52 protein-coding genes and 6 tRNA genes (2 of these 58 running past the window's edge) are annotated in these 57,671 nt (G+C 54.3%); 27 read left to right on the top strand and 31 right to left on the bottom strand.

Translation table 11 applies throughout. The annotated features are described in order from the left end of the window. Positions 1–710, bottom strand: the 5' portion of a protein-coding gene (gene dinG, locus WEB54_RS04110) for an ATP-dependent DNA helicase DinG (protein ID WP_368053505.1). 1,471 nt of this gene lie to the left of the window's left edge; the window shows 710 of its 2,181 coding nt (coding positions 1–710); its start codon is at positions 708–710; its stop codon lies beyond the left edge, outside the window. A gap of 13 nt (positions 711–723) precedes the next feature. Here dinG and kdsA point away from each other — a divergent pair, with 13 nt between their 5' ends. Next, a complete protein-coding gene (gene kdsA / locus WEB54_RS04105; protein WP_368053503.1) occupies positions 724–1,569 on the top strand; it encodes a 3-deoxy-8-phosphooctulonate synthase in 846 nt (281 codons plus the stop codon). Positions 1,570–1,591: 22 nt separating this feature from the next. Here kdsA and WEB54_RS04100 read toward each other — a convergent pair whose 3' ends face one another. The 11 genes from WEB54_RS04100 to WEB54_RS04050 form a co-directional block, all read right to left on the bottom strand. Further along, positions 1,592–2,155: a KdsC family phosphatase gene (locus tag WEB54_RS04100; protein ID WP_368053501.1), complete on the bottom strand. Its 564-nt coding sequence runs from the start codon at positions 2,153–2,155 to the stop codon at positions 1,592–1,594. 16 nt (positions 2,156–2,171) lie between these two features. Next, complete coding sequence (locus tag WEB54_RS04095) at positions 2,172–2,414, bottom strand: transcriptional regulator (protein ID WP_368053499.1); 243 nt, start codon at positions 2,412–2,414, stop codon at positions 2,172–2,174. A 103-nt stretch (positions 2,415–2,517) separates the two neighbouring features. Further along, positions 2,518–4,377 carry a SurA N-terminal domain-containing protein gene (locus WEB54_RS04090; RefSeq protein ID WP_368053497.1) on the bottom strand — a complete coding sequence of 620 codons (1,860 nt, stop codon included), beginning with the start codon at positions 4,375–4,377 and terminating at the stop codon, positions 2,518–2,520. A gap of 126 nt (positions 4,378–4,503) precedes the next feature. Continuing rightward, positions 4,504–4,776, bottom strand: coding sequence for a nucleoid-associated protein HU-beta (gene hupB, locus WEB54_RS04085; protein WP_028669965.1), 273 nt, complete (start codon positions 4,774–4,776; stop codon positions 4,504–4,506). 189 nt (positions 4,777–4,965) lie between these two features. After that, a complete protein-coding gene (gene lon / locus WEB54_RS04080) occupies positions 4,966–7,389 on the bottom strand; it encodes an endopeptidase La (RefSeq protein WP_368053495.1) in 2,424 nt (807 codons plus the stop codon). 161 nt (positions 7,390–7,550) lie between these two features. Then, on the bottom strand, positions 7,551–8,837 hold the full coding sequence (gene clpX, locus WEB54_RS04075) for an ATP-dependent Clp protease ATP-binding subunit ClpX (protein WP_368053493.1): 1,287 nt from the start codon (positions 8,835–8,837) through the stop codon (positions 7,551–7,553). A gap of 146 nt (positions 8,838–8,983) precedes the next feature. Then, positions 8,984–9,622, bottom strand: a complete 639-nt coding sequence (gene clpP / locus WEB54_RS04070) for an ATP-dependent Clp endopeptidase proteolytic subunit ClpP (RefSeq protein ID WP_368053491.1) — start codon at positions 9,620–9,622, stop codon at positions 8,984–8,986. A 105-nt stretch (positions 9,623–9,727) separates the two neighbouring features. Continuing rightward, entirely contained in the window at positions 9,728–11,038 is a 1,311-nt protein-coding gene (gene tig / locus WEB54_RS04065) for a trigger factor (RefSeq protein ID WP_368053489.1), read from the bottom strand. Between the two features lie 253 nt (positions 11,039–11,291). Then, positions 11,292–11,367 (bottom strand) — tRNA-His (locus WEB54_RS04060). Positions 11,368–11,388: 21 nt separating this feature from the next. Further along, positions 11,389–11,465, bottom strand: a tRNA-Arg gene (locus WEB54_RS04055). Between the two features lie 71 nt (positions 11,466–11,536). After that, positions 11,537–11,613 (bottom strand) — tRNA-Pro (locus WEB54_RS04050). A 198-nt stretch (positions 11,614–11,811) separates the two neighbouring features. On the opposite strand from WEB54_RS04050, the gene folD reads away from it, so the two are divergent. The 3 genes from folD to WEB54_RS04035 are packed head-to-tail and all read left to right on the top strand — an operon-like array spanning position 11,812 to position 13,953. Continuing rightward, complete coding sequence (gene folD, locus WEB54_RS04045; RefSeq protein ID WP_368053487.1) at positions 11,812–12,678, top strand: bifunctional methylenetetrahydrofolate dehydrogenase/methenyltetrahydrofolate cyclohydrolase FolD; 867 nt, start codon at positions 11,812–11,814, stop codon at positions 12,676–12,678. 14 nt (positions 12,679–12,692) lie between these two features. Then, complete coding sequence (locus WEB54_RS04040; RefSeq protein WP_368053485.1) at positions 12,693–13,190, top strand: peptidylprolyl isomerase; 498 nt, start codon at positions 12,693–12,695, stop codon at positions 13,188–13,190. A gap of 4 nt (positions 13,191–13,194) precedes the next feature. Next, complete coding sequence (locus WEB54_RS04035; RefSeq protein WP_368053483.1) at positions 13,195–13,953, top strand: UDP-2,3-diacylglucosamine diphosphatase; 759 nt, start codon at positions 13,195–13,197, stop codon at positions 13,951–13,953. 72 nt (positions 13,954–14,025) lie between these two features. Here WEB54_RS04035 and WEB54_RS04030 read toward each other — a convergent pair whose 3' ends face one another. Then, positions 14,026–14,622, bottom strand: coding sequence for a tRNA-(ms[2]io[6]A)-hydroxylase (locus WEB54_RS04030; RefSeq protein ID WP_368053529.1), 597 nt, complete (start codon positions 14,620–14,622; stop codon positions 14,026–14,028). A gap of 248 nt (positions 14,623–14,870) precedes the next feature. Between WEB54_RS04030 and trmA the strand changes: the two genes are divergently transcribed. Continuing rightward, the gene (gene trmA / locus WEB54_RS04025) at positions 14,871–15,956 is read left to right on the top strand and encodes a tRNA (uridine(54)-C5)-methyltransferase TrmA (RefSeq protein ID WP_368053481.1); all 1,086 of its coding nucleotides are present in this window, start codon (positions 14,871–14,873) and stop codon (positions 15,954–15,956) included. Further along, positions 15,956–17,047: a class I SAM-dependent methyltransferase gene (locus tag WEB54_RS04020; protein ID WP_368053479.1), complete on the top strand. Its 1,092-nt coding sequence runs from the start codon at positions 15,956–15,958 to the stop codon at positions 17,045–17,047. The genes trmA and WEB54_RS04020 overlap by 1 nt, the downstream gene beginning before the upstream one ends. A 52-nt stretch (positions 17,048–17,099) precedes the next feature. On the opposite strand, the gene rlmKL is transcribed toward WEB54_RS04020, so the two are convergent. Then, positions 17,100–19,250 (bottom strand): bifunctional 23S rRNA (guanine(2069)-N(7))-methyltransferase RlmK/23S rRNA (guanine(2445)-N(2))-methyltransferase RlmL, encoded by a 2,151-nt coding sequence (rlmKL, locus tag WEB54_RS04015; protein WP_368053477.1) that lies wholly within the window; start codon positions 19,248–19,250, stop codon positions 17,100–17,102. Positions 19,251–19,545: 295 nt separating this feature from the next. Between rlmKL and rmf the strand changes: the two genes are divergently transcribed. Continuing rightward, a complete protein-coding gene (gene rmf / locus WEB54_RS04010) occupies positions 19,546–19,761 on the top strand; it encodes a ribosome modulation factor (protein WP_368053475.1) in 216 nt (71 codons plus the stop codon). Positions 19,762–19,881: 120 nt separating this feature from the next. Here the strand turns inward: rmf and WEB54_RS04005 are convergent, their stop codons facing one another. The 3 genes from WEB54_RS04005 to WEB54_RS03995 form a co-directional block, all read right to left on the bottom strand. Continuing rightward, on the bottom strand, positions 19,882–20,907 hold the full coding sequence (locus tag WEB54_RS04005) for a quinone-dependent dihydroorotate dehydrogenase (RefSeq protein WP_368053473.1): 1,026 nt from the start codon (positions 20,905–20,907) through the stop codon (positions 19,882–19,884). Positions 20,908–21,011: 104 nt separating this feature from the next. Further along, entirely contained in the window at positions 21,012–21,164 is a 153-nt protein-coding gene (locus tag WEB54_RS04000) for a DUF2835 family protein (protein ID WP_368053471.1), read from the bottom strand. A 121-nt stretch (positions 21,165–21,285) separates the two neighbouring features. Further along, positions 21,286–26,091: an NAD-glutamate dehydrogenase gene (locus WEB54_RS03995; RefSeq protein WP_368053469.1), complete on the bottom strand. Its 4,806-nt coding sequence runs from the start codon at positions 26,089–26,091 to the stop codon at positions 21,286–21,288. A gap of 271 nt (positions 26,092–26,362) precedes the next feature. On the opposite strand from WEB54_RS03995, the gene WEB54_RS03990 reads away from it, so the two are divergent. From WEB54_RS03990 to WEB54_RS03920, 15 genes are all read left to right on the top strand, one after another. Further along, the gene (locus tag WEB54_RS03990) at positions 26,363–26,596 is read left to right on the top strand and encodes a DUF2970 domain-containing protein (protein WP_368053467.1); all 234 of its coding nucleotides are present in this window, start codon (positions 26,363–26,365) and stop codon (positions 26,594–26,596) included. 536 nt (positions 26,597–27,132) lie between these two features. Next, on the top strand, positions 27,133–28,794 hold the full coding sequence (locus tag WEB54_RS03985) for a nitrite/sulfite reductase (protein ID WP_368053465.1): 1,662 nt from the start codon (positions 27,133–27,135) through the stop codon (positions 28,792–28,794). Then, positions 28,778–29,260, top strand: a complete 483-nt coding sequence (locus WEB54_RS03980) for a DUF934 domain-containing protein (protein ID WP_368053463.1) — start codon at positions 28,778–28,780, stop codon at positions 29,258–29,260. The genes WEB54_RS03985 and WEB54_RS03980 overlap by 17 nt, the downstream gene beginning before the upstream one ends. A gap of 251 nt (positions 29,261–29,511) precedes the next feature. Beyond that, complete coding sequence (locus tag WEB54_RS03975) at positions 29,512–30,069, top strand: cell division inhibitor SulA (protein WP_368053461.1); 558 nt, start codon at positions 29,512–29,514, stop codon at positions 30,067–30,069. Positions 30,070–30,387: 318 nt separating this feature from the next. Continuing rightward, positions 30,388–31,668 (top strand): tyrosine-type recombinase/integrase, encoded by a 1,281-nt coding sequence (locus WEB54_RS03970; protein WP_368053459.1) that lies wholly within the window; start codon positions 30,388–30,390, stop codon positions 31,666–31,668. Next, positions 31,665–32,345, top strand: a complete 681-nt coding sequence (locus WEB54_RS03965) for a hypothetical protein (RefSeq protein ID WP_368053457.1) — start codon at positions 31,665–31,667, stop codon at positions 32,343–32,345. The genes WEB54_RS03970 and WEB54_RS03965 overlap by 4 nt, the downstream gene beginning before the upstream one ends. A gap of 92 nt (positions 32,346–32,437) precedes the next feature. Continuing rightward, a complete protein-coding gene (locus WEB54_RS03960) occupies positions 32,438–32,701 on the top strand; it encodes a helix-turn-helix transcriptional regulator (protein ID WP_368053455.1) in 264 nt (87 codons plus the stop codon). A 3-nt stretch (positions 32,702–32,704) separates the two neighbouring features. Beyond that, positions 32,705–32,947, top strand: a complete 243-nt coding sequence (locus tag WEB54_RS03955; RefSeq protein WP_368053453.1) for a hypothetical protein — start codon at positions 32,705–32,707, stop codon at positions 32,945–32,947. Next, positions 32,944–35,391, top strand: coding sequence for a DUF3987 domain-containing protein (locus tag WEB54_RS03950; RefSeq protein WP_368053451.1), 2,448 nt, complete (start codon positions 32,944–32,946; stop codon positions 35,389–35,391). The genes WEB54_RS03955 and WEB54_RS03950 overlap by 4 nt, the downstream gene beginning before the upstream one ends. 144 nt (positions 35,392–35,535) lie before the next feature. Then, positions 35,536–35,781 (top strand): hypothetical protein, encoded by a 246-nt coding sequence (locus WEB54_RS03945; RefSeq protein ID WP_368053449.1) that lies wholly within the window; start codon positions 35,536–35,538, stop codon positions 35,779–35,781. After that, on the top strand, positions 35,772–36,008 hold the full coding sequence (locus WEB54_RS03940; protein WP_368053447.1) for a hypothetical protein: 237 nt from the start codon (positions 35,772–35,774) through the stop codon (positions 36,006–36,008). Before WEB54_RS03945 ends, WEB54_RS03940 begins: the two co-directional genes overlap by 10 nt. 70 nt (positions 36,009–36,078) lie before the next feature. Then, positions 36,079–36,564, top strand: a complete 486-nt coding sequence (locus WEB54_RS03935) for a hypothetical protein (RefSeq protein ID WP_368053445.1) — start codon at positions 36,079–36,081, stop codon at positions 36,562–36,564. 199 nt (positions 36,565–36,763) lie between these two features. Then, complete coding sequence (locus WEB54_RS03930) at positions 36,764–38,176, top strand: phage major capsid protein (RefSeq protein WP_368053443.1); 1,413 nt, start codon at positions 36,764–36,766, stop codon at positions 38,174–38,176. A gap of 16 nt (positions 38,177–38,192) precedes the next feature. Continuing rightward, positions 38,193–38,606 (top strand): hypothetical protein, encoded by a 414-nt coding sequence (locus WEB54_RS03925; protein WP_368053441.1) that lies wholly within the window; start codon positions 38,193–38,195, stop codon positions 38,604–38,606. Positions 38,607–38,834: 228 nt separating this feature from the next. Next, a complete protein-coding gene (locus tag WEB54_RS03920) occupies positions 38,835–39,113 on the top strand; it encodes a zinc ribbon domain-containing protein (RefSeq protein WP_368053439.1) in 279 nt (92 codons plus the stop codon). A 264-nt stretch (positions 39,114–39,377) separates the two neighbouring features. Here WEB54_RS03920 and WEB54_RS03915 read toward each other — a convergent pair. From WEB54_RS03915 to WEB54_RS03880, 8 genes are all read right to left on the bottom strand, one after another. Continuing rightward, positions 39,378–39,465 (bottom strand) — tRNA-Leu (locus tag WEB54_RS03915). Between the two features lie 90 nt (positions 39,466–39,555). Beyond that, positions 39,556–39,629, bottom strand: a tRNA-Cys gene (locus WEB54_RS03910). Between the two features lie 33 nt (positions 39,630–39,662). Then, a tRNA-Gly gene (locus tag WEB54_RS03905) sits at positions 39,663–39,737 on the bottom strand. A 201-nt stretch (positions 39,738–39,938) separates the two neighbouring features. Beyond that, the gene (gene pgsA / locus WEB54_RS03900; RefSeq protein ID WP_368053437.1) at positions 39,939–40,508 is read right to left on the bottom strand and encodes a CDP-diacylglycerol--glycerol-3-phosphate 3-phosphatidyltransferase; all 570 of its coding nucleotides are present in this window, start codon (positions 40,506–40,508) and stop codon (positions 39,939–39,941) included. A gap of 303 nt (positions 40,509–40,811) precedes the next feature. Further along, on the bottom strand, positions 40,812–42,644 hold the full coding sequence (gene uvrC / locus WEB54_RS03895) for an excinuclease ABC subunit UvrC (protein WP_368053435.1): 1,833 nt from the start codon (positions 42,642–42,644) through the stop codon (positions 40,812–40,814). 8 nt (positions 42,645–42,652) lie between these two features. Then, a complete protein-coding gene (uvrY, locus tag WEB54_RS03890; protein ID WP_368053433.1) occupies positions 42,653–43,297 on the bottom strand; it encodes a UvrY/SirA/GacA family response regulator transcription factor in 645 nt (214 codons plus the stop codon). Positions 43,298–43,556: 259 nt separating this feature from the next. After that, entirely contained in the window at positions 43,557–44,957 is a 1,401-nt protein-coding gene (locus WEB54_RS03885; RefSeq protein ID WP_368053431.1) for a PhoH family protein, read from the bottom strand. A gap of 342 nt (positions 44,958–45,299) precedes the next feature. Continuing rightward, the gene (locus tag WEB54_RS03880) at positions 45,300–46,244 is read right to left on the bottom strand and encodes a DegV family protein (RefSeq protein ID WP_368053429.1); all 945 of its coding nucleotides are present in this window, start codon (positions 46,242–46,244) and stop codon (positions 45,300–45,302) included. 239 nt (positions 46,245–46,483) lie between these two features. Between WEB54_RS03880 and pabB the strand changes: the two genes are divergently transcribed. Beyond that, a complete protein-coding gene (pabB, locus tag WEB54_RS03875; RefSeq protein ID WP_368053427.1) occupies positions 46,484–47,860 on the top strand; it encodes an aminodeoxychorismate synthase component I in 1,377 nt (458 codons plus the stop codon). On the opposite strand, the gene thrH is transcribed toward pabB, so the two are convergent. Next, the gene (thrH, locus tag WEB54_RS03870; protein WP_368053425.1) at positions 47,849–48,466 is read right to left on the bottom strand and encodes a bifunctional phosphoserine phosphatase/homoserine phosphotransferase ThrH; all 618 of its coding nucleotides are present in this window, start codon (positions 48,464–48,466) and stop codon (positions 47,849–47,851) included. The two genes, pabB and thrH, sit on opposite strands and share 12 nt — an antisense overlap. A 321-nt stretch (positions 48,467–48,787) precedes the next feature. On the opposite strand from thrH, the gene WEB54_RS03865 reads away from it, so the two are divergent. Then, complete coding sequence (locus WEB54_RS03865) at positions 48,788–49,519, top strand: phosphoadenylyl-sulfate reductase (protein WP_368053423.1); 732 nt, start codon at positions 48,788–48,790, stop codon at positions 49,517–49,519. A 75-nt stretch (positions 49,520–49,594) separates the two neighbouring features. Here the strand turns inward: WEB54_RS03865 and cysB are convergent, their stop codons facing one another. Next, on the bottom strand, positions 49,595–50,569 hold the full coding sequence (gene cysB / locus WEB54_RS03860; protein WP_368053421.1) for an HTH-type transcriptional regulator CysB: 975 nt from the start codon (positions 50,567–50,569) through the stop codon (positions 49,595–49,597). Positions 50,570–51,007: 438 nt separating this feature from the next. Here cysB and WEB54_RS03855 point away from each other — a divergent pair, with 438 nt between their 5' ends. Then, positions 51,008–52,078 carry a 3-deoxy-7-phosphoheptulonate synthase gene (locus WEB54_RS03855; RefSeq protein ID WP_368053419.1) on the top strand — a complete coding sequence of 357 codons (1,071 nt, stop codon included), beginning with the start codon at positions 51,008–51,010 and terminating at the stop codon, positions 52,076–52,078. 59 nt (positions 52,079–52,137) lie between these two features. Here WEB54_RS03855 and WEB54_RS03850 read toward each other — a convergent pair whose 3' ends face one another. Further along, the gene (locus WEB54_RS03850) at positions 52,138–53,007 is read right to left on the bottom strand and encodes an alpha/beta hydrolase (RefSeq protein ID WP_368053417.1); all 870 of its coding nucleotides are present in this window, start codon (positions 53,005–53,007) and stop codon (positions 52,138–52,140) included. A 73-nt stretch (positions 53,008–53,080) separates the two neighbouring features. On the opposite strand from WEB54_RS03850, the gene lexA reads away from it, so the two are divergent. Next, positions 53,081–53,686, top strand: coding sequence for a transcriptional repressor LexA (gene lexA / locus WEB54_RS03845; RefSeq protein WP_368053415.1), 606 nt, complete (start codon positions 53,081–53,083; stop codon positions 53,684–53,686). A 46-nt stretch (positions 53,687–53,732) separates the two neighbouring features. Here lexA and dnaQ read toward each other — a convergent pair whose 3' ends face one another. The 3 genes from dnaQ to WEB54_RS03830 all read right to left on the bottom strand — a co-directional run bounded on the left by dnaQ (position 53,733) and on the right by WEB54_RS03830 (position 55,704). Beyond that, complete coding sequence (gene dnaQ, locus WEB54_RS03840; protein WP_368053413.1) at positions 53,733–54,470, bottom strand: DNA polymerase III subunit epsilon; 738 nt, start codon at positions 54,468–54,470, stop codon at positions 53,733–53,735. Between the two features lie 63 nt (positions 54,471–54,533). After that, a complete protein-coding gene (gene rnhA, locus WEB54_RS03835) occupies positions 54,534–54,998 on the bottom strand; it encodes a ribonuclease HI (RefSeq protein WP_368053411.1) in 465 nt (154 codons plus the stop codon). Continuing rightward, on the bottom strand, positions 54,991–55,704 hold the full coding sequence (locus tag WEB54_RS03830) for a class I SAM-dependent methyltransferase (RefSeq protein ID WP_368053409.1): 714 nt from the start codon (positions 55,702–55,704) through the stop codon (positions 54,991–54,993). The genes rnhA and WEB54_RS03830 overlap by 8 nt, the downstream gene beginning before the upstream one ends. A 274-nt stretch (positions 55,705–55,978) precedes the next feature. On the opposite strand from WEB54_RS03830, the gene WEB54_RS03825 reads away from it, so the two are divergent. Further along, positions 55,979–57,671 carry the 5' portion of a LysM peptidoglycan-binding domain-containing protein gene (locus WEB54_RS03825; protein WP_368053407.1) on the top strand. Its footprint extends 44 nt past the window's final position, so only the first 1,693 of its 1,737 coding nucleotides appear in the window; the start codon lies at positions 55,979–55,981; the stop codon falls past the right edge of the window.

Below are 57,671 nucleotides of genomic sequence, written 5' to 3'. Positions count from 1 at the left end.
TTGCGCGTCTCGTAGAACGGGCAGTTCTGAAAATGTGGGCAGCGTCGATTCAGGCACTCCCGGTGAGTCGATGTGACCGGCCGCCACAGCTGATCGTCAAGGCGGTCTGGCCACTGATCCCGATCTCCGTTCCACTGCCCTCGCCCAAACTGGTCCAGCATGTCCGTGTAGACCTGCAAGGCCGCTTCATCGTCCGCCATGGTCTCTTCAAACAGAGACAAAGCAGTCACGGCCCCTTCCTGCATTTGAATGCTTTGTTCCAGTCGCTGCAGGCACAGGTAGCGGCCGCGACCCTTGGCCAGAACCGCATTGAAGCTCAGGCCGCTCGACGCCAGGATATCGGGGATATCCTTTTGCACTACCTGCTCCTGCAGCGCCACGGTGGCCGTGGCGATGACCAGTCGCTTGTCAAAATGCTGTGCAATGGGGATGGCACTGAGCGCATAACCGATGGTTTTGCCGGTACCGGTGCCCGCCTCGACCACCGCAATCGGCGCGGCCCCCTGACGCTCACCCTCGGCCGACAGCTCGACCTCAGACAAGGTACGGGCAATGTGCGCCAGCATGTGCTTCTGACCACTGCGCGCCTTGAGATCGCGGGCGGTCAGATACTCGCTGTACGCGGTCTGAATGGTCTCTTTCAGTTCGGGGGGGAGCATGGGCAGGTTTAGCTTCTCGCGGTCAACGGCTACAATGGCAGCCAAATTCATAAGGGACACTGTTATGCAACAGCGTGCTATCTCTGTTCAAAACCTGGCCGTCGGTAACGACAAGCCGTTTACTCTGTTTGGCGGCATCAACGTCATTGAAAGCCGGGATCTGGCGATGACCATGGCAGAACAGTATGTCAGGATCGCCGAAGAATTGGGCATTCCCTACATCTTCAAGGCCAGTTTCGACAAGGCCAATCGCAGTTCGATCGCTGGCTACCGGGGACCGGGTCTGGACGAAGGATTGAAGATACTGCAGGAGATCAAACAAACTTTCAATGTGCCCGTTATCACCGACGTGCACGAACCCCATCAGTGTCAGCCTGCCGCCGAGGTCGCCGATGTGATTCAGTTACCGGCTTTTTTGTCCCGTCAGACCGATCTGGTCATGGCGATGGCTAAAACCGGCGCCGTCATCAACATCAAGAAAGCCCAGTTTCTGGCCCCTCATGAAATGGCGCACATTCTGCGTAAATGCGAGGAAGCCGGTAACGATCAGCTGATTCTGTGCGAACGCGGCACCTCGTTCGGGTACAACAATCTGGTGGTCGATATGCTCGGTTTCGGCATCATGAAACAAACCGGGTACCCGGTTATTTTTGACGTGACCCATGCCTTACAAAAGCCCGGCGGGCGTTCCGACTCGGCCGATGGCCGGCGGGCTCAGGTAACGGATCTGGCCCGGGCTGGCATGTCGCAGAAAATCGCTGGCTTGTTCCTGGAATCACACCCGGACCCTGACCAGGCCAAATGCGACGGCCCCAGTGCCCTGCCCCTGGAGCAACTAAAACCTTTCCTGGCGCAAATGAAGGCACTGGATGACTTCATTAAAGGTCAGCCCGACTTAATTACCGGCTAACAGGGCGGGCATTGGCAGGGAGTTACTGGGCAGCAGAGTCCCGTTTCCGTTCGAAATGGGCGTCTGCTGCCAGGCTATAGGCCTGATCATACAACCCCTGGGCGTTGAGAATCAGGTCAGCCACGCAGCGCGCAACGCCCTGCCCGCCGCTGACTGTTAATACCCTATCGGCCCGCTCCAGCACCAGGCTGTAGGCGTCAGCAGGCGCCAGCCCGCACCCACACCAGTCCATTACTTTCAGATCCACCAGGTCATCCCCGACAAAGGCCACCTGATGGGGTGCCAGCCCCAGTTCGTCAGACAATGCCTGCAGGCGGTGCAGTTTGTCGTGGCACCCCACGAACGCATGCTGAACGCCCAGGTCACTGAGCCTGGCTCGCAGCGCCGGGCTGTCCTTTGCGGACACCACGGCAACCTCAATGCCCACATCGGGGAGTACCTTCAAAGCGACCCCGTCTCTAACATGAAACACCTTTAGCGATTCACCTTCAGGCCCGTAATACAACCGACCATCGGTTAACACGCCGTCGACATCAAAGGCTACCAGCCTGATATCACTCAATGACGAGCTCTGCTCCTCGTTCATAATAGAACCCTCCCGACTATCCGAACAGATCAAAACTTGGCCCGGTGTTCTGTGCCGTTGCCTTCGTTTCATCCAGCCAATAAGCGGGCTTGGAGAACGTCTGTTCTATTTGACGGGCCAGTTTGGGGGTTAACGCCTTTTTGCCGGAACACAGTCTGACCGCCTGGGTTGGCTCGATCCCCAGGCAATAAGCGAAGTCCTCTTCCGTGATGGCATTTTCATCCAGTAACTGGGTCAGCTTCTGATGCTGTGAACTCATGTCTGGCTCCCGCCATTAAAAAAGGCCGCTCAGGCGGCCTTTGCAATGCACAGTATAGCTGACTCGACGCCTTTACCGCATCGGTCAGCCAGATACCTTTTACTTACTGGGACAAAGCCCCGCTGATCTGCACGTCTGCTGAGGTGCGCAGAGCGTTAAAGAAACTCTGATAATCAGCCTGTCCAGTACGCTGAGCCAAATAGTCGCCGACCGACTGGCGAACATCGTCAGAGACCTCGCCTTCCATTACTGACAACACCGCAACAAGATAGACGGTTTCGCCGGCGGTGAAGCGTTCAACGGCAAGGTCATCGGCCGCCGGGCGCGGCAATTCAAAGCTAAACTGCACCAGATTCGAGGGCAGTTCGGTGTTGTCACGATCGATCACAGTAGGCGAAGCCCAGCGATCATCAGCTACAACACCTTCCGATCTTACTTGATTCAAGTCATCGGTCGCGGCCTGTTCTGCCAGCTCGGTAGCCTGTTCATTGGTCACAATGTCGACTATCTGGTCACGCACATCTTCCAGTGCCTGCACCTGTTCCGGCTCATAGGCTTCCAGCTGCATGACAGCCAGGCCACCGTTCTCGAGACGTACCACATCGCTGATCAGCCCATCGTCTACTACAGTGTTGGAGAACGCCGCTGTAACGAATGAAGCAGAGGCTGCGATGCCGGAGGTACTGTTGCGGTTAATCCAGTCGGATGTCTGAACGCCCGTATTGAAAGATTCTGCAACCTCTTCGATCCGGTCACTCTGAAAGGCAATATCCGCCATGTCGGTTTCGAGCAACCCAAACTCTTCGCGTGCTTTACGCTCGCGGACCGCCTGCTCCAGCGTATCCCGAACCTCATCCATAGACTCGATGTTGGCCTGCTCCAAGGTTTCCAGACGAATCAGGTGCACCCCGAATTCAGTCTGCACCGGGTCACTGACGTCACCTACATTCTGCAATTTCAAGCCAGCATCGTAGAATTCATCGACGTAGAGCCCTTCGCTCAATTCCCCGAGAAATCCACCGTCCAGAGAACTGCCAGGGTCATCAGACAGCTCAGCGGCCAGATCGGTAAAGGATTCACCGGCCTCAATGCGTGCCAGGGCTTCCTCTGCCGCTGCCATCGGGTCGTCACTCGCGGCAAACAGAATATGGGAAACCTCACGTAAGGTTTCGGCCTCGGTTTCAGCAACGTAGCGATCGTACTGGCTCTCAATGTCCGAATCCGTGACCACCATATCCGGGATCAAATCACTTTGGTTCAGCACGACATAGCGAACCTGAACCTGTTCCGGATTCAAAAACTGGTCGCTGTTGGCATCGTAATAGGCTTGAACGTCCTCATCGGTGACTTCAACCTGACCGAGAAAGTCTTCTGCGTTGTACCGGCGATAAGTGACTTCACGACGCTGGTTTTCCAGTGCTGCCGATCGTTCTACATCACGTTCAAGCTCGAACGCTGACTGCACCAATCCCGCTTGCATTTGTTCCAGTCGAATTTGACTGCTCAACTGGCTGCGAAACGTAGTGGGGGTAAAGCCATTGATCGCGATATAACGGCGAAACGCCTCTTCATCAAATCGACCGTTCGACTGAAATGCACCGATGGAAACTATGCTCTGATTAACTTCTGCTTCGCTAACCGTCAGGCCCAAATCGACCGTCGCCTGACGCTGAATTTCTTCGTTGACCAGTGCATTGACAACGGATTGCCGGATAAAGGCAGAGTTCAATAATTCAGGGGTCGCATTCTCACCCAACTGCTGAATCAATTGCTGCTGACGTTCCTGAACCAGTCTCTGCACCTGGACATCACTGATGCCTTCACCATTCACTTCAATCGGGTCGGAACTGTTCACAATGCCGACGATGGACTCGGCACCAAAAAAAGCAAAGGCAACGACGATAACGGCGACAATAACCTTCCCCGTCACTCCCTTGGCTGCATTACGGAAAAACTGGAGCATTTAGCTTCCCACCCCGTCTGGACACTACGGATATTCAGATAAAAAAAAAGCGCATCAGGGCTGACACGCTGTCGGTTCAAACCGGGTTCGAGGGAGGGCGTGTCGCCCTCGCCTGGAGCCCTTCGATCAGTTTACCGCGTCTTTCAGCGCTTTACCGGCTTTAAAGCTAGGCACCTTGGCCGCTTTGATTTCAATCGGCTGGCCAGTCTGAGGGTTACGACCGGTACGGGCCGCACGCTCTTTAACACCAAAGGTACCAAAACCAACCAGCACCACCTGATCACCGCTTTTCAGCGTGTCAGTAACAGAGTCAATCATTGCATCCAGTGCACGGCCAGCAGCCGCTTTTGGAATGTCAGCCGCAGCCGCTACAGCATCAATCAGTTCAGACTTGTTCACACTATTCCCCTTTAACTTCGTTGTGATGCAGTTTTATGTCCCTGGCAACGCCTGGATTTTCACCCGGGTATTGCGCTTACTAAAGCACCCTGCACCTGTTTTGTTATTTGTTTGTGCTTTTCAGCCCGTGCATTCGATTCATGTCGAACTCACTTTATACCAGCCTCAAAATTCCACTGTCAAGCGGTTCTAGTGAGTGCTGAGGCTAGATGATGTCTGGTTTTCAGAGCGAGTCTTAGCCATTTCCGCTTCCACCTGGGCATCGGTCAATGGCGTCGGATTTCGTTCCAAGGCTACATTTAACACATCATCTATCCATTCAACAGGACGAATATCCAGTTCTTTCTTGATATTATCCGGTATCTCCTTCAAATCCCGCACATTTTCCATAGGAATGATAACGGTTTTTATACCCCCACGGCGAGCGGCAAGCAGCTTTTCTTTCAGGCCGCCAATGGGTAATACCTGCCCTCGTAACGTGATTTCGCCGGTCATGGCAACGTCAGCCCGAACCGGAATCCGGGTCAATACTGAGACCAAAGCAGTAGCCATGCCAATACCTGCGGACGGTCCGTCCTTAGGTGTGGCCCCTTCAGGAACGTGTACGTGGATATCACAGCTCTCACTGAAGTTCGGCATAATGCCCAAACTTTGTGCCCGGCTGCGCACCACGGTCATGGCTGCCTGAATAGATTCTTTCATCACGTCACCCAGGGAACCGGTTTGTACAGTGCGGCCCTTGCCAGGCACCGAGGTCGCTTCCAGGTTCAATAACTCGCCACCAACCGAGGTCCAGGCCAGGCCGGTCACCATGCCGACCTGATTCTCTTTGTCAGCAAGCCCGAACTTGTATTTGCGTACACCGGAATACTCTTCCAGATTGTCGCCGTCAACGGTGGTGATTCTGGTTTCTTTCTCCAGCACATTGGCCATGACTACTTTGCGCGCTACCTTGGCAATTTCACGCTCCAGCCCCCGGACACCAGCTTCCCGGCTGTAATAGCGAATCAAATCAAAAATTGCTTCTGAAGTCAGGTTCAGTTCGTTCGGCTTTAAACCGTTGGCTTTCAATTGCTTCGGTAACAAATACTTCTCTGCAATGGCCACTTTTTCATCTTCGGTGTAGCCCGGTATACGAATGATCTCCATCCGATCCAGCAACGGTCCCGGAATATTCATCGAGTTGGCGGTACAGATGAACATCACATCCGACAGATCATAGTCTACTTCCAGGTAATGATCGTTGAAGGTGTGATTCTGTTCCGGATCCAAAATCTCAAGCAGTGCAGAGGCTGGATCACCACGATGATCCATGCCCATCTTGTCGATTTCATCAAGCAGGAAAAGCGGGTTTCGTACCCCTACCTTGCCCAGTTTCTGGACAACCTTACCGGGCATTGAGCCTATATAGGTGCGGCGATGGCCGCGCATTTCCGACTCATCCCGAACGCCACCCAGCGCCATGCGAACAAATTTCCGGTTTGTGGCACGCGCGATGGACTGACCCAGAGAGGTTTTACCTACCCCTGGCGGTCCAACCAGACACAATACAGGGCCTTTTACCTTTTTCACACGCTGCTGAACAGCCAGGTACTCAAGGATGCGCTTCTTGACTTCCTCAAGGCCGTAATGGTCTTCTTCCAGAACTTCCTGAGCGCGTTTCAGATCGTGTCGAACCCGCGATTTTTTTGACCAGGGGACGCTGATCATCCAATCCAGATAATTGCGTACCACTGACGATTCCGCCGACATGGGCGACATCATTTTCAGTTTGTTCAATTCTGCTTTGGCTTTATCCAACGCCTCTTTGGGCATGCCTGCATTGTCGATCTTACTGGCCAGCTCTTCAATTTCGTTGGGATTGCTTTCATCCAGGTCGCCCAACTCTTTTTGAATCGCCTTCATTTGTTCGTTCAGGTAATACTCGCGCTGGGATTTCTCCATTTGCTTTTTTACCCGACCACGAATGCGCTTTTCAACCTGCAGCAAGTCGATTTCGGTTTCCAGAACCGATAACAGATGCTCAATCCGGTCACGATCACCAGACAACTCCAGAACCTGCTGCTTTTCATCGATCTTCAGGGATAAATGCGCAGCAATGGTGTCGGCCAAACGACCGGGCTCCTCGATGCTGTTTAACGAGGTGATGACTTCGGACGGTACTTTCTTGCTCAGTTGAACGTACTTGTCAAACTGGGACATCAACAGACGTACCAGCGATTCACTTTCGCGATCACTGAGCTGACCGCCGGTCATCAGGGTGGCATAACCCTTGATATATTCTTCGTTCTCTTCCAGTTGATCAATTTTGACCCGATCAACGCCTTCAACCAGCACTTTTACCGTACCGTCGGGCAAACGCAATAACTGCAACACCGTCGCCAGAGTACCGACATGATATAAATCGCCTTGGTCGGGCTCATCGTCAGAGGCGTTACGCTGCGCTACAAGCAATATTTTCTTGCCGTCATCCATGGCGGCCTGCAAGGCCGCAATTGACTTCTCGCGACCCACAAACAACGGAATAACCATGTGCGGATAAACCACCACGTCTCTCAAAGGAAGCAGCGGTAATACTATGGGATCGCCTGCCGGGGAGTCAGAATGCTCCATGGGAACCTCGAAAACTGTTCAGATTTCACATGATAATGGCGTCTGGGCCCACCAAATCAAGAGCTTAGGGCAATAAAACTTTTGCCAATCCTGTTAGAACACCGGACCGGCGGAGCGCACCATACTGGAACGAAAAACGGGCCCTAAAGCCCGCTTTCAGATCAGTCGTGCTGACCACCAGCCGTTTTTTTGCTGTCCTGAGTTTCGTAGATCAGCAAAGGTTCGGATTCACCCCTGATGACGCTCTCTTCGATAACCACTTTCGATACCCCGGTTTCCGAGGGAATCTGATACATGGTGTCGAGCAGCACATTCTCCAGGATGGAGCGCAAACCACGGGCTCCGGTCTTACGCTCCATGGCTTTATGAGCAATGGCCTTGAGCGCGCTGATGCGAAAATCCAGTTCGACGCCTTCCATGTCGAACAGCTTCTGGTACTGCTTCACCAGAGAGTTTTTCGGCTCAGTCAGAATCTGGATCAGGGCGTCTTCATCAAGCTCAGTCAGGGTGGCGACCACCGGCAAACGACCGATAAACTCGGGAATCAGCCCATATTTAACCAGATCTTCCGGTTCCACATCGGCAATCGTTTCACCCAGGTTCCGCTTTTCATCTTTGGTCTTCATGGTGGCACTGAATCCAATGCCACCCTTTTCAGACCGATTGCGAATGACTTTTTCCAGACCGGCGAAGGCACCGCCACAAATAAACAGGATATTGCCGGTATCGACCTGTAAAAATTCCTGCTGAGGGTGCTTGCGCCCGCCCTGAGGCGGTACTGAAGCGACAGTACCCTCAATCAGCTTCAACAGCGCCTGCTGAACACCCTCACCCGACACATCCCGGGTAATGGATGGATTGTCGGATTTGCGTGAGATCTTGTCGATTTCATCAATGTAAACAATTCCCCGCTGAGCCTTGTCGACATCGTAGTCACACTTCTGCAACAGTTTTTGGATGATGTTCTCGACATCCTCACCCACATAACCAGCCTCGGTCAGGGTGGTCGCATCGGCAATGGTGAACGGTACGTTCAACATCCGCGCCAGCGTCTCGGCTAACAGGGTTTTACCGCTGCCGGTAGGGCCAATCAGTAAGATATTGGATTTACTCAGCTCAACGTCGTCGTTGTGCTCACCGTACTGCAGGCGTTTGTAGTGATTATAAACGGCAACGGAAAGCACCATTTTGGCGCGTGACTGGCCAATGACGTATTCGTCCAGCGTTTCACGAATTTCAGCGGGAGTCGGCAGTTTACTGCTTTCGTGCTTCGGACCATTGTCCTGCAGCTCTTCGCGGATGATGTCGTTACACAGATCGACACACTCATCGCAAATGAACACCGAAGGCCCGGCTATCAGCTTACGGACTTCATGCTGGCTCTTTCCGCAGAAAGAGCAATACAGCAACTTACCGTCTTCGCCTTTTCCGGTTCTATCGTCGGCCATTCAACTACTCCATTGGTAACGGATGCTCGATTAAAGATGAAACCACAGCTCCGATATTGCAAGTTTTTTCAGGAAAACCACTGTGGTTGTTTGGTAACCGTGATCAACCGATTGATTTCAAAGGTATTTTAGCGATTTCTTCACACTCAGCCAGTATTCCGGCTCTGCATGACTTTATCGACCAACCCGTAGGCGACCGCGTCTTCCGCTTTCATAAAGTTATCGCGGTCGGTGTCTTTCTCGACAACGTCGAGCGGCTGACCGGTATGATACGCCATGATGTCGTTCAAACGGTGTTTCATTTCCAGAATTTCACGCGCATGAATTTCAATGTCCGACGCCTGGCCCTGGAATCCGCCCAACGGCTGGTGAATCATCATTCTCGAATTGGGCAGACAAAAGCGCTTGCCTTTGGCGCCTGCCGTCAATAACAGCGCGCCCATGCTCGCCGCCTGACCAATGCACATGGTGCTAACATCGGGCTTGATAAACTGCATGGTGTCGTAAATAGCCATGCCAGCGGTGACCGAGCCACCCGGTGAATTAATGTAGAGGGAAATGTCTTTATCCGGGTTTTCGCTTTCCAGAAACAACAGCTGAGCGACAATCAGATTGGCCATGTGGTCTTCGACCTGGCCGACCAGAAAGATGACGTTCTCTTTCAGCAGTCGCGAATAGATATCGTAAGACCGCTCACCCCGAGCCGACTGCTCAACGACCATAGGCACCAGACCGCTGGCATTCATAATATCGGGCGCGGACCCGTTGGCATCAAACTTTGACATTGATTCGACTCCTGGTATTCAAAAAACAAAAAAGTTGGCACCCCCAAGGAAGCGCCAACTCTCATTGCTGCCTCATGCTGCCGACATCAGAGCCGGCACCAGCATTCAGCCTTGTGCCGCCTTGTTCTTAACAGCGTCCTGGTAACTTACGGTGGATTCGTTCACCTTGGATTTACTCAGGATATAGTCGATTGCTGCGTTTTCAACAACCACAGCGCGAACTTGATTCAAAAGTTCGCGATTGCTGTAGTAATAATCGACTACCTGCTGAGGCTCCTGATAGACAGAAGCCTGATCTTCAATGTAGGCGCGCACTTCTGCGTCGTCGGCTTTCAGTTCGCCACTGTTGATCACTTCATTCATCAGCAAACCGACCTTTACCCGGCGCTCAGCCTGGTCCTGGAACAGTTCTTTGGGCAGGCTGGACGGGTCCATCTGGGCACCGCCACCGAACTGCTGCACGGCTTGCTGCTGCAAGCGTCCAATCTCGTCGTCAACCAGGGCTGATGGTACGTCCAGGTTATTGTCTTCGACCAGCTTCTCGATTACATCGTTTTTCAGCTTGGCCTGAAGGGCACTACGGGCTTCGCGTTCCATGTTCTGGCGCACTTCGATCTTAAAGCTTTCCAGGTCGGTACCTTTGCTGCCGAAGGCTTCAAAAAAGGCTTCGTCGAGTTCGGGCAACTCTGCTTCGGCTACTTCGTTCAAGGTAATATCAAATACAGCGGCTTTACCAGCCAGCTCTTTGTTACCGTATTCTTCAGGAAAGGTTACGTCGACCGCTTTGGTCTCACCGGCTTTCATGCCAGCAATGCCGTCTTCAAAGCCCGGAATCATGGACTTGGAGCCCAGAACCAGGGTTTGATTTTCAGCACTGCCGCCGTCGAACGTTCCGCCATCTACTTTACCGACAAAATCAATTTTGACCTGGTCGGTATCGGCGGCTGCGCGGTCGACAACCTTGTATTCGGCGCGCTGCTTACGCAGGTTGGCCAGCATGTCTTCAATGTCGGCGTCAGCAATTTCAGCCGATTGCTTGTCGAACTCGTAGCCGTCGAATTCAGCCAGTTTCACTTCCGGAAATACTTCAAAGGTGGCCACAAACTCAACGTCCTGACCCGCTTTATCCTGGGTGAATTCGATGCTCGGAGATCCGGCAGGCGTCAGCTTCTCTTCGGTCAGGGCTCTGGCGTAGTTGTTCTGCACTACTTCCTGCAATACTTCAGCGCGAATACCATCGCCAAAACGCTGTTTGACGACTGACACAGGGACTTTACCCGGACGGAAACCGTCGATGCGTACGCGGCGAGCTGTTTGCTTCAGCTTTTCACTAACCGCATTATCCACTTCACTGGCGGGGACACCCACCTTCAGACGGCGTTCCAGACCGGTAGTCGCTTCGACAGACACTTGCATGAGGCTTCCTCTTGCTCTTAATAAGGTAATGACCGGTAAAAAGCCCGATCTATGCATTAGGTTTAATCAGGGGCGGTTAATGTAGGGGTGATGAGGGTACTATTCAAGCCCAGTCAACGGTATCCGGCCCGCCCGGCTGACATTTCTTGATTCAACCAATGGTTGATATTCGTCGGGCGCCTTGGTGCCTCACCCGATTTTTTTCGCGCACATACAAAAAAAGCCGGAGACCGGCCTTTTCTGAAATAATAAGTGGGGTGGACGATGGGACTCGAACCCACGACGACTGGAATCACAATCCAGGGCTCTACCAACTGAGCTACGCCCACCACAAATCATCGTTACGAGACTGGTACGCCCGGCAGGACTTGAACCTGCAACCACTCGCTTAGAAGGCGAGGGCTCTATCCGGTTGAGCTACGGGCGCGTAATCCCAAAAGGCCACGCTACCAGAGCGGCGAAACCGCCTGCCCACCGAGACGACACCTTACTAATTAATGGTCGGAGCAGAGGGATTCGAACCCCCGACCCTCTGGTCCCAAACCAGATGCGCTACCAGGCTGCGCTATGCTCCGATCAGTACGTCTCGTCAACGTGGGGCGCATATTACTGACGGGCTGGGGTGCCGTCAAACACTTTTTTAAAAAAATTCAGGAAAAACAAGACGATAGCCCCATTTCCAGGCTATTCGGTCAAACCTTGAACTGAGTGTGTTTCCTTGCCCGACCCAGACGGGCATGCGAAAATCCGCAAAACTTCCAAGGAACCTCTCCATGCCCGCAAAAATACTGGACGGTAAGGCGACGGCGAGCCGCGTGCGTGCTCGCGTGGCCGAAGAAGTCACCGCCCTTACCAGCCAGGGAATTCGACCGCCTGGCCTGGCTGTTATTCTGGTTGGCGAAGACCCGGCATCCGAAGTCTATGTAGGCAGCAAACGTCGTGCCTGTGACGAAGTAGGCTTCAAGTCGGTCAGCTACGATTTACCAACCTCTACAAAAGAGGCCCAGCTTCTGGCGTTGATCGACGATCTTAATGACGATGCATCCATTGACGGGATACTGGTGCAGTTGCCACTGCCCGAGCATATGAATGCAGACACGGTCGTGGAGCGTATTCGTCCGGATAAAGACGTTGATGGCTTTCACCCTTACAACGCTGGCCGCCTGGTACAGCGCCGACCCATGCTGGCCAGTTGCACGCCTAAAGGCATCATGACGCTACTGCATGAAACCGGGGTCGATTTGCGTGGCAAGGAGGCACTTGTTGTTGGTGCATCAAACCACGTTGGCCGCCCCATGGTACTGGAGTTACTGTTGGCCGGATGCACGACAACCTGTGCCCATCGGTTTACGGTCGACCTTGAAAAACATGTACGCCGGGCCGACATTTTGGTGGCGGCCGTTGGCCGGCCAGGCCTGATCAAGGGCGACTGGATCAAAGAAGGCGCCATCGTGATCGATGTGGGCATTAACCGAACAGAGGACGGCAAACTGACCGGTGATGTGGACTATAAACTGGCGTCGGAAAAAGCCGCCTGGATTACACCAGTACCCGGCGGTGTCGGCCCGATGACCGTAGCCACACTGATGGAAAACACATTAATAGCAACCAAGCGGTTGCACCTTAATCTCACGCAATAACCCGAGGACAGCCTGTGAACGTATTGCTAACGACCAACCTGGGTGACATCACCCTGACCCTGAACACTGAAAAAGCGCCCAACACCAGCGCCAACTTCGCCGAGTATGTCAATGCGGGCTTTTTCGATGGCCTGATCTTCCATCGGGTGATCAACGGCTTTATGGTCCAGGGAGGTGGTTTTGAACCCGGCATGAAACAACGCTCCACCCGTGCACCCATCGACAATGAAGCCAATAATGGCTTGAAGAACACTGTGGGCACCATTGCCATGGCCCGCACCGCGGATCCGCATTCAGCCACGGCCCAGTTCTTCATCAACATTGCCGATAACAGCTTTCTGGATTTCAAATCCGAGAGCTCCGATGGCTGGGGTTACGCGGTTTTCGGTGAGGTCACTGACGGCATGGACGTGGTTAACCGGATCAAAGCCGTGCCAACCACCTTCAAAGCAGGCCACCAGGACGTTCCAACCGAAGACGTCATCATCGAAAAAGCCGTTATTCTGGATTGATTCGATGATTCACCACCGCCGTGCGGTCCTGATTTCGGATCTGCACCTGAGCGAGTCACGCCCGGACCTGGTCCGGGCGTTTTATGCTTTTCTGGACGAAGTCGCCAGCCAGCAGGAAGCCCTGTTCATTCTCGGGGATTTCTTCGAGTACTGGGTTGGTGACGATGCCAGCACTCCCCTGCACGACGACATAGCCGATAGACTGCACCGCCTGAGTAAAACCACCGCGGTCTATCTAATGGTCGGCAACCGCGATTTCGCTCTTGGGCAGCACTACACCAAACGCTGCAACGCCACCCTGCTGCCCGACCCTACGCCAGTTCAGCTTGGCAACAGCACCTGGCTGCTTAGCCATGGGGATCGTCTCTGTATCGATGACCGGGGCTATCAGCGTTATCGCGCCATTATTCAATCACCCCTGATGCTGGGCATCCTGCGCCGCCTGCGTCTGGCCTGGCGGCTCAAGCTGGCCGAGCGCCTGCGTAAGGCCAGTAAAAACCGCAACAAAACAGAGACACCCCGCTACATCGATGTGAATCAGAAAGCCGTTAGGCGAGCTCTAAGAGGCACCCAACATGCAGGTCTGATTCATGGCCATACCCACATGGCAGACTGGCATACGATAGCAGCCGATGAAGAGCCAACCCGGGAACGACTGGTGATGGGGGATTGGGATGAAATGGGCTGGTATCTGCAATTCGAACAGAACGTAAAAACGCTCAACCGGTTCAGTATTACTCAGCTAAAGTTCGGGCAAAGCTGACGTTAACGACGACCAGTGGTTGATGCTACGGCACTTTACAGTCCACCGCGCCGAGAGAGGGTACAATGGTTCCTAGCCCGGCACACCACTATGAAAACGGAAAGTATCGTCTGGCAATTCGATCAGGCTGGCTTCCAATTCCCTGAAAGCGGCAATCCGATCTGTGATATCCGTCTCGGAATACTGCCGTGCCAGCGTCAAGTAATCTTGATAGTGCCGGGCTTCGCTTTTCAGCAATGAAAAATAGAACCGGCCCAGCACCTCATCACCCCGGCTGAACAATTCAGACACCAACGCTGCAAATCGTTCGCACGACCGTGCTTCAACGAAAGCGCCCAGGATCAGCCGGTCCACCAGTTTTTCTGGTTCGCTCTTGCGAATAATCTCGTGCAAAGCACCCGCGTAACGACCTGCCGTCAGATGGGTGTACTGAATTCCTCGGTCATCCATCAGCTTCAGTACCTGGTCGAAATGAACCAGCTCCTCACGAGCCAACTTACTCATTTTGGACAGTAGTTCCCGGCGATCGACGTATTTGTACATCATCGAAATGGCTGCGGAAGCGGCTTTTTTCTCGCACTGGGCATGGTCGATCAGTAATACAGTCAGGTTATCCAGCGCCGCGTACACCCAAGACTGAGGCGTGCGGTTACCGAGAAAGGCCGGGATATCCCCTAAAACCTGCTGTGGGTCGGAGGCCTTAGTGGCCGGTGCGGGGCGAGAAGCTTCTTGGGTCACGCAAACTCCAGTATTTTATAGTGAGCGTCGGGTTAACAAGCCCGATTGAGGGCCGGGATTATACTGATTCACTGTCTACTCGACTACGAAGAAAGACCATCATTGAAGATAACGGTATAAATTGGTTTGAGGGTTAGGAATAACTAAAATGACGACCCAAATCCTGAACTGGACTGTACATGCCCTTCCCCTTCGCCCCCGAACACTACGAAACGCAACTGGCCGAGAAAGTTGAGCGCCTGAAAACGCTGTTTGCCGGTATCGAGCTGCCCGAGCCCGAGGTGTTTCGGTCTGAGCCGAGCCATTACCGCATGCGGGCCGAGTTTAAGTTCTGGCACGATGGGGACGATTCCTGGTACGCCATGTTTGACCCGGCCGACCCCAAAGTACCGGTGCGGGTTGACCAGTTCCCGGTCGCCAGCGAACTGCTAAACCGCCTGATGACAGAGGTTCGCGCCAGTGTGCACCAGGACCCTGCGTTGCGCGAACGACTGTTTCAGATCGAGTTCATCACCACCCAGCAAGGCGATGCGCTGATCACCCTGATCTACCACAAGACCTTGGATGACGCCTGGGAAGCTCGCGGCCGTTACTGGCAGGAACAATGGGGGTTCCCGGTCATCGGCCGGGCCCGGAAACAGCGTCTGGTGCTGTCTCGGGATTATGTAAACGAAACCCTGACCATTCAGGGGAAGGATTATTATTTCCGTCAATATGAAAACTCGTTCACCCAACCTAATGCTGGCGTCTGTGAACAGATGGTCGGCTGGGCACAGCAGCACACCCGCGGCTGTGAGGGCGACTTACTGGAGCTGTATTGTGGCAATGGTAACTTCTCGATTCCATTGGCAGCCAATTTCAAACGAGCCTTGGGTACGGAGATCTCAAGGGTCTCTGTGCAAAGTGCCCAACACAACATTGAGGCCAACGGCATCGACAACCTGACCATCGCCCGGATGTCGAGTGAAGACTTTGCCAACGCCTGGTTGGGACGAACTGAATCTCGCCGGCTGCGTGAATGGACCGTATCGGACTACGATTTCAAAACCCTGCTGGTAGACCCGCCCCGCGCGGGGCTCGATGAAGACACCCTGGCACTGGCCCGGCACTTCGAGCGCATTGTCTACGTTTCCTGCAACCCCGAAACGTTGGCCGAGAATGTACGCGCACTGGGTTCAGATTACCGCATAGACGCGGCAGCGGTGTTTGATCAGTTCCCCTATACGCACCATATGGAAGCTGGCCTGGTCCTGGTCAGAACCTGATGATTAGCGATCTGACCAAACTGACGCTGAACCGGGTACCGCCAGCACCGTCCCTTCAGGCCTTCAACGCTGCCGATGAGCTGGCGTTGCAGCGTCTGCAGCAGTACAGCAATGCAGAAGGCCCCTGGTTACTGGTCAACGATGCCTTTGGCGCGCTGGCGACCGCGTTATCTGTGAAGAACCTGGACTGGTGGAACGACAGCGCCATGGGCCGGGAAGCTCTGGACCATAACCTTGCAGCCCACAAGGCGGCAGCACCGCGCATCATCGAGTCTCCCACTGAACTGAGAGATCAATACCGTCTGGTTATCCTCCAGGCGCCCAAGTCACTGACCCTCTTCGAGTGGCAACTTAGCGAGATAGGCAAGCGATTGACACCCGATGGGCAATGCTGGGTCTTGGGCATGGTCAAACACCTGAGCCGTGGCCACCAGGGTGTTATGCAGCAATATTTCAGCAGCGTTGACCCTGGTTTGGCGGTTAAGAAAGCACGGTGTGTCACGCTTGCGGACCCGGTACCAAAGCAGGCGCCCATATCAGCACAGGAATACAGCATTGATGGCCTGACACTGGTGGCGCTGCCCGGTTGCTTCAGCGAAGCCAAACCAGACCCCGGTGCCCTAGCCTTTTTGGCGGAATTCGATCAGCTACCAAGTGTCGATCGTCTGGTGGATCTGGGATGTGGTAATGGCGTACTGGCCCTGAGCTATCTGCGACGTCACCCCACAAGTCAGGCGATCCTGATCGACGAAAGCCTTCAGGCCACGGCCTCTGCGGCAGCCAGCGCTGAACGCAACGGGTACCCGGTGCAGATTCATCATGCCAACGGCCTTACCCGGCTCGGGTTATCGGCAATACCGCTGATACTGTGCAACCCGCCGTTTCACCAAAGCACAACGCTGACCACAGACATCGCCCATAGTCTGTTCAAACAGGCCGCGTCTGCCTTGTCTGCAGAGGGCGAATTCTGGGTCGTCGGCAACCGTCATCTCAATTACCACAAGACGCTGAAACGCTGGTTCACCCGGGTCACCGCTGTGAGCCAGCATCCGAAATTCGTTGTATTCCGGTGTACTGTGCCCAAGCCCTGAGCGCCCTGCTCTGCCAAATCAGCCATTACTAGCCGGACTTGTGAGAGCGTTTTTAACCCTTGTGATGAAAATGCCAGCACTGGTGTGGTCGTGACCGCTTGTAATCGAAGGGGATCGACACCTGAGTCACGTCTTTAACGTCAAACGATTCCTGCAGTTCGGGGGCAAGCTTGAATTTGCGGAAATTGTTGGAAAAGATCAGCACCCCGTCTTTGGCCAACACGCCCATGGCCGACCGGATCAGACTCACATGGTCTCGCTGGATATCCAGCGTGTCGGTCATTCGCGCTGAATTACTGAACGTCGGCGGATCCATGAAAATTAGATCGAACTCCTCACGGCTCTCGTTTATCCAGGTTATGCAATCGGCCTGAATAAACCGATGGTGGCCCGAGACCTGGCCGCCATTGTGACGAAGATTGTCTTTTGCCCAGTTTATATAGGTACGTGACAGGTCAACGCTGGTGGTGCTGACGGCGCCGCCGACAATGGCATGAGCAGTCGCCGCGCCGGTATAGCAGAACAAATTCAGGAAGCGCTTGCCTTGCGCGTGTTGCTGAATCCACAGCCGCGTCGGCCGATGATCCAGAAACACCCCTGTATCGAGATAGTCACGCAGGTTGATCTGCAAATTCACGCCATGCTCGGCAATGGTAAAGACGTCACCGGCGCTGTCTTTGCGCTCATATTGCTGGTTACCGCGCTGACGCTGACGCTGCTTGAGCACGGTTCGCTCAGCCGGGACGCCCGTGACCTCGCCCAACACAGCCAGAGCATGCATCAGCCGTTGCCGGGCTTTCTCTTCCGGAATTTCCTTGGGTGGTGCGTATTCCTGAACATGCAGACTGTCGCCATAGCAATCGATGGCGATCGCAAATTCCGGCAAGTCTGCATCGTACAGGCGATAAGCCTCAATATTTTCCTTTTTCAGCCATTTCTGCCTCAATTTCATGTTTTTTAACAGACGATTGCGCAAAGCGTCGTCCTGTGCGATTTGCTGACTGGGGTGATGCGCGGTGCGTTCCCCTACGGGAAACACATACAGATGCGTTTCAATCGGGCCATTAAAAAAGCGCAGTTTCTCGGCGGCACGCAATCCGGTTTCCCGGGCCAAGACGGTATCGGAGGTCAGTAGCGCTACCGTCCAGTCTGCCAATTCTGACTGGGCAATACTCCCCAACCGATGATACAGAGCCAGCAACTCGGGTTTATTACCCAACCGCTCACCATAAGGCGGGTTGGTTACCACCAGGCCCGGCTTAAGCGTTAAATGAGTCGGTCGCGACCAGTCGGCCAATGGTTTGTGATAACACCGGGTCTGACGACTAAGGCCCAGCCGCTCCAGGGTTTCATTGGCACGAGCCACCACCCCGCCATCGGCATCATAGCCAAGCACCGGGACCATGGCTTCCTCGCCTTCCTGGCGCCTGGCGCGCGCGTCTGCCAGCAAGCCGTTCCATGCCTCCCGGTCATGCCCGAGCCAACCTTCAAAGCCAAAGCGTGGGCGCAGCAACCCCGGAGCGAAATCGGCTGCGATCATGGCAGCCTCGATCACCACGGTACCGGAGCCACACAGCGGATCAATAAAGCTTTCACCGGCACGAGCCCGCTCGGGCCAGCCAGCGGCCAGCAACAAGGCCGCCGCCAGGTTTTCCTTCAGCGGAGCTGGCCCGGTGGCTCGGCGATAGCCCCGGCGGTGCAGCGAATCACCCGACAAATCCAGCGCCAGATCAATTCGTTTGCGTCCGATCAACACCACCACGCTGATGTCCGGTGCATCTCGGTCGACATCCGGGCGCACCCCGTGGCGCTCGCGCATCTGGTCGACAATGAAGTCTTTAACCTTCTGCCCGCCGTACCGGGAGTCGTCGATGCCCGGTAAATGCCCCTGAAAATCAACTTTGAGGGTGCCCGAGGGCCGTACGTGCTGATCCCAGTCGATGCTGTCTACCAGCTGTTTCAGTCCATCCATGCTCATGTCATCGGACTGCCCCAATGGCAGATATATCCGGTTGGCCAGACGGCTCCACAAGCAAAGGCGATACGCCTCAATCAGGGATGCATCCAGCGCCATACCCCGAGCCCAGTCGCGCGGGACAACACCGGTTATGTCGGTAATTTCCCGCTTCAACAAGCCATGAAAACCATTCGGGCAGGTGATCCAGATTTCGTTGTGAGGCGTTTGAACAGCGTCTGAAAGCATGGTTAGACAATATCTCTATAAAAAACCAAAAAGAACTGCCGAGAGTTTATTAAAACCCACGAACAGGGTTAGGTGGCTCACCTTACAGCTCCCATTCCAGAGCAGTGTTGCGATTACAACCACCATTTTATGACATTGAGCACTTAAAACGAGTCTCTTTAGACTGATTTGATCATCGACACCGATGGCCAATTTTCGATACAACAGTACCAGAAGGACATTAGCAAAGAGAGCTTCACTGCGCTCGGCTCGGATAGCCGGGTTTAATCCCATGGACTGAAAGAGAGGTCTATTTATGAAGCGACAAAAACGTGACCCGCTAGGACGTGCTTATCAAAAAGGCTACATGGCTGGTCTTGAGGGTAGATCCAAAAGTTTATGTCCCGAAGGCAAACCCGAGGTCCATCAGGAGTGGATGAACGGGTGGCGTGAAGGACGATCCGACCAGTGGGACGGTTTCACAGGCGTACGCGGTATACACCGTATCAACGAAGTACTGATGCCCCACTGACCCTATTCATCCAGTAACACTACCCTTGACTCAAAAGCCGGCCACTTTGCCGGCTTTTTTGTAAATGTATCCCCCTACCCCTTCATCATATACTGGGCTATTCGTCTCGCTTCCACCTTGTTAACCGTCATCCCCCAGATACAGAGAAGCTTTCACACAATCCCGTATCAGGCCTGGCCCCTGGTAGATAAACCCACTGTATATCTGAATGAGATCAGCCCCGGCTGCCCACTTTTGGCGGGCATCCTGTGCTGAACAGATACCTCCAACGCCGATGATAGGCATCGTCGCGGGCAAGGTTTCGCGTAACTGGAACAAGACCTCGGTAGATGCCTTAAGCAAGGGCGCGCCACTCAACCCGCCACTTTCTTCTGCAAAGCGGTGACCCGAGACGGCATCGCGGGACAAGGTAGTGTTGGTTGCCACGACACCATCGACCTCAAATTCTACCAAAGCCTGGGCTACGCTGTGTACTTCAGCCGCATCCATATCCGGAGCGATTTTAATGAGCAGAGGTTTAAAACCATACTCAGCCGTCAAACGTTGCTGACGCTCTTTCAAACCAGCCAGAAGCCGGTTCAGTGCATCACCGAATTGCAGGTTACGCAGTCCCGGCGTGTTGGGTGACGATACGTTCACCACAACGTAATGCGCATGGGGGTATACTTTATCGAGGCAGGTCAGGTAATCGGCCAGGGCCTCGTCTTCCGGGGTGTCTTTGTTCTTGCCGATGTTGATGCCAATAACACCGCTGTAGTGGCTGCGTTTTACCCGCTCCACTAAATAGTCGACACCCTTGTTGTTAAACCCCATCCGGTTAATGATGGCCTGATGTTCGGGCAACCGGAACATCCGTGGCTGTGGGTTACCAGGTTGCGGGCGAGGCGTTACCGTGCCCACTTCAACAAACCCGAAGCCCAACGTTCCCAGCGCATCCAGATAGTCGGCGTTTTTGTCGAGCCCCGCGGCCAACCCCACCGGGTTTTCAAACTCGATCCCCCACAGGCTTTTTCGACGTCCTTCCGGGGTTTTACTGAATGCCCCCAACACTCCCAGACGCTGCAAAGCCCCCAGACTGTCCAGACTGAAGTCATGAGACGTTTCCGGACTGAGGGTGAATAATGCACGGCGAATCAGGTTATACATGGGGGCGCTCCATTTCAGACGGCGCGCAGTATAGCACCCGCCCGGTGCAGACTTAAGAGGGGGTTCAGGCGATGCGCTGTACTGACACCAGTTTGTTGGCGTCGTCACAATCGATGCGGAAGCAGCCGGCCGTCGCGGGCTTCGCACACCACCTGGGATACCTGCCCTTTGTAATGACGCAGATAGTCATCTGCAGAAATGTACAAATCCACAATCAGGTGCTGCGCTATGCAGAATGGATCTCCGGGGCGAGACATTAGTGGAGGGTCATTGGACTCAGATGATGCGGACTTTCGAAGCGCACACAAGACGAATGAACGCAAAAAGGCTCCCGAAGGAGCCTAATATCGTAAAGCCATCAGCTTATCTATGACTGCATTACAGCTCGGGCATGGTGGCCTGAGAAAGATCCAGCAATTCCCGAATCGCGACGCTGTACATGCTAAATTCAGGTTCACTGACCGCGCGAATTTCACTCATCATGCGTAACCAGCGCTCAACCAGAATGGCATTGCGTTCGAGCCATTCGGAGACCATAGGTTCCAGCTCACTGCCCTTTTCCATCTGAGCGAACAAACCCTGGGTAATGCGGCGCTGTTGCCATTCCAGATCGTCCCGGAAAGATTCCCGGGCCATGGCTTGCCAGTGGGTATTAACACTGAGGCTGTTGACCTGATCGGCAAAATTGTCCAGCTCCAGAGCGTCTCCTACGCGGAAATAGCCCTGGGCCACCTGCATAGGATCCCGTTCTTGCGTTTGCGCTACCGCAATGACACCGAGGGCCGTGTACAGAATCTCACTGGCACAAACACGCCTTGCCAGCTCCGCCGGAATACCCTGAGCTTCAAGTTCGCTGGCTTCCTTTAGCCAATTGTCCTTTTGCTCTTCAGGCAGAAGGGTTTCCAATGCGTCAACCATCTTTCCGACCTGATCTTGGTACAGGCTAATAACGCTGCTGATGTCGATGCCGGTGCGGTAGTTCTTGACCAACCAGCGGCTTGCCCGACGCACCATCCTTGCGGTGCGCAACATCAACTGACTTTGCAGATCCGAGGGTACCTGATGATCCAGCGCCTCGATCTGATCCCACAGGTCGTGCAAACCGAAAATATCACGCGCTGCAACATAGGCTTTGGCGGCTTCAACAGGAGAAGCACCGGTGCTTTCCTGAAGCCGGTTGAAGTAAGCGATACCCATGTAGTTAAAGATATCGTTGGCGACCTGGGTCGCCACAATTTCTGACTTCAACCGGTGCTGACGCATCGGCACTCCAAACTGCTTGCGCATTCTTTCTGGAAAGACGGTCGCAACCGCGTCTTCCAAATACGCATCTTCGGCGACATTTGCACGGATAAGTTGCTCTTTCAGATCGCCCTTAACGTAGGAAATCAACACCGACAGTTCAGGCCGGGTTAGGCCGAGCCCCCGCGCTTTCCGATCGGTAATTTCGTCATCCGACGGCAAAAACTCCAGGGTACGGTTTAGTTTGCCGGCAGTTTCCATTGAGTTGATCAGGCGACGGTATTCCTCCACCCGTCGGCTAGATTCTGTAAAAGCCAGGCCGAGTGCCTGCGTTTGACGGTAGTTATTGTGCAGCACCAGTCGGGACACATCTTCAGTTTGCTTGAACAACCAGTCGTTCCGTTGCTTAACGGTCAGGTCTCCATTGGCGACCTGATCATCCAACAATATCTTCATGTTAACTTCGTGGTCAGAGCAGTCTACGCCGCCGGCATTGTCGATAAAGTCGGTGAAGCAACGGCCACCGTTCAAGTTAAATTCAACCCGTCCTAACTGGCTAAAGCCCAGGTTGCCGCCCTCGCCGATGACTTTGCATTGCAATTCATTGCCATTAACCCGCAAGCCGTCGTTGGCTTTGTCACCGATATCGGTGTGGTTTTCATGGCTGGCTTTAACATAGGTGCCAATGCCGCCATTCCACAACAGATCCACCGGTGCCTTCAGCATGGCGCTGATCAGATCGTTGGGCGATATTTTCGACTTGGTGATACCAAACACCGCTTTCATTTCTTTCGAAACAGGAATCGACTTCGAAGTACGACTGAAAATACCGCCGCCCTTTGAAATCAGCGACGCATTGTAGTCTTCCCAGCTGGAACGAGGCAGGTCGAACAACCGTTGACGTTCGGCAAAGCTTGCCGCCGCATCGGGCTCCGGATCGACAAAGATGTGCAGGTGGTTAAATGCACCCACCAATTTCAGCGTTTCCGAACGCAACAAGCCATTTCCAAACACATCACCGGCCATGTCACCGATGCCGACCACGGTAATCGGGTCTTTTTGCACATCCAGCCCCAACTCCCGGAAATGGCGCTGCACACTGACCCAGGCACCCCGTGCTGTAATGCCCATTTTCTTGTGGTCGTAACCGTTACTGCCACCCGAGGCAAATGCATCACCCAGCCAAAAATCGTATTCGGCGGCGACCGCATTGGCGATATCAGAAAATGTTGCGGTACCTTTATCGGCCGCAACGACCAGGTAAGGGTCGTCTTCATCGTAGCGAACCACGTTCTCAGGTACGACCAGCTCTCCCTCTTTCAGGTTATCGGTCACGTCCAACAAAGCGCGAATAAAAGTCTTGTAACAGGCAATGCCTTCACGCATAAAAGCTTCACGATCTCCATCAACCGGCAACTGCTTGGCAACGAAACCGCCTTTGGCGCCTACCGGAACAATGACGGCATTCTTGACCTGCTGGGCCTTGACCAGACCGAGCACTTCGGTGCGGAAATCCTCAATCCGGTCCGACCAGCGCAGTCCACCACGGGCGACCTTGCCGCCGCGCAAGTGCACACCTTCGACTCGTGGCGAGTAGACGAAGATCTCGAACATCGGCTTGGGCAAGGGAATACCGCTGATTTTAGCAGGGTTCAGTTTGAAGCTGATGTAATCCTTGCGGCGGCCGGTTTCCTCTTCCTGATAGAAGTTAGTGCGTAGCGTTGCCTTCATCAACTCCACATAGCGACGCATGATGCGGTCTTCGTTGATGTTGTTAACGCCTTCCAGCGACTGTTCTATGCCTTGCAGCCATTTGTCGACTTGCGACTTTCCTTTCTGCTTGGCCGGACTGAACCGTGCCGAAAATAACTCGGCCAGCATATCGGTGATGTCGGTGTATTTGATCAGGGTGTCTGCGATGTATTCTTGCGACAGACCAAAACGCAACTGCTTCATGTAATGCGCATAAGCGCGCAACATCGCCACTTCGCGCCAGGTTAACCGGGCACGCAAGATCAGCTGGTTGTAGGCATCATTCTCGGCCCGACCGTTCCAGATGTTGATGAAGGCCCGGGAAAATTCATCGCGATATTTCGCCGGGTCCAATTCCGGATCGGGCTCATAGAGCAGTGAAAAGTCGTAGATCCAGGTGCAATTGTCTTCCCCGTAATTGATTTCGTAGGGGTACTCGTCGATGACCTTGAGCCCCAGGTTTTCCAGGACCGGAATCAGGTCGGACAACAGTAAAGCCGAGCCCTTCTTGAATATCTTCAGTTTCAGCTCGCTGCCGGTGGGTTCCATCGACCGGTAGAAGCTGAGTGTGATCGGGTCGGCATTGGTTGCGTTCAGCGACTCCATGCGCTGAATATCGGCTACGGCAACACGGGCGCTGTATTGCTCGCGATAGCTGGCGGGAAAAGCCTCCACATAACGCTGATGGAAGCGCATGCCCTTTTCTTCACCGAAGGATTCAACCAACGCCTGTTGCAACTCATCGGTCCAGCGCCGTGCTATCTGAACAATGCGTTTTTCCAACAGCTCTGTCGGCAGTTCTTCATCAATTGGATGAGTCAGTTTGAATACGAAGCGGGTACGCGCCAGTACAGACTCGCTAAAAAACGTAGTGAAGTCGGAGCCTTCCACATCGAACTGATCGACCAGCAGGTCGTGCACCTGTTGCCGCAACTGGGAATGAAAGATGTCACGCGGCATATAGATAATGGCATTCAGGAATTTGCCATAGATGTCTTTGCGCAGCAGTAAACGGATGCGCTTGCGCTCCTGAATGGCCAGCACGTCGAGCGTCATGCTCAGCAAGGTATCCACCGAGGCCTGAATCAATTCATCCCGTGGGAAGGTAAACAGTATTGAAGCCAGTTCCTTGTAATTGTGCCCGCCTTCGGCAAAGCCGCTTTTTTCCAGCACCAGCTCGATTTTGCGGCGTACTACCGGAATATTGCCGGGCGCCTCGTTGTAAACTGTGGAAGTATAAAGCCCCAGAAAACGGCGGCCGCCGACGACTTCACCTTTGTCGTTAAAATGCTTGACCAGTACATAGTCTGAATAAGCCGGGCGGTGAACGCTTGCACGATGTCCCGACTTGGAAAATATCAGCAATTCTTTCTCGAATACATGTGAGCGCCGGTGCTCGGACATGCCAGCGATGGTTTCATCGCGGCGTTTCTGGGTTTTCTTGAACAACCCCAGCGCACTGCCTTCAACCTGCTTGACTGTATCACCCTCGACGACGTATTCGTCGTAGGCCAAAAAAGTGAAATGGTTATTGGCCAGCCATTTCATGAACACCTTACCTTCATCCAGCTCGGAGGCGTCTATCGGGTATTGCAGTGTGTTAAAATCGGCAATGGCGTCTTCGGTTTTCTTCAAGATATTCGGGTAATCTTCGACCACACGTTCCACATCCTTGACCACAGAGCGGATCTCGGATTCTATGTGGTCTCGCTCACTGGCGATGGTGGTACGGTCTACCTCGATCAGCAACAGTAATTCCTGCTCGCCCTTACCCGAAAACCCCTCAAACTGGCCGTCCTTCTTGCGTGAAACCGCCAGGCTGGCATGAAATATCGTGTGAATATTGGCGCCCAGCCGATTCAGGGTGAGGCGAACCGAATCGATGATGAAAGGCAAATCCGAATGCAGGATGGAGACAATGGTATGAGGCGACTGCCATTCATGCTCTTCGACATTCGGGTTGAAAACGTTTACCAGGCCATGTTTTGCCTTTCCGCCCTGCAGCGTACGCCACATGGATACCACCAGACCGGACAGGTCGGTCAATTCATAGGAAAGCAAATCTTGCATTGACGCATGCTTGAACAGGGCGTTGATCAGCGTCTTTAAATTGTCACTGTGCTCTTTCGGAAAGTGAGGCTGCAGGCGGGTATGCAGGCTATCGAGTAGCTCACTTCTCTGATGAGACATGGTTTGCGTCATTGTTGGCCTCTGAATTTCTTTTTATGTCCGGCAATGTCAGACATTGCTCACTGTTGATTTGCAGGTAGTATGGAGCGTGTTGTTTTGGTGTTAATGATCCGGGTATAGGCTTGATACTAGTTGAACCGGGTGTATTCTCTAGTAAACGCTCCCCCCTTTCACCCTGCCGGAGAATGAATTCCGGGGCTTTGTCGCATTCAGGGATGCAGGGTCGCATTTATGAAATCTATTTGATAATAACGAGGTGAGAGACTGTATCATGTCTGGTAAGACAGGTTCGACCGTCGATGACACTGAAAAGCGTCCGGCGAAACCCAGGGTGACCAAGTTACTGATCAGCCTGCTGGCAGGGCTGGTGGGTGTCCAAAGTGACAAGAATCGAATAAGCGATTTTTCATCGGGCAGTATTTGGCCATTCATTATCGGTGGCATCCTGTTCACCGTGTTATTCGTATTCAGCCTAATTGGCCTGGTGCATCTGCTGGCGCCCTAAAAATTGCTACTACCGCAGTCAAAAAGGCCCGTTTCAGGGCCTCTTTAATGTTACTTTTATCCGTTAGCCATGCGATCAGGTAGCCGTTGCTACCCAGTAAACCGCTGCAACTACAACCGTCGTAACAATGATGACAGCCGCAATGGCGTCTGCTTGCGCATCTGTCATGCCGGATTTTTTGGTTGTTGCCATGATGAGATCCCCGTTTTGTTCTTTTTGTGAGCAATTGTGTGGTGTGGCAGCATCCTACCTGCGGCTTGCCGGAGCCGACTCGTTCCGTGTAGTGATCGCGATTGCCCAATAAAATTGTGTTCCACTTCGGCCAGATTCAGCTCAACCGGAAGGAACTCAACGACGACTGACAATCGCCTCAGTACCGAGTCGTATTTACGCCCGACATTTAATCGTCTATTGAGCACAGGTTCAAGTCATGACATATAACGGTATGGTATAAAATTATGAAATATAAATTGTTTATGGAATAAGAGACTTTCTTTATAGTGTCAGCCAACACCCTCATTGGATAGGCGGACTGCATGTACTTGTACGATTCGTTCGATCAGACAGTGGTCGATGAACGCGTTGCCCAGTTTAGAGAGCAAACTGAGCGCTACCTCGACGGCAAAATTGCCGATGACGAGTTTCTGCCGCTGCGCCTGCAAAACGGCCTCTATATCCAACGCCACGCTCCCATGCTGCGCATCGCCATCCCCTACGGCTTGCTGTCGTCTCGTCAGCTCTATCGCCTGGCTGACCTGACCGAGCAGTATGACAAGGGCTATGCCCACTTCACCACGCGCCAGAACGTCCAGTTTAACTGGCCAGCGCTGGAAGACGTGCCTGACATCCTGGCGGGTCTGGCCGAGGTTCAAATGCACGCCATTCAAACGTCAGGCAACTGCATTCGCAATACCACAACCGACCAGTTTGCCGGTGTTGTCCACGACGAAATTGCCGATCCGCGCCCCTGGTGCGAACTGATTCGTCAATGGTCGACCCTGCATCCTGAATTCGCCTTCCTGCCACGCAAATTCAAGATTGCGGTCAACGCCAGTCCGAATTCCGACCGCGCTGCCGTGCGCTTTCACGATATAGGCCTTGAACTGGTTCTTAACGAAGCCGGTGAAATGGGCTTTCGCGTCTTTGTCGGCGGTGGGCTCGGCCGTACGCCCCTGGTTGGGCAAAACGTCCGAGATTTCCTGCCCACCAAGCACCTGCTGACCTATCTCGATGCAATTTTACGGGTATACAACCTGAACGGTCGCCGTGACAACAAATTCAAGGCGCGGATCAAGATTCTGGTCAAAGCACTTGGCGTAGATGCCTTCCGGGATCGGGTTGAAGCCGAATGGGCGCACCTGAAAGATGGCCCGGGCACCCTGATTAACACTGAAATCGAACGCGTCGCCAAGCACTTTGTTGATCCGGACTATGCTGCACTGAGTGAGGCAGACGCCCTGCTGACTGAACAGAAAGCAGCCCACCCCGGCTTCGGCCGCTGGCTGGAACGCAACGTCACCCGGCACAAAAAACCGGGCTATGCAGCGGTCACCCTATCGTTGAAGAAGGTGGGCTATGCGCCAGGCGACTGCACCTCTGGCCAGATGCGTGCTGCGGCACAGCTGGCCGATGGGTTTTCACTGGGCGGTTTGCGCGTCAGCCACGAACAGAACCTGATTCTCGCCGACGTACGTCAGAATCAATTGTTCGACCTCTGGGAAGCGGCCAAACAGCACGGCTTTGCCACCCCAACCATAGGTACTCTGACCGACGTGATCTGCTGCCCGGGCGGCGATTATTGCGCCCTGGCCAACGCCAAGTCGATTCCCATTGCCGAGGCTATTCAAGCCCAGTTCGATGACCTGGATTACCTGTTTGATCTGGGCGACATAGATCTGAACATTTCCGGCTGCATGAACGCCTGTGGCCACCACCACATCGGTAACATCGGCATTCTGGGCGTGGACAAGAAAGGCGAAGAGTTCTATCAGGTATCGCTTGGCGGCGATTCGGGTCTAAACGCCCGGGTTGGCAAAATCCTCGGCCCTTCCTTTAAAGCCGATGAAGTACCAGCCGTGGTCGATAAGGTGATCCAGGTATATGTTGACCATCGTCGCCCGGACGAAGCGTTCATCGATACGGTTGACCGAGTCGGTATCGAGCCTTTCAAGGAGCGTGTTTATGCAAAATCTCATTAAAGGCGGCCAACGCCAGGACGACCTTTGGACGCTGGTTGAAGAAGACGCCCCCATTCCGGTCACAGGCCCGATCATTCTGCCACTGGCGCTTTACCGGGCGCAGAAATCCGAATGGGATGCCGCAGACCGCGATATTGGTGTCTGGCTGAACGATGAACAAATGGCCGAAGATGTCACCGACAGCCTTGATGACCTGGCCCTGATCGCGCTGCGCTTCCCCAAGTTTGCCGATGGCCGGGGTTTCTCCAAGGCCCGTCTCTTACGTGAGCGTTACCGCTACCAGGGCGAGATTCGCGCCATTGGCGATTTCCTGCCCGACCAGATGTTCTATATGGGTCGCTGTGGTATCGATACTTTTGCATGCCGAACCGAAGAAGAGGCTGCGACCGCCCTGGCGCTGCAGGCTCCCTTCAGCGTGCGTTATCAAAGTGGTACCGACAGCACACCGCTGTTCGAGCGCCGCTAAGGCAATACTCCATCCCCAAATTGGCCCTCTTTTGGAGGGCTTTTTTTTGCCTGCCACCTTGCAACCAAACAGGACCTACGACTCGAGTTTCGGAGCTTGCATCGCCTTGATGCCAAGAGTCCGTGCCAGTCACCGCGGATTCCCATATTTAAGCTAAGAACCCAACTCCATCACAAAAAAAGTTGACGACCTCCAATTCACTGTATATAACTACAGCTACTGTATAAATGAACAGTAACGGAGAAACCGTCATGTCAGCAACCGCACAGATCATTCAGACCGAAACCAACTTACATGTTCCTGCCTGGCGCAGTCTGTCGACACGGCCTCAACCACAGCACGGCCGAGCGGCGGCGGAAACCCTGGCAATGGGCACCCTGACCGAAGTGTTTTGTCAGGCCGAGGGGTTAAAGCAACTGCAGCTGCTGGTACCGGTACTGGCACAGCTAAGCCAACAGAAGAAGTGGATTACATTCATCGCCCCACCCTGCCTGCCCAATGAACGGGCGCTGACGCGCGCTGGTGTCGATACCCGCAAGATTCAGATAATCCATACACGCACCATCAGAGATTACTGGAAAACGCTGGACGACGTGCTGCACAACGGCCAGAGCAGCGCCGTACTGTGCTGGCCACCCCAGGGCGAGTACGACGACACCAAGCGGGCGCAAATGAAACAGGCGGGTGATGATAGCAATACCGTGGTGTTTATATTCAGACCCTTTGGCAAAACTCGCTCCGAGGCGGTTAACGACACGGATAAGGCAGAGGCACCCAAAGATGAACGTCAACTGGCACTGGCATTCTGAGAACGCTGGAGATCTTAATCTGGCTTATGAAGATGCTGGATAAAACAGGCTGTTCATTGAAGGGCTATAGGCTGCTTGGGTTAGTAAGTGCTATGGCTGAAACTGGTGCCCGGAGCCGGAATCGAACCGGCACGGCCGCAATGGCCGAGGGATTTTAAGTCCATCAACGCCGCTTTTAACTACTTTTATGTAGCACTAACAACCCTTGCAAATAGGCGCTTTCAAGCTAAACTAGTCCCTTGTGTTTGGATTAACTTTGAATCCATCTGCTACATATCTGCTACATATTTCAGATATGTATCACCGAGGGACTATCTAATGAGCGCTAAAATCCGGTTAAACAAAACAGGCCTAGCCAAGCTGGAACCAACCCCAGGCACCCAGGTGATCTACTGGGATGATTCGCTGACTGGCTTCGGTGTTCGGGTAAGCCCCGGCGGCACTCAAACCTTTTTCTACCAGGGGCGATTGGGTGGCAAGGTCAAGAAAATAACCATTGGCAGGAATGGCCCGATCACACCCGAGGCGGCCCGAAAAGAGGCAAAGCGCATACAGTCGATGCTGGAACTGGGCAAAGACCCCAGCCCGGCCAAAGAGGACACGACCGGCGCTACCTTTGGCGCACTGCTGATGGCATACGTCCAGCTTTTAGAATCACAGGGCAAGTATTCTGCCAGAGCCGTGGCCAATGCCTTTGCCAAAGACGTTCAAACCCCCTTCCCAAAGCTATGGAACAAACAAGCCAACCAGATCAACCTGGATGATTGCGTCCAGATAATCGGAGCCATCAAGGAGGCAGGCAAGCCGAGACAGGCTGACAAACTGCGCTCTTATATCCGCACAGCATTCAGCGAGGCCATCAATGCTCGAGGCGATGTGAACGCGCCCGCCTCAATGCGAGCCATGAAGGTGGCAACTAACCCGGCCCGTGATATGCGCAAAGTGAAAGGCTCCAGCCAGGCCAGAGACCGCGCACTGTCATTGGCAGAGTTCCGGGCATACTGGCGGCGCATCCAGCTATTAGATGAACCCCGCCGGTCACTGGCCATGCTGCACGTCATTACAGGCGGCCAACGCCAGCAACAACTGGCCCGCGTTACCCTGGCAGACATCGACCGGGACGCCATGACCATGACCATAATGGACAGCAAAGGCCGCAGAGCGCTGCCCAGGCGGCATACAGTGCCGCTCTTGCCTCAAGCCCTGGAATTGATCGATGGCATAACCGGCGGCGGCGCTTATGTGTTCTCAAGCAATGGGGGAAGCACACCAATCGACATTGACTACCTCAACCGAATCACCCGGCGGGTATGCGCTGAAATGGCCGAGGCTGGCGAGCTTGAGGGCGAGAGGTTCACCGCTGGCACCATACGCGCCACCATTGAAACCCGTTTGATGAAAAAGCCCTATCGTGTCTCAAGCGATGTACTGGCACGCCTACTCAGTCACGGACTGGGAGGCATCCAGGCCAAACACTACGCCCATGATTCAATGCACGATGAACAGCAAGAGGCCCTGGAAATGCTGCAGCGCATGGTTGAGGGCAAGCCAGAGCCGAGCGCCCAGGTTATCCCATTTAACAGGGAGGCCAGCGCGTGAAACCCCGCAAAAACCTTGTTGTACCAGTGGAAATTGTGCCCTTACTAGACCCTACCGAACGTCAAGCAGCAATGACTGTTTTTCGTGAGTTTAATGGCTCCCCAGAGGTCGCAGAAACGATCAGACGCGACCTAGTGGAACCGCTGGAGCTTTGGGCCGAATCCGAATATCAAAAATGGGGACGCCATACCGGGGTAGATGCAGCTATTGAGCTAGCAGGCCGTGGAGAGGATTTAGCCGAACATTGGTTCGCTGGGGCAGCCGTTGTGCCTGAAATGCTGGATGCCCTGGAGTCTCATTGGCGGGATCTGACCGAGGCAATGGGTTTTGCAGGTATTGATCTTTGGGATAAGGATGAATCCCGGCGCAAAACGGGCAGTAAAAACGGCGGTCAAAGTCGAACTGGCTATAAAGCACCACTTACCCAAGCAATTATAGCTATGTGTCAGAGCATACCAGAATGCAGCTATACAAGTCTGTTAGTAGAAATGGAAGCCGACGCAAGGGGGCAGGAATGCTTGCTTTATAATCTGAGAGAGACAGGCCAGGTGACTGTTAAGTTTGTTTCAGTGACTTCGGAACACATATTTTACGATGAACTAAACGGCAAGCAGGGTAAAAAACTAGCTGTTCGCTCCCTACCGAATAAACTTTCAATGGCGAAGGGAATAAGTTAGAAATTTCGTTCACGGTTTGCTCTAGCATTTCGGTAAGTCAATGAACCCACATTGCTTATATGGCCTCGTTCAAAGACGAATGAGGCCAGATCATGCAAACAACCACCCATTTAGAAGCTACACCAAAGGCAGCGCCCACCCAGCCCGACCATTATAACGTCTCCATGCCCGCCTTGTGGGATCAGAAAACCTTAGCCGCCTATCTGGGCAAGTCTACTGCCTGGTGCGAGCGCGCCCGCTGGTGTGGTGAAGGCCCTAAGTTCATCAAACTAGGCCGCCATGTTCGGTATAAAGCCGACGATGTACTGGCCTGGATAGATGAAAGCAGCCAGAGCCGTTCAGGTTCGGAGGGCTGAATCATGGACAAAAAAAGAGCCGACCAACAGGCCAGCCCAGAGCAGAAATCATGCGGCAATTATAGCACCTCCTGCCGCCGCGCCGAAATAATCGAGCGTACCCGTGACGGTCATGCTGTGCTTGTCCGCTGTCCTTATTGCGGCCGATTGCACATTCACACCGCACCCAGTGACGCCGACCCGCTGCGCTTGCGCCAGGCCGTTTGCGACCAGGCCCGTACCTATATTTTAGGGGGTGACGTATGACTACTGCACTCCACCAGACCCACACCGTTGACGATACCGGCACAGCGCAACCGGCGAGCCTAAAACCGAACCTGGAAGCCGCCCAGGCGTTTCTGGCGTTTCTCGACCCAACCGAGCAACGGATTACCTTCCAGACGTTCGACGATAGCCAGGCCAAACGCCAAAGCCTTGCCCGAACACTGCACGGCACCCTTGAACAGCACTCCGACACACTGGCCAAGCTGAACCTGCAAGGCGCTGGCGTATTCGTCACCGCTAACGAAACCGACCTGCAAGGCCGCAAGGCGGCAAACATCAATAAGGTACGGGCAGTCTTTGCCGACACCGATGGCGCACCACTGGAACCCATAGAGGCATGCACCCTGGCACCGTCTGGACTGGTTACGACTTCACCGGGCAAGTGGCACGCCTACTGGCTGGTAGAGGGAGAGTTCCCGCCGGATCAATTCAAACCAGTACAGCAAGCCATTGCCGCCCGCTTTGGCACTGACCCCACCGTCTGCGACCTGCCCCGCGTCATGCGCCTGCCTGGTTTTTATCACCGCAAGGCCGACCCGTACTTGGTTACATTCGAGGCCCGTAATCCGTTTGGGTATGGTGCCGACGAAATACTGGGCGAGTTCCCGCCCCAGGCTAAACAAGGCAAGGCACCCGGCGTACCTTTGCCGATACCCGGCCAACTGGATGCCTACGCCCAGCGAGCACTGGAAAGCGCAACGAGTGACATAATCGGAGCGCCCGAAGGCACCCGAAACGATACCCTGAACCGGGAGGCCGTAGGCTTGTTTGGACTGGTGAAGGCTGGACACCTTCCAGAGCATACGGCACGGGATCAACTCGAACGCGCCGCCACTGGTGCCGGTTTATCGGCTGGCGAGATCAGCGCAACGCTCAACAGCGCATGGCAAGCAGCGATGCCGCGAAGCCCAGAGCAACGGACGGCGGGCAGTGGCAACACCCAGCAAGCGTTTGACCCCGTGGAAAATGGGGCAGAATGGCCGGAAGTAGTCGCTCTGGACGTTGAGCCGCCGCGCACTGTCCCCGTGGATGAATGGCCGCATGTTATTGGCGACTACGCTTTAGCCCTGTCTACTGAGACAGAGACACCGGCAGAGCTTCCCGCCCTGCTGTTACTTGGCACCCTTTCCGCCGCCGCCCAAAGACTGGCTGACGTTCAAGTAAAACCCGGCTATCGGGAACCGATCAACGTCTATACAGCCGTAGCCTTGCCGCCTGCTACCCGTAAATCTGGTGTATTCAAACGAGCCACAAAGCCGCTGATTAAATGGGAAGCCGATCAGCGTGAAAAGGTAGAGGCAGAAAGAAAGGCCGCCGAGAGTCGCCTAAAGACCCACAAAGAGAGGGTAAGCAACCTACGCAAACAGGCCGCAAAAGCTAAGGGCGACACCGAAGCGGACGCTCTGGCCGATCAGGTGGCAGAGCTTGAAGCCAATGAACCCCAGATACCGCGACACCCGCGCCTATTTACGTCTGACGTAACGACAGAGCACCTTGCCACCATGATGAACGATCACGGCGGGGTAATGGCTGGCATGAGTCCAGAGGGCGGTATTTTCGAGACGATGGCAGGCCGCTACAACCAAGGCACCCCGAATATAGACTTGTACCTGATGGCGCACGCCGGGGACGCTGTACGGGTAGACCGTGGCAGCAAGGCCGCCGTGATATTGGATAACCCCCGCCTAAGCATGGCCCTGGCTGTTCAGCCTGACGTATTGGACGCCATGAGCACAAAGCCCGGCTTTAAAGGCCGTGGCCTGCTGGGCCGTTTCCTGTACGCCCTGCCACCTTCCAATCTGGGCAGTAGAACCGGCAACGGAAAGCCCGCCGATCCTTTGATAGAGCAAGCATATCAGGATCGAATTTTAGAGCTAATAGACGCCGCCCAACAAACAGAGCAACCCGAAACCCTGTACCTATCTGACGAAGCCCGCGGAATCTGGCAAAGCTTCTGGCATTCAGTAGAGCACGAATTGGGAGCCTATGGACTCTTTGAACACTGCACCGACTGGGCCGGAAAGTTGCCGGGAGCCGTGGCACGGATTGCCGCCCTGTTTCACTTTGCCAGCTATGGGGCCGCAGGAATCAAGCGACAGGTATCAGCAAAGGATATGCAGGCCGCTGTAAATACCGGGAACGCTTTAGCCAGTCATGCCCTGGCTGTATTCGGATTGATGGGAGCAGATCCCGACATTGAAAGCGCGAAGGTAATAGCCCGCTGGTTCAAGCGCCACAGCCTGACCGAGTTCACAGCACGGGATGCACACAAAAACCACAAAAGCCGATTTGTTCACGCTCAGGACATTGAGCGGCCACTGGAGGTATTGGCAGAGCGTGGATATATCCGGCTGATGGCGCAACCCGAGAACCAGCCAGGCAGACCGAGCCGCCGCTTTGCCGTTAATCCGAAGGCGCTTGGGTAAGGTTTTGGGGGTTTTGGGGTAGAAAACCTTAAAGGCATTTTTTTATTAACTCTCTCTCTTTAAGTCTTTTTTTATAAATTTATACATACGGAATCCAACCCCAAAAACCCCATAACAGGATCACAGGCAGACAAGGTTAACGATATGAAGAAATCACACACTGGAGAACTGAACATGGCACTGAACACACACTTGGCAGCAAGAATCAGAGACACCGGATTGGCCCAGATAGCGGAACAGCGTGATGTAGCGCAGACAGTCGAGGCACTGTTAATGGGCACCCTGGCCTTAGCCCGCTGCTATATGACAGCACCCGAGGTGGCGGACTACCTGAGAGCCGTTGCCAACAACCTGGAACAGGCGGCAAAGGAGGACAAGCAATGCCATTGACCACTCCTACCCCAGTCGCTGCTGGTTTGCAGCGAGAGATAAGCAAGGCAGCCAAAAGCATGACCGTTGATGACTTGGTTCGAATGTTAGCGGACGAGGCAGACGCCCTGCTGGTGGATGCTCTCGGGCTGGATACGGCAACCCGCTGGTGGTCTACCTGGCTGACTGATACGGCAGGCTATCGAGCTGTCAGATACGTTGAGGACGCCAAAAAGTACACGGCCTAAATCCCTAGGGCCGTTGCGGAAGTCACCCTTCATCGCCATTCGCAAAAATTCATTGAAAAGAGACAGCAACATGAAACGGAAAAACCCACATAACAGCACCACAGAAACCGCCAAGGCGTTTCAGGATACGGCAGAGGGGCTGATTCAGCCACCCCCGCACGTCAATCTACGCTCGCAAGATTGGCCGCATTGGGAATCTGTCACAACCGCCAAGGCGCGGGACGCCTGGACTACCGCCGACCTCGAGATTGCAGCCCAGTTGGCCCGCACCATGGCTGACATTCCTCGCTTGCGATCAGAGATTGACATAGAGGGTGACACCATCGTCCAGCCCGGCACGGGTAATACCGTGGTGAACCCTCGGCACAAGATTTTAGACGCGGCTGTAAAGCGATCAATCACGCTCACCCGTTTGTTGCAAATCCATCCACTTGCCACCCAGGGCCGCAGCGCAGACCAGGCTGGACGCAACCAGGCGCAACGCCAGACCAGCGACACCGCCGAATCCATGAAGGATGACGACCTGATAGCTACACCAGCCAAGCGGCGACACTGAGGTGATTGACATAGACATGATGCTTTATATATCATTGGGTTATATCAGGCAGCAACCCGAGGGGAAGCTGTCGAGCGATCCGGCAAGCCGAGGGCAAAGCGCGAATCGTACGAATGAACCGAACCCATTAATTTAGGGAGCGGTGACCCGTACGGACGCGCTTTTTTTGTGTCCAGGGGCCGCTCCAGAGGATCGAAACATGAGCAAAATGAAAGAACTTACCCCAGAGCAAAGCATTGCCGCGCGTCGGTATTGCGAGGCTAATAGCCTGGAATTTGTGTCAGCGCAAGGCGTACCCACCCGCGAAGAGTGGAGCGAACTGCACGCCCAAAAGAAGACCTGTCATCACAATGCAACGGCCATTCTAGATGCCGCTGACGCTGAAAGCCGCGACTTGAATGAAAACGAAGCTACGGCTTTCGAGTATTTCAGCGGACTGGCCCATAACCTGAACCGCGAAATGGACAAGCGGGTGGAGGCAGGCGACAAAGGTCCCCGTAATCCGGCCCTCCACGGCCGCGAATACACGAACAGCGCCGCTGGCGTCCGGGACTTCGCAAGCCAACCCAGCCGCAAGTCCAACATGCAACTGATCAGCCCCGAGTCCGGCAAAGCACTCCCAGTCTATGGGCATGGTGAGCCAATGGCCGCCGATGATGGTGGTGAATTCACGATTGGCCAGATTGGTTGCGCTATCGCTCGTGGCGATTTCAACGGAATGTCCCCGAGCCTTCGGGCTGCTGTCAGTGGTAGCGGCGATGGTGGTGGTGCCTACATGCTGGCCCCCGAGCAGTCTGGTCGCGTAATTGACCTGGCCCGCTCTGCGTCAGTGGCAATGCGAGCCGGAGCGCAGACGGTGCCGATGAACACCAGCGAGATGACCTTGCTCCGTGTCCTGAGCGATCCGACCGTAACCGCCCGGCGTGAGCTTCAAGCCGTGAATGCCTCGAAGCCGACTTTCGGCCAGTTCACTCTGCAATCAAAGATGTACAGCGCCATCGTGCCTATAACCATCGAGCAACTGGAGGACGCAGCCAACGCGCCAAGCATCATTGAATCGGTTATGCGCTCCGCGCTGGGGCTGGCACTTGACCAGGCAATTCTGGCTGGTGCTGGCGGTGCTGAGGTCTTGGGCATCACCAACGCCGAAGGCACCAACGAGCAGACTGGCGTGGGTACTCCGATCGGCTGGGGCGACGTATCGCAAGCCGTGGGCTCCATCATGGGTGCGAACTATACTAACGACCCTGAAGGCCTTTCCTGGATCATGAACCCGCGTGATGGCGGAACCTATGACCGGCTTGTGGCTGGCGATAATCAACCGTTGCGCCCGTCTCCTTGGGCTGGTGCGCTGAATCGGCTGCCGACTACCAGCCTCGAACCGGTTGGCGGCGAGACGAACATGATAATCGGCGACTTCAGCCAAGTGCTGGTGGGCATGCGTACAGGCGGCGTGGTATTCGATGTGGTCGATTCCGGCAGTATCAGCGATGGCGAAAATACCATCAACGCTGCAAGCCAATTCGTCCGGTTCCTGCGTGCCCGTGTCCGCTTTGATGCGGTCATGATGCGCCCCGACTGGCTGACCGTGTTGCGCGGCGTTACCGCTTAATCCTGGAGGATGAACAATGCTTTTATCTCAAGATGTTAAAACCGCCCGAGTCTCTGATGCTGTGGCCGCTGGCCAAACGGATGTAACGTCCGATGCCGTGGATAGCCGCGATTTTGAAACCGTTGAGTTCGTGGCCCTGCTGGGGGCAATCACGGCTGGTGGCAGCGGCACCCTGAAGGTTCAGGGCTCCGACGAATCCGCCAGCGGGTTTACTGACCTGTCTGGAGCGAGCGTGACATACGCAGACACCGACAGCGATGGTGTCCTGATGGTGGAGGTCTCGCAGCCGATCAAGCGTTATTTGCGTGCGGTGATCGAGCGCGACGGTGCCGACGCGGTTGTGGATGGTGTGATTGCCCTTCAGGGTAATGGCGCGATTCTGCCGGTTGAGCAGCCCGCCACCTCAAAGCTGGTATTGGCACCAGCGTAAAGAAAGGCCGGGTTCGGGGCGTTTTGTGACATTAACTCCTTGAATCACTCGCAACGCCGCAGCGTCGTTGGGCTGAATCGCTGTACTAACCCTGGCGGGGCGACTCGCTGGGGTTTTTTATACCTACAAAAAAGGTACCCTTCAGCAAGGCGCTATATTGTTCGGATGCTTTTTGAACTGTCGATCTAAACAATAGCTGTTCACTGTAAAAAATAATGAGGATGCAACGTGAAAACCACATTCTGGGTATTGACACTATTATTAGCCATAGCGGGGTTTGTCATCCCGTTATTGTGGGGAGCAGCACTGATCACAGCCTTAATTGCTATTGTTAGCGCACCACCAGGAAAAAGAGCGGATGGTAAAGCAAAGACAGGTGGACTACTTGGCGGTGTTTGGGATAGCGCGGTAATTAGCAGCAAAATGAAAAAATGCCCGAGCTGTGCTGAGCTGATTAAGAAAGAGGCTAAGGTGTGCAAGCACTGCCAGCGTGATGTTTCTGGCTGATTCCACCAGACCGACCGTAACTCCGATTTTAATGGCTTGTGCACTGCGATTGCATGACCGCCTTGTGATGGCAGCAACCCATCGAGCTAAGCCGGTGGCTTTGGACGGTCAACCACCGCAACTGCACCCCCACCACTGAAAGGCATTGGCTTGGTTTTGATGGCTGGTGGCAATACTGAAAAAAAAGTGAGCTACCAAAACCGACTTAATGCGCTACATATCTGCTACATATTTGATTTTAGTTAGTGGGTACTATCGCTGAAGTGGTGCCCGGAGCCGGAATTGAACCGGCACGGCCGCAATGGCCGAGGGATTTTAAGTCCCTTGTGTCTACCAATTTCACCATCCGGGCGAATCGAGGACTGTGTCATTGCGGTCACGATGGCCGCGGATATTGCAGAACCCTGGTGTGGGTTTGTATAACCACTTCTGAGTGAGGAAGTGGAGGCTGGAGTCGGAATCGAACCGGCGTACACGGAGTTGCAGTCCGCTGCATGACCACTCTGCCATCCAGCCTTTACAGGCTTGCCCTTTAAAAGGCTTTTTACTTGGAGCGGGAAACGAGATTCGAACTCGCGACCCCAACCTTGGCAAGGTTGTGCTCTACCACTGAGCTATTCCCGCACTTCTTATCATACAAACACTAAAGGCCGTACTTCTGAGCCTTTGCTTTCGCCTATTCAAGGCTGGAAACACTGCCCCAACCCCAATCAACGAGCGCGCATTCTAAGCATTCGTTTCTGGGGCGTCAATTATTTTTCTTTACAATTTAGGCACTTAGCAGACTTTAGGTGATGTATAGCATCGGCTCAAGTGCCCGTTCAATCATACCTTGGGTCGCAATTCGGGCCATGCCGCGCGTAGGTATACAATCATTGACCACAGCGTCAGTACGGCTGAGACCTGTAAAGCCAGCAAGCCGAGGTTGGCCAGCCATTCGGCAGAGAGTGCCGTACGCATGGCTGGATCCTGAGTCAGTAGAATCACAATGGCGACCATTTGCAGGGTCGTTTTGATTTTACCCAACATGTTGACCGCCACACTGGCGCGTTTGCCCAGTTCGGCCATCCATTCACGCAGTGCGGAAATAACGATTTCACGTCCAATGATGACAACGGCAGGTACTGTCATCCAGATACTGCTGTGGCTTTCGACCAACACGACCAAGGCTGCGGCGACGATGAGTTTGTCGGCAACCGGGTCCAGGAAGGCGCCAAAAGGTGTCATCTGGCCCAACTTCCGGGCCAGGTAACCATCAACCCAGTCTGTCACCGCCGCAGCGGTGAAAATAATAGCGGCCAGCAGGAACGACCAGCTTTGCGGCATGTAGTAAACAACAACGACGACAGGAATCATCAGAATCCTGAACAGCGTTAACATATTCGGTATGTTCATAGCCTTCCTTCAATGGTACGGACTAACAGTGTCCGCTCAACGTCCAACGGACGGAAGGATTCCAGCTTTGCTCCACACTGTAAACCATTGCCGGACGCTGTCAGGTACTTTTTTCACTTTTGTTTCATACCAGGAGCCTGTCGGACTCAGGGGAATCAAAGCGAGGGAGTGGGACGGCGAGTCCAAATTTTCGCAAATTTCGCGTGCATAGTGAGCCTATGTGCTCGCAATTTGCGGATATTTGGGCCGTCGTCCCGCTTCCGCAGCCGATTCATCCTGAGTCCGACAGGCTCCTACCCTGGTTCAGCGGCTGTGCAAAAACTCGTAGATCGATTCAGCCAACGTCCGGGATACCCCTTTTACCCGGGCTATCTCTTCCTGACTGGCGGCCTTTACTCCCTGGGCGCTGCCAAAATGGCGGATCAGGGCTTTGCGGCGGCCGGGGCCAACGTTTGGAATCTCATCCAACAGCGAGCCGACCCTGGCCTTACCACGCCGGGCACGGTGACTGGTAATGGCAAAACGGTGCGCCTCATCCCTGATGTGCTGAATCAAATGTAAGGCCGGCGCATGGTTTGGCAACTGAATGACCTGATCCGGAGTCTCAAAAAATAAGGTTTCCAACCCCGGCTTGCGGGTTTCCCCCTTGGCGACACCCAGCAAGGGGATGGCAACCCCCAGTTCGTCCATGACCTCACGTGCCATTTTCATCTGGCCCTTGCCACCATCAACGATAAGCAGATCCGGTAATTTGGCCTCTTCTTTTTGCAATCGGCTGTAACGCCGTTCAATTGCCTGAGACATGGCGGCGTAATCATCCCCGGCGGTAACGCCTTCGATGTTGAACTTGCGGTACAGGCTCTTGTTGGGGCCGTTCTGATCGAATACCACACAGGAAGCCGTCGTTGCCTCGCCGGAGCTGTGCGAAATATCAAAACACTCAATGCGCTCTGGCATTTCCTCCAGCTCCAGCGTCTGCTGCAGTGCCTCGAAGCGCTGGACCACTTGCTGACGATGGCTGATGCGCTGTTGCAGCTGCTCCCGGGCGTTGGTTTGGGCCAGCTCCAGCCAACGCGCATTGCGCCCGCGCACCGAACTGCTCAGCGTGATTTTTCGGCCAAAATGCTCACTGAGTGCGGCTTCGAGCCAGCCTTTGTCGGTTACCGGGACATTCAGCACCACGCTTTGTGGACAATCGTCGTGGGTGCGCCCGAAATAGTACTGCCCCAGGAAGCTGAGCATGATGGTCGCCGGCTCTTCTTCAATCCCCGGCTTTGGAAAGTAACTCTGACTGCCAAGCAAACGTCCCTGACGAATCATCAGGTAATGCACACAGAGCCCAAGTTCCGTGGATTCCAGTGCGAACACATCCACGTCACCGCGGTCGCTTGAGACGTACTGCTGCTCCTGTACCTTGCGCAAGACCAGCAACTGATCTCGCACTTCAGCGGCGGTTTCAAAGTCGAGACTGGCTGCCGAGGAATCCATTTCCAGCTCCAGCGTCTGTATCAGCGTCTGGTTTTTACCTTGCAGAAAGGCGCGGGTTTTATCCAGATCTGCCTGATATTCCTGCTCACTGACAAAACCCACACACGGCGCCTTGCAGCGCTTGATCTGGTATTGCAAACAGGGGCGCTGGCGGTTCATGAATACGCTGTCTTTGCACTGGCGCACTTTGAAGGCTTTTTGCAGAATCGCCAGCGATTCACGCACCGCACTGGCATTGGGAAAGGGTCCAAAATACTCCGACTTACCCCGGCGAGCCCCGCGGTGAACATAAAGCCCGGGCGACCCGTGTTCAGTGGTTAGCCGAATATAGGGATAGGATTTGTCGTCGATTAACAGAATATTGTAGGGCGGTTTGTGCTGCTTGATCAGGGTCTGTTCGAGCAGCAACGCTTCGGTTTCACTGTGAGTGACCGTAGTATCAATGCGCTGTATACGCGCCACCAGCGCCAGGGTCTTGTTGGTTAACCCCCGGCTGCGGAAATAGCTCGATACCCGATTCTTCAGGTTCTTGGCTTTGCCCACATACAGCAATTGGCCCTCGGCATCGTACATACGATAGACGCCAGGGCGGGCCGTCAGGTGTTTTAGGTAGGCTTTATGGTCGAAGGGTTGCGTCGTCTCTGGCATAGCCAGGATTATACCATCTCGTTCGGTTCCAGGATGCCATGACGAATGGCCAAATGCGTCAGCTCAACGTCACTGGAAATGCTGAGCTTGTCAAAAATCCGGTAACGGTAGGTATTGACTGTTTTCGGGCTCAGACACAGCTTGTCGGAAATCGCCTGAACTTTCTTGCAGGAACAGATCATCGTGGCGATCTGCATTTCCCGATCTGAAAGCTCCGAAAACGGCGACCCGCCCGCGCCAACGTTTTGTAACGCCAGTTTTTGGGCCACATTAGGCGCCAGATACTTCTGACCGGCAACCACGGTACGCACCGCCAGCACCATCTCTTCGGAAGATGCGCCTTTAGTTAGGTAGCCGGCTGCACCGGCTTGCAACAGACGTGCGGGGAACGGATCATCGCCACAGGCGGTGACGGCAATGATTTTGATATCGGGAAACTGGCGGTGGATCTTGCGAGTGGCTTCTATGCCACCAATACCGGGCATACGTACGTCCATCATGATAACATCGGGCTCATGCTCTTTGGCAAGACGAATGGCATCTTCACCGCTGGCGCCTTCTTTGATGACTTCAATGCCATCGGCGTCATCCAGCAACCGGACCAGTCCCATCCGCACTAGATCATGATCGTCAACCACGATTACCTGGATCACGCACCCACCTCGATCGTTAACTGCAAGGCTCATCCTGAAGTTTTGTCCATCCTGGAATAGAGTGCCGTCGGCCTGGACCCGACATCCAGTAACGGCAGAGGAACTGCGGCATTAAGTGGCGGATCCGTAAGGGCCGGACCACTGGAATACCAATACACCACCATGACCCATAATACGGATCAACCCCATCAGAGAAAAGCACAATGTCACTTTTTTGTCAGCATACCGGGCAAACGCCCGGATTTGCCGGTTAACACCATTACAGATGCGATTCCGCATAAGCCGCGAGTCGACTACGCGCTACGCCTTCCAGCGTAATCGAGCCACCGTGCTCGAACCCCTTGAATCGCTCGCTCATATACGTCAGCCCCGAACTGGTGGGGCCGAGGTACGGCGTATCGATCTGCGCCAGGTTGCCCAGACACACCACCTTGGTGCCCTGCCCGGCCCGGGTAATGATGGTCTTGATCTGGTGCGGCGTAAGGTTCTGCGCTTCATCAACAATCATAAAGCTCTGTTGAAAGCTTCGACCACGCACGAAATTCAAGCTTTTAAACTGAATGGGAACCTTGGCGCCCACGAAGTCCTGGCTGCTGCCCGGGTCAAAATCCTCAGCGTGGAGAGCCTCGAGGTTGTCGGTAAAGGCACCGAGCCAGGGCTGCATTTTCTCGGTTTCGGTTCCCGGCAGGAACCCAATGTCTTCATCCAATCCGCGTGTGCTGCGCGTGGCGATGATTCGCTTGTATTGCTTGGTTTCCATGGTCTGCTCCAGCGCACAGGCCAGGGCCAACATGGTTTTGCCGCTGCCAGCAGCACCATTGAGCGCAACCAGATCAATCTCCGGGTCAAACAGCAGATACATCGCCATGGCCTGAAACAGGTCGCGTGGCACCATGCCCCAGGCCTTCTGGCGCATTAATACGCCGGTATTGAGCATTTCGATGGACACATGAGCATCCTCGACGCGGTGAATGCGCCCAACAAACTCTTTCTGGTCATAAAAGAACTGATTGGCGTAAAACGGTTCGCCCAGCACTTCTTCCAGCACCGATTTTTCAATTACGTGATAGCGCTCACCACGAATATTTTGTGGCGCAACGACTTCAACCTGTTCCCAGAAACTGCCTTCCAGGGCGTGATACCCGGTGGTTAGGCTGTCTATATCGGAGATCAGCTGATCGTTGTGATAATCCTCCGCCTGCAGACCGCTGCCCCGGGCCTTAAGGCGCATGTTGATGTCTTTGGTGACCAGCACTACCTCCGCATCCTGATGCTGGGTCTGCAAGGCCAGCAGATCGTTGATGATGCGGTTATCGTTGCTGTGTGCAGGAAGGATGGACACCGACGGATCCTTCGGCATCATGATGCTCAGCTTGCCCATGCTTTGCTGGGTGTGCGGTCGGTCGATGCCGACGCCTTCCATGATTTGTTGCGGCGTGGCCCCTCCCAGAATGCCATCGATGGTGCGCACTGACTGGCGAGCATCGGCGGCCAGTGCGGTACTGCCGACCTTGAGTTTGTCGAGTTCTTCCAGCACCACCATTGGTACCAGAACCTGGTGTTCTTCAAAGTTAAAAACAGCGTTGGGATCGTGAATCAGGACATTGGTATCAAGAGCGTAGATTTTCGGGTTGGACCCTTCGCGAGCTGATGCGTGCATAACCTCTCCTGGTCGGGACAGTGGAGCGATTGGGGTTGCTCCTGCGCGACAGCCATTCTGGTGAACTGGCTGCCCAGACGGTATCTGACTGAACTTATGACTTCCCGGAGGGCCAGGATGCGGCCAAATAAGCCTGGCTGGAGGCCCTGAACGGGATTGGCTAAGTAGGTTCTCCCTGCAGCTGGTACCTATTCAGAATAGGTGACACGCGCCTCCTTGTCTTCCCGATTTTAATCAACTTGAAAAAAACACACGGAAGCGCAGCATGCCTACCCATCGCAATAGCGATTACTCCGTCAACGTGAACCCGGAGGAGGTAGTCGAATTATTCGGCAACCCAGGCTATCCATCGAACTCATGATCTTCAGCCGCAAACGCCACGCAAATGCTGCCCGGGCCAACGTTGAGCCCGCCGGTCAATCCCATGACGCAACTGAGCACCGCGACACCCTGCTTGCTGGCTGCCACCTCCAGTTCCTTAAAGCCCTCGTGGGCTTGAAGACCAGCCAGATCACCCGCGATAGAAACCACCACGTAGGGGGTCAGCAACCCGTGCTCTATCTGGCGAATGGTATAACGCATTAACCGGTCGACGCTGGTACCAAATCCTCTACCCTTGGCAACCGGGAAGGTGTCGTCACCGCGCGCAGATAATATCGGAACGATATCCAACGACTTGGCCACTAGTGCGGTAAGGATTCCGACACTGTCATCGCCCTTTTTCCGGGCCCGCTCCCGAATGTAGTAGACATCCGGGGCCACCAGGTAAGCGTATATGCGCTGGCGCATGGCGTCAGCGAGTTTGAGAATTTCGTTTTTGGCCTTGCCCCGCGCAATCATGTCACTGGTGAAAGCCGCAAGCACGCCCTGCCCACAAAACAGGGTTCCCGAGTTCATGATCCTCATGCCAAAGTTGCCGTCTCGGCCTGCGGCCTCGCGTATATCATGGTAGCTGCGCAGAATGGCGTGGGACGCCTTGGTCGCATTGTCGTATATCGGGCTGCGCTTGCGACTGACCGTTTGCACCAGGGCAAAGTCGTACTGGGCGACCAGCTCATCCAGAAACAGTTGTTCGATTTGCTCGGTGCTGTAGGGAATAGACTCGGCATCATGATTACGGCCAAGCAAGTTATTGGCGTAAAAATCGGTCAGTTTCTGAGCGTCTTTGATATCTGTATGAGTCTGATCATCGACTCGAATAGCAATGGGCAACAATTTGATGTTGCGGTCATCGATAAAACCCTGCGGCAAATCACAGGCTGCATCGATAACGAGAACGGTGTTCATGGTTCACTCCTGATTTGGATTTTTATTATTGCGAGCGTAATACCTTAATCGTCCATTGATGGTGCTCCCCTTTTGTGAATTCGGTCAACTTTCAATGTTCAGGGGGTGTCGAATCTGCCCCCTTTCGTCCGGGTAATCGATTCATTACAGAAGATTTTTCACTAAACCACCTTCTGGACAGGACTTTCGACACAATATCGCTAGAATACCGCCGGCTCATTAATGAAGAAGTGAACCCCTTGCAACGTCTGGAACTCCCCTACACAGAGACCGCCCGACCCTACTTTGCAACGCTTGCGAATGAACCCGGGGCCATCTGGTTTCATTCCGGGCATCCAGCCCGTGAAGGTCACCGCTGGGAATGGTGTTCAGCCTGGCCGGAAACCCGGTACCGGATGTCGGCAAGCCAACAGATTCAGCGGTCGTCTCAGGGCAAGACCGAGCTGATCAACCCCCCGGATTTTCTGGGCTGGCTGGCCACCCAGCAACCAGAGTCGTCCATTGATACCGACCTCCCTTTTACGTCGGGTCTGGCCGGGCATCTGAATTACGAAGCCGGGTATGCATTGCACGGTCTGACCGGCCGCCACCCGAGTCCGACCAGCCTGGCCAGCATCGACCGGTACGACTGGAGCCTGGTGTTTGACCACCTGCATCAGCGAGCCTGGCTTTGCCTGTCAGAATTCATCTCTGAATCACTGGAGCAGCGCTTGCTGACCTGGCATCGGGCATGGCGGGAGCAACCGCCGACCACCCCACCCGAACCCGCCATTCCCCCACTGAACTGGCGTTCAGGAATGAGCCGTGAAGCCTATCGGCAGCGGTTTGCAACGCTTAAGGAATACATACTGGCCGGGGATATCTATCAGGCTAACCTGACGCGCCCCTGGTACGCTGACATCGCCCCAGAGATCTCCGATTGGTCGCTATACAGCCACCTTATCGACAGGATTCAAGCCCCTTATGCCGTGTATCACCGCGCTGATGACCACACTCTGATGAGTGTGTCTCCCGAGCGATTCATCACCATCAACAAAGGGCACATCACGACACAACCGATCAAGGGCACTCGCCCCAGAGGAGTCACACCCGAAGCAGACCAACAATTGGGGTGGGAACTGGAAGAAAGCGAAAAAGACCGGGCAGAGAACCTGATGATTGTCGATTTGCTGCGCAACGACCTGTCGCGCAATGCCCGGGTTGGCAGTGTTAAAGTCCCCGAACTGTGCAAGCGAGTGTCGTTCAGCAATGTACATCACCTGGTCAGCACGATAACGGCCGAACTGGCTGCCAATGCAACACCACTGGATGTTCTGCGCGATGCTTTTCCCGGCGGTTCCATTACCGGGGCTCCCAAACGACGGGCTATGGAGATCATCGATGAGTTGGAGATGTGCGCCCGCGGCCCCTACTGCGGCACCGCTTTCTGGCTGAGCGACAGCGGCGCCTTCGACAGCAACATCTTGATTCGCTCGCTGTTGAAAACCCCGAACCAGCTGATGTGCTCGGGTGGCGGTGGCATCGTCGCCGACAGCGCTGTCAGCGACGAATACGATGAAAGCGCCACTAAGGTGGCGCACATCCTGAACGCCCTGGGGCGTGTCTCAGGCCGGTAAAGCCCGGTTACTCGCCTGCAGGAAGGTGGCTTTCAGGTTGTCATAACCGGTGACAGCCGGAAATTGAGGAAATTCCGCAATCACATTAGCCGGGGCATTAAACAGAATGCCAGCGTCGGCTTCGCTCAGCATTGTTGTGTCGTTATAGGAATCACCGGCGGCTATGCAGCGGAAATTCAGGCCATGAAACGCCTTGATGGAGGCGCGCTTGGGATCTGGCTGTCGCAACACGTAGTCCAGCACTTTGCCGTTGCCATCAACCTCAAGCCGATGACAAAACAGGGTTGGATAGCCCAACTGACGCATCAGCGGCGCGGCAAATTCGTAAAAGGTGTCTGACAGGATGACCACCTGAAAACGCTCCCGCAACCAGTCAACAAATTCCCGGGCGCCAGGCAACGGCTCAAGCTCGGCGATCACCGCCTGAATTTCATTCAGGCCCAGATTGTGGTCATCCAGGATCTGCAGGCGTTGCTTCATTAATACATCGTAATCCGGTATGTCCCGGGTCGTTGCTTTCAGGGCGTCAATGCCGGTTTTTTCCGCGAAGGCAATCCAGATTTCGGGGATAAGGACCCCTTCCAGGTCAAGGCAGGCTAGTTCCACAGTTCGTTCATCCTAGTGGTTAGATACAAGTCAACGTCACAGAGGCTAACGGTACTGGGCTGGCAATAAGAAGACAACGGCATTAACTGGATGGCAGTGTTGCCGGTTCAGCGAATACGTCCATCGGGCACCAGACCAACTGATCATTTTTTGTTCCACAACCATAGCTCCACGTGGAACAGTTCCACGGAATGGCTCATTTCCACCCTGGCCCAACGCCCGACATCCGCCAGGCAACATAACCTTATGATATGCGGTTATTTAACGAAACCAGCGCAAGCTGGTAGAGTCGCCGCTCCACCGTGACCTCCGTACCTGATCATGAATCTGACTGAATTGAATTTGGAACTTTCCGGGCTGTCGCCCCGCGACATTCTCAAACGAGCGCTCGACAATCACGAACACATCGCTCTGTCGTTCAGCGGCGCGGAAGACGTTGTTCTGGTCCATATGCTGAGCAAACTGACCCGGTCCCCCCGGGTTTTCACTCTGGATACCGGCCGCCTGCATCCCGAGACCTATCGCTTTATTGATCAGGTTCGCAACCACTACGACTTGCCCATTGAGCTGTATTCACCGCAGGCTGAGCCCCTGCAACAACTCGTTCGGGAAAAGGGTCTGTTCAGCTTTTACCAGGACGGTCATCAGGAATGCTGCGGAATCCGTAAAATCGAACCGCTGGAACGTGCACTCAGTGATCTGGATGCCTGGATAACAGGGCAACGCAAAGACCAAAGCCCGAGCACGCGCTCTGAGGTGCCCAGTGTTCAGCGTGACGACCGCTTTACTGGCCGGGGGGAGCATCTGTACAAGTACAATCCGCTGGCCAACTGGAGTTCGGCCGAGGTCTGGAACTACATTCGAATGATGGAAATACCCTACAACGCCTTGCACGAACGCGGATTCATCAGCATCGGCTGCGAACCCTGCACGCGCCCGGTGTTGCCAGGCCAGCATGAACGCGAAGGCCGCTGGTGGTGGGAAGAGGCAACACAGAAAGAGTGCGGTTTGCACGCTGGCGGCAAGCCAGGCTCGCTGCCCTTTACCGGCTAACGATTAATGCAATACGACAGGCGACTCAGGCTGTTTGCCTTAATCGCCTGTTGTAAGCGTTTTTATTCTGAAGGGTCAGTAAGTCGGCAACTGGGTGTGCTGAAACAACTCATCCAGTTCGTGCCGGCTTGTAGTTGCCATCGCCTCATCGACGATTGACTTGCTCAGGTGGGGGGCAAAGCGCTCAATAAACCGGTACATAAAGCCGCGAATAAAGGTCCCTTTGCGTATCCCAATTTTGGTAATGCTGGCTTCAAACAGGTGACTGGCGTCCAGGCTGACCAGATCCCGGTCCTGCTCCGGATCAATGGCCATATGCGCCAGAATACCAACCCCCAACCCCAGTCTCACATAGGTTTTGATGACATCGGCATCGGCTGCGGTAAAGACCACTTTGGGGGTCAGGCCGCGTTCCAGAAAGGCTTCATCCAGTTTCGACCGGCCGGTGAACCCAAAGACGTAGGTTACGATCGGAAAAGCGGCTACATCCTCAAGCGTAATCTGGTTGCGTTTTGCCAGAGGGTGTTCCCGGGGAACCACAATGGAGCGGTTCCAGCGGTAACAGGGCATCATCACCAGGTCTGAAAAGTGCTCCATCCCTTCGGTCGCAATGGCCAGATCGACGGTACCGTCAGCTGCCATCTCTGCAATTTGCACCGGTGTACCCTGATGCATGTGCAGCGACACATCGGGGAAGTCGCGAATAAAGCCGTCAATCACCTGAGGTAAGGCGTAACGCGCCTGGGTATGGGTCGTTGCCAGGCTGAGACTGCCCTGACGATCATCGCTATGCTCCTGCGCGATCTGCTTGATCGAGTCAACCTTGCGCAATATCTCACCGGCGACTTTTAATACCGCCTCTCCGGCCGGTGTAATTCGAGTCAGATGTTTACCGGAACGGGCAAAAATCTCAATACCGAGTTCATCTTCGAGGAGCCTGATTTGTTTGCTGATGCCAGGTTGTGAGGTATACAAAACCTGCGCTGTTGCCGATACGTTTAAATCGTGATGAGCTACTTCCCAGATGTATCTCAGTTGCTGCAACTTCATAGTGCTCCCCTTTAATCCGTTCAGAGCGGCCCCCGACTGGCGTCTGGACCTCTTCTTGTTATCAACTGTGCTGCGAAACGGTGCCGTGGCCACCCTGCCCACCGGTAATTTGTCCGACTCGCACTGCACAGTTTTTATCAGGTTATATAAAGATGATCAATTATTCTTTTTTTGCATATTATTTTTAAATCTCCCGGGAGCACATCCATGGGCAAACCCTGGCAAGTTTCGCGAGACCATTCCAGAGATGTTGTTTTTGCTTCCTTTTTAAACGAACCACTACTAATTTGTATTCTTTTCTTTACGGGTTGTATTTTATTCTTTACTTACTTATTATTCATCAATGGTCAGGACAGCCCCAACCGAGCTTCCACTCACTGGTGACCTGGCAAGACCCCTATTCTGGAATGAGCCATCAAAGAGAGCCTTAGCGTTATCATGCAAGCATTAGCGAACTTAAACGTAGAAAGCCAGGAAATTCTGCTCACACCGGATGCCCTGAAAGCCGACATTCCGGTAACAGAAGACGCCGCCCGCGTCATTAACGAAGGCCGCGATGCGGTGCGCAACATTCTCGATCGCAAAGACCCGCGCATCATCGTTGTCATCGGCCCCTGCTCCATCCACGACCCGGCCATGGCCATTGACTACGCCAAACGCCTTAAATCGTTAAGCGAAGAAGTCAGTGAGTCCATGCTGATTGTCATGCGCGTGTATTTTGAAAAACCCCGCACGACAACTGGCTGGAAAGGCCTGATCAACGATCCCTACCTGAACGATTCCTTTAAAATTGAAGATGGCCTTCACATTGGCCGCACACTGTTAATGGACATTGCTCATCTGGGCCTGCCAACGGCAACCGAAGCACTGGATCCGATCTCACCGCAATACCTTCAGGACCTGATCAGCTGGTCAGCCGTCGGTGCGCGCACAACGGAAAGCCAGACACACCGCGAAATGGCCAGCGGCCTGTCTTCCGCTGTGGGCTTCAAAAATGGCACCGATGGCAGCCTGGATGTTGCCATCAATGCGCTGAAATCAGTTTCTTCGCCACACCGGTTCCTGGGCATCAATCAGGAAGGCCAGGTAGCGATCATACATACCAAGGGCAATGCCTACGGCCATGTTGTGTTACGTGGCGGCAATGGTAAACCAAATTACGACTCAGTCAGTGTCGCACAATGCGAAGCCACTTTGCGTAAGGCCGGGGTACCCACCAACATCATGGTGGACTGTTCGCACGCCAATTCCAATAAAGATCACGCCTTGCAACCTCTGGTTGCCGACAACGTTGCCAACCAGATTCTGGAGGGCAATCAGTCCATCATCGGGTTGATGATCGAAAGCAACCTGGAGGAAGGTAACCAGAGCATTCCGGACGACTTGTCGCAGTTGAAACCGGGTGTATCCGTAACCGATGCCTGCATCAGTTGGGCAACCACCGAGAACCTGTTGAGATCCATGCATGCCAAGCTGAAAGACGTACTGCCGGGCCGCACCGGCGCCTGAGGGACCGTTCACCGGATCCGGGTCTCACCAAACCCGTGACCCGGCTAAACACAGAGCCGCTACCCGGTTCGTTCCTGTGACATCACTGCCCGAGTGGGACTAATGGTTGGCAACAGCGTCAGCCAGTCCCGGGCGCTGGCCCCGAGTATGATCCTCGCAGGATCCAACCCCAGTCGTTTAAGTGCGGGATCCGCCTGAGGTGATGAGGACACCCAATAGAGACGGGCCTCTACTGCTTTCAGCCTGGGTTTTATCAATGCCTGATCGTAGGCCCGCCAACGTCCGAACCAACCCTGACGCCGCAACAAATGCCGAAACAAGGTTACGGGCTCACGCTCTTCACTCCCCTCCTGGCGATACCAGCGTCGCCAACCAAGACGTAACCGGTGCCAGGTTTTAACACCGGGCAACCAGAACACCCGGCGAGGACAGATTGGTGCCGCATTCAGAAGCACAACATTGGCCGCGTATTGGCGCACGACCGCATGTTGTAACACCATTTCACAGCCAAACCCCTGACTGATCAGCGTTGGTAACTGGGCGGTTTTTTCTTCAATGAACTGAATGGCCGGTGGCAAATCATACTCGGCCATGACTTCCAGAGTATTGAGCGCAGGCCTCTGATTGCGGGAAGACAAGCCATGACCGCGCCAGTCCATCAGCCAGACATCGTATCCTGCCCGGACCAGGGCGCCAGCAACCCCGCCAACGCCGTAATCGAGCCATTGCCAGTGATTAGAGAAGGCATCGTGCACCAGCAGGACCGGATGGCCACGCGATATTTGCTCGGAATGCAGCCGAACCAGGGCAATCTCTACCGTATTGTCGGTGCTGGTGTTGGGCTTGAGCGAATAAACATCTTCATAAATGCCCTCTTTGTATTCCGCGCTCAACAACGCGACCGGGAAGTATTGACTGCTACTTTTCAAACCAGAGAATCCTTTACAGCGATTACAGGCTGTATATAATCACAGCTACTGTATAAAAAAACAGGGCGACATTATGTTTAAACTGACGGCTCGTCAACAACAAGTTCTCGACCTCGTAAAAGACCACATGCTGGAAACCGGCTACCCTCCTACCCGGGCAGAGATTGCCAGCCAATTGGGTTTCCGCTCCCCCAATGCCGCTGAAGAGCACCTCAAGGCACTGGCGCGAAAGGGAGCCATCGAAATCATTCCTGGCGCATCGCGTGGCATTCGCCTTCCCGAAGAGCCTGAATCCGGTCTTCCGGTTGTGGGTCGTGTCGCAGCTGGCGAGCCCATTCTGGCTCAGGAGCAAATTGAAGAATTCCTGAGTCTCCCGTCTACCCTGTTCAGCCCCAAAGCCGACTTTTTACTGCAGGTTCAGGGATTAAGCATGAAAAATATGGGCATTCTGGAAGACGACCTCATCGCCGTCCATAAAACCGACCAGGTGCGCAATGGCGATGTCGTCGTAGCCAGGGTGGGCGACGATGTTACCGTTAAACGCTACGAGCGCGAAGGTCAGATTGTCACGCTTTACCCGGAAAATGAAGACTTTGAACCGATCAAAGTTGATTTAACCCAACAGGACTTCGCCATCGAAGGCTTGTATGTGGGCGTTATTCGGCGTTCGCTGCACTAAAACAAGCGCTGCAACACACAACACTACCCAACGAACTGGCTGGCTCTCAGCTATTTTTACCAGCCAGTTCGAGCCACAAGGGTGATTTCCCGGCTGCTTTTTCGATAACAGCCAACATCTCACGATGCGCGACCTGCTCTTCCGCAGTCGGTTGCACACGCTTGAGTGACTGGTTTGATGCAATAACAGCGCTGGCATCAAAACTCACTTGTTCCGTACTGTTCTCTTCTTCATCATCCAGTATCAGCGCGGTTTGCCCACCGGTCATCAGCAAATAAACATCAGCCAGAATTTCCGAGTCGAGCAAGGCTCCGTGCAAGGTGCGGTGTGAATTATCGATGCCATACCGCTTACACAGCGCATCCAGCGAAGCTTTAGCACCTGGGTGTTTTTCGCGCGCCAGTTTCAGCGTATCAAGAACACCACATACCTCTTTAAGCTGACCAAACTGAGTAAAGCCCTCATCGGCGAGGCGGTTAAACTCCATCTGTAAGAAGCCCATATCAAAGGCGGAATTGTGTATTACCAGCTCTGCACCGCTGACGTAATCCCAGAAAGACTGGGCAATGTCCCGGAACTTGGGCGCGTCTTTTACCTTGTTGTTATCAATCCCGTGTACCGCTATCACTTCTTCGGGAATATCGCGCTCAGGATTGATGTAGTAATGAAAATGTCGACCGGTCAGCTTTCGATCCACCAGCTCCACGCACCCGACTTCCACAATACGATCACCTTTGTTGGGGCTTAAACCCGTGGTTTCGGTATCCAGTACGATTTGTCTCATCTTGCTAAAGATCTCATCCAGTCATGTTCTGATTAAGGTTGCATACGCCAGGGCCGAACGCGTTTAAACCCGGGTGCTGCGATGATCAATACCCATATTTGCCAGCGCATCGGCCCGCTCGTTCCCGGGGTGTCCGGCATGGCCCTTGACCCAATGCCAGTTAACGCTGTGTCGCGCTATGCTCTCGTCCAGGCGTTGCCATAAATCCCGGTTTTTCACGTCTTTTTTGGCCGATGTTTTCCAGCCATTCTTTTTCCAGCCATGTATCCACTCGGTAATGCCCTTGCGGACATACTGTGAATCGGTGTAGAGATCGATCTGACAGGTTCGCTTAAGGGCTTCCAGTCCGGCAATAGCGGCCATCAATTCCATACGGTTGTTGGTGGTCTGGTCTTCACCGCCATACAGTTCCTTATGCTTGGACCCGTATTGCATAAGCACACCCCAGCCACCCGGACCGGGGTTGCCCCGACAGGCACCGTCGGTATAAAGCACAACGGACTGACCGCTTTGTTCACTGTTACTCATGCTGTTTCCTGATGGTTCGACCGGCCAATCCGGATTCCAGAATGGGTTTTGCACGCCAACGGGCACGGCCATTGATTCTGCCGGGAACTTGCTTGCAGCCGACCAGCAAGTACACCGACCCGGTGACCGGCAATACCGCTTTTTGAAGCCCGCCAAAAAATCTCAGACGCGATAACCAGGCTGGCCGGGAAAAAGGTGACATAAAGCCGTGTTTTTCAGAACGCTCCAGTTCAAAATTCAACAGTTGCATCCAGTCTGACACCCGGCTGCTACTGATGAATCGACTGCGCCAGAGCCCCGACCGCGCACGACTGAACAGGGCTCTAAGCCCCCAGGTGGAGTAAGGGTTAAAACCGACAATGACCAGTATGCCACCGGGGCGCAGTGTTTGAGCGGCCTCACGAACGGCCTGATAGGGATTGTCACACTGATCCAGCGTGTGATGCATAATTAACGCATCCAGGCTCTCCGGCTCAAACGGCAGGGCTTCTGCATCGCCTCGTACGCTCGGACAGGGTGCCCGGTTGTCGAGCTGTGTCATCAACAAACCACACCCATAGAGGCGTGGTTCAAACAAGGGCTCATGTAACCCGGAGTCCAACTGCACCAGATGAGTCCCAAAACGGCCCGATAAGGCGCGAGCAACCAGTTGTCGTTCAACGTCAATTAATCGGCCGCCCATGGGCGTGTTGTACCAGTCGTGCAAGGCTGATTCCTGAACTGCAACGGACGGAGGCCCCGCTCGAAGCCATTGTTTGAATCTAAAACCTATCCGTTTAGCCAAAATGCCCTCATTAAAAACAGCGCAGGTCAGAATATGTCATCAAACGCCGCCTTCGGATCCCCTGATAAATGCTCAACGTCACAAAACGGCCCAATAAATCTCTCCGTACTATGCCTTAACTTGCCCCTGCACCCCATAGCAACATAGAATTATCGCTCAACTCGAACCCAGCATCAAAAAAAGAACCGATAAATTCATGGCATTAAAACGACTTTTAATACCGCTGGCCGTCGCAGGCTTTGTCACCAGCGGATGCAGTACTTTGCCTGCACTTTCGTCTTTTTCTCAGACAACGGCGGAGTCGACTCCGGAACCGGGCGCTGACGTCAGCGAACAGGCACTGGTTGAACGCGAACTGGGTGCAGCTCCAGAAAGCGAACCAGAGCCGATTTTCGACCCGTTACTCGCGGACCTGTCCGCAACTGAATACCTGTTTGACACAGACCCGGACCTGGCCGCAGAGACATTGCGTACCCGGGCGGTATACGACCCCTACGCCCAGTACCCGGAAGATCTGTACCAGACGCTACGTCGTGGCTTTCAGTTCGATCTGACGCTTGAAGACCCGCGCATCACCTCACAGTTGCGCTGGTATGCCAGCCATCAGAGTTACTTTAACCGTGTCAGTGAGCGGGCTGGTCGCTACATGTTTCACATCGTCGCGGAGCTGCAGGCCCGTGATATGCCGCTCGATCTGGCGCTGCTGCCCATTGTTGAAAGTGCGTTCGATCCTTTCGCCTACTCTCACGGCAGTGCCGCCGGCATGTGGCAATTCATTCCGTCGACCGGACGCATGTTTGGGCTCAAACAGGACTGGTGGTACGACGGACGTCGCGATGTCGTCGAATCGACGCGTGCGGCCATGGAATACCTCGACCAACTTAACGATATGTTCGATGGCGATTGGCTACTGGCGCTGGCGGCCTATAATTCCGGTCCCGGCACCGTTATGCGAGCCATGCGACGCAACCGCGCCGAAGGCAACCCGACAGACTTCTGGCATTTGGACCTGCCAAGGGAAACCGAAGCCTATGTGCCCAAGATGTTCGCGCTTGCCAAGTTAATTCACGCGCCGGAAACCTATGGCATCGAATTGCCCTTGCTCGATACCGAGCCCTTTTTTGAGATTGTCGATGTTGGCAGTCAGATAGATCTGGCTCAGGCAGCGGCCATGGCCGATATGGATCTAAGCGATCTGTATTTGTTGAACCCCGGTTTTAACCAGTGGGCAACCAATCCGGAAGGCCCGCATCGCTTGCTGGTCCACACTGATAAAGCCACACAGTTTCGGGCACGCCTTGACGAATTGCCCCTGGACTCGCGAATGGCCTGGCAGCGATACACCATCGAGCCCGGGGATTCCCTACTGACCATCGCCCGGGATTTCGGTGTTACCGTCGATATTATCCAGGACGCCAACGACCTCAACAGCAGTCTGATTCGCGCTGGCGACGCCCTGATGATTCCGACCGCCAGCGCCAACAGTAACGCCTACTCTATGAGTGCGGATCAGCGACTGGCGCGTCGTCAGAATGCCTCTGGCAGCGCCGACACAAACCGGGTCGACTATATCGTTCAGTCGGGTGACAGCTTCTGGGACATTTCAAGGGAGTTTGGCGTGACCGTGCAGAGCCTGGCCCGCTGGAACAACATGGCTCCCCGCGACGTCATTCGCCCCGGGCAGACATTGGCGGTCTGGGTCAGCAACGACACCTCGTCAGCTACTGCCTCTGCCAGTTCATCAGTCAGGAACGGTCGTGAAGTGGTCCGAAAAGTCGGCTATGTTGTCCGGTCAGGTGATTCCCTGTCTCGGATTGCCAACCGGTTTAATGTTCGAATTGCCGACATTCAAAGTTGGAACACCATAGGTCAGGAGTATTTGCAGCCAG

Origin of the sequence: Saccharospirillum sp. (genome assembly GCF_040881935.1) — a bacterium.
Classification (GTDB): Bacteria; Pseudomonadota; Gammaproteobacteria; order Pseudomonadales; family Natronospirillaceae; genus Saccharospirillum.
This window is presented reverse-complemented; position numbering and strand designations above follow the sequence as displayed.

Excerpts from the sequence above, each read along its gene's own strand:
- kdsA (WP_368053503.1), top strand. The coding sequence starts at position 724 with ATGCAACAGCGTGCTATCTCTGTTCAAAACCTGGCCGTCGGTAACGAC.
- WEB54_RS04100 (WP_368053501.1), bottom strand. The coding sequence starts at position 2,155 with ATGAACGAGGAGCAGAGCTCGTCATTGAGTGATATCAGGCTGGTAGCC.
- WEB54_RS04095 (WP_368053499.1), bottom strand. The coding sequence starts at position 2,414 with ATGAGTTCACAGCATCAGAAGCTGACCCAGTTACTGGATGAAAATGCC.
- WEB54_RS04090 (WP_368053497.1), bottom strand. The coding sequence starts at position 4,377 with ATGCTCCAGTTTTTCCGTAATGCAGCCAAGGGAGTGACGGGGAAGGTT.
- lon (WP_368053495.1), bottom strand. The coding sequence starts at position 7,389 with ATGGAGCATTCTGACTCCCCGGCAGGCGATCCCATAGTATTACCGCTG.
- clpX (WP_368053493.1), bottom strand. The coding sequence starts at position 8,837 with ATGGCCGACGATAGAACCGGAAAAGGCGAAGACGGTAAGTTGCTGTAT.
- clpP (WP_368053491.1), bottom strand. The coding sequence starts at position 9,622 with ATGTCAAAGTTTGATGCCAACGGGTCCGCGCCCGATATTATGAATGCC.
- tig (WP_368053489.1), bottom strand. The coding sequence starts at position 11,038 with ATGCAAGTGTCTGTCGAAGCGACTACCGGTCTGGAACGCCGTCTGAAG.
- folD (WP_368053487.1), top strand. The coding sequence starts at position 11,812 with ATGCCCGCAAAAATACTGGACGGTAAGGCGACGGCGAGCCGCGTGCGT.
- WEB54_RS04035 (WP_368053483.1), top strand. The coding sequence starts at position 13,195 with ATGATTCACCACCGCCGTGCGGTCCTGATTTCGGATCTGCACCTGAGC.
- trmA (WP_368053481.1), top strand. The coding sequence starts at position 14,871 with ATGCCCTTCCCCTTCGCCCCCGAACACTACGAAACGCAACTGGCCGAG.
- WEB54_RS04020 (WP_368053479.1), top strand. The coding sequence starts at position 15,956 with ATGATTAGCGATCTGACCAAACTGACGCTGAACCGGGTACCGCCAGCA.
- rlmKL (WP_368053477.1), bottom strand. The coding sequence starts at position 19,250 with ATGCTTTCAGACGCTGTTCAAACGCCTCACAACGAAATCTGGATCACC.
- rmf (WP_368053475.1), top strand. The coding sequence starts at position 19,546 with ATGAAGCGACAAAAACGTGACCCGCTAGGACGTGCTTATCAAAAAGGC.
- WEB54_RS04005 (WP_368053473.1), bottom strand. The coding sequence starts at position 20,907 with ATGTATAACCTGATTCGCCGTGCATTATTCACCCTCAGTCCGGAAACG.
- WEB54_RS04000 (WP_368053471.1), bottom strand. The coding sequence starts at position 21,164 with ATGTCTCGCCCCGGAGATCCATTCTGCATAGCGCAGCACCTGATTGTG.
- WEB54_RS03995 (WP_368053469.1), bottom strand. The coding sequence starts at position 26,091 with ATGTCTCATCAGAGAAGTGAGCTACTCGATAGCCTGCATACCCGCCTG.
- WEB54_RS03990 (WP_368053467.1), top strand. The coding sequence starts at position 26,363 with ATGTCTGGTAAGACAGGTTCGACCGTCGATGACACTGAAAAGCGTCCG.
- WEB54_RS03985 (WP_368053465.1), top strand. The coding sequence starts at position 27,133 with ATGTACTTGTACGATTCGTTCGATCAGACAGTGGTCGATGAACGCGTT.
- WEB54_RS03980 (WP_368053463.1), top strand. The coding sequence starts at position 28,778 with ATGCAAAATCTCATTAAAGGCGGCCAACGCCAGGACGACCTTTGGACG.
- WEB54_RS03975 (WP_368053461.1), top strand. The coding sequence starts at position 29,512 with ATGTCAGCAACCGCACAGATCATTCAGACCGAAACCAACTTACATGTT.
- WEB54_RS03970 (WP_368053459.1), top strand. The coding sequence starts at position 30,388 with ATGAGCGCTAAAATCCGGTTAAACAAAACAGGCCTAGCCAAGCTGGAA.
- WEB54_RS03960 (WP_368053455.1), top strand. The coding sequence starts at position 32,438 with ATGCAAACAACCACCCATTTAGAAGCTACACCAAAGGCAGCGCCCACC.
- WEB54_RS03955 (WP_368053453.1), top strand. The coding sequence starts at position 32,705 with ATGGACAAAAAAAGAGCCGACCAACAGGCCAGCCCAGAGCAGAAATCA.
- WEB54_RS03950 (WP_368053451.1), top strand. The coding sequence starts at position 32,944 with ATGACTACTGCACTCCACCAGACCCACACCGTTGACGATACCGGCACA.
- WEB54_RS03945 (WP_368053449.1), top strand. The coding sequence starts at position 35,536 with ATGAAGAAATCACACACTGGAGAACTGAACATGGCACTGAACACACAC.
- WEB54_RS03940 (WP_368053447.1), top strand. The coding sequence starts at position 35,772 with ATGCCATTGACCACTCCTACCCCAGTCGCTGCTGGTTTGCAGCGAGAG.
- WEB54_RS03935 (WP_368053445.1), top strand. The coding sequence starts at position 36,079 with ATGAAACGGAAAAACCCACATAACAGCACCACAGAAACCGCCAAGGCG.
- WEB54_RS03930 (WP_368053443.1), top strand. The coding sequence starts at position 36,764 with ATGAGCAAAATGAAAGAACTTACCCCAGAGCAAAGCATTGCCGCGCGT.
- WEB54_RS03925 (WP_368053441.1), top strand. The coding sequence starts at position 38,193 with ATGCTTTTATCTCAAGATGTTAAAACCGCCCGAGTCTCTGATGCTGTG.
- pgsA (WP_368053437.1), bottom strand. The coding sequence starts at position 40,508 with ATGAACATACCGAATATGTTAACGCTGTTCAGGATTCTGATGATTCCT.
- uvrC (WP_368053435.1), bottom strand. The coding sequence starts at position 42,644 with ATGCCAGAGACGACGCAACCCTTCGACCATAAAGCCTACCTAAAACAC.
- WEB54_RS03885 (WP_368053431.1), bottom strand. The coding sequence starts at position 44,957 with ATGCACGCATCAGCTCGCGAAGGGTCCAACCCGAAAATCTACGCTCTT.
- WEB54_RS03880 (WP_368053429.1), bottom strand. The coding sequence starts at position 46,244 with ATGAACACCGTTCTCGTTATCGATGCAGCCTGTGATTTGCCGCAGGGT.
- WEB54_RS03865 (WP_368053423.1), top strand. The coding sequence starts at position 48,788 with ATGAATCTGACTGAATTGAATTTGGAACTTTCCGGGCTGTCGCCCCGC.
- cysB (WP_368053421.1), bottom strand. The coding sequence starts at position 50,569 with ATGAAGTTGCAGCAACTGAGATACATCTGGGAAGTAGCTCATCACGAT.
- WEB54_RS03855 (WP_368053419.1), top strand. The coding sequence starts at position 51,008 with ATGCAAGCATTAGCGAACTTAAACGTAGAAAGCCAGGAAATTCTGCTC.
- lexA (WP_368053415.1), top strand. The coding sequence starts at position 53,081 with ATGTTTAAACTGACGGCTCGTCAACAACAAGTTCTCGACCTCGTAAAA.
- dnaQ (WP_368053413.1), bottom strand. The coding sequence starts at position 54,470 with ATGAGACAAATCGTACTGGATACCGAAACCACGGGTTTAAGCCCCAAC.
- rnhA (WP_368053411.1), bottom strand. The coding sequence starts at position 54,998 with ATGAGTAACAGTGAACAAAGCGGTCAGTCCGTTGTGCTTTATACCGAC.